This window comes from Borrelia nietonii YOR (genome assembly GCF_023035795.1).
Classification (GTDB): domain Bacteria; phylum Spirochaetota; class Spirochaetia; order Borreliales; family Borreliaceae; genus Borrelia; species Borrelia hermsii.
In genome coordinates this window covers 1-57671 of the sequence record NZ_CP073148.1, presented here as the reverse complement: position 1 = coordinate 57671, position 57671 = coordinate 1, and the positions used below count along the sequence as shown (strand labels likewise).

The 57671-nt window shown below is 28.7% G+C and carries 57 protein-coding genes, 1 tRNA gene, 1 other RNA gene and 2 pseudogenes (1 of these 61 running past the window's edge); 40 read left to right on the top strand and 21 right to left on the bottom strand.

Annotated features, from left to right (window positions below; all coding sequences use genetic code 11):
* Nucleotides 1–676 carry the 5' portion of a 16S rRNA (uracil(1498)-N(3))-methyltransferase gene (locus bhYOR_RS00305; RefSeq protein WP_247088152.1) on the bottom strand. Its footprint begins 47 nt before the window's first position, so only the first 676 of its 723 coding nucleotides appear in the window; the start codon lies at nt 674–676; its stop codon lies beyond the left edge, outside the window.
* A gap of 73 nt (nt 677–749) precedes the next feature.
* Between bhYOR_RS00305 and trxA the strand changes: the two genes are divergently transcribed.
* The 8 genes from trxA to secG all read left to right on the top strand — a co-directional run bounded on the left by trxA (nt 750) and on the right by secG (nt 7818).
* Nucleotides 750–1103 carry a thioredoxin gene (trxA, locus tag bhYOR_RS00300; protein WP_025399417.1) on the top strand — a complete coding sequence of 118 codons (354 nt, stop codon included), beginning with the start codon at nt 750–752 and terminating at the stop codon, nt 1101–1103.
* A 91-nt stretch (nt 1104–1194) separates the two neighbouring features.
* Nucleotides 1195–1641 carry an rRNA maturation RNase YbeY gene (gene ybeY / locus bhYOR_RS00295; protein ID WP_025433954.1) on the top strand — a complete coding sequence of 149 codons (447 nt, stop codon included), beginning with the start codon at nt 1195–1197 and terminating at the stop codon, nt 1639–1641.
* A complete protein-coding gene (locus bhYOR_RS00290; protein WP_025399415.1) occupies nt 1641–2417 on the top strand; it encodes a hemolysin family protein in 777 nt (258 codons plus the stop codon). Before ybeY ends, bhYOR_RS00290 begins: the two co-directional genes overlap by 1 nt.
* The gene (locus bhYOR_RS00285; RefSeq protein WP_025399414.1) at nt 2414–4399 is read left to right on the top strand and encodes a tetratricopeptide repeat protein; all 1986 of its coding nucleotides are present in this window, start codon (nt 2414–2416) and stop codon (nt 4397–4399) included. The genes bhYOR_RS00290 and bhYOR_RS00285 overlap by 4 nt, the downstream gene beginning before the upstream one ends.
* 72 nt (nt 4400–4471) lie before the next feature.
* Complete coding sequence (gene gap / locus bhYOR_RS00280) at nt 4472–5479, top strand: type I glyceraldehyde-3-phosphate dehydrogenase (protein WP_025399413.1); 1008 nt, start codon at nt 4472–4474, stop codon at nt 5477–5479.
* A gap of 29 nt (nt 5480–5508) precedes the next feature.
* Nucleotides 5509–6687, top strand: a complete 1179-nt coding sequence (locus bhYOR_RS00275) for a phosphoglycerate kinase (RefSeq protein ID WP_025399412.1) — start codon at nt 5509–5511, stop codon at nt 6685–6687.
* 1 nt (nt 6688) lies between these two features.
* Nucleotides 6689–7453, top strand: a complete 765-nt coding sequence (gene tpiA / locus bhYOR_RS00270) for a triose-phosphate isomerase (RefSeq protein WP_025433953.1) — start codon at nt 6689–6691, stop codon at nt 7451–7453.
* Nucleotides 7454–7464: 11 nt separating this feature from the next.
* On the top strand, nt 7465–7818 hold the full coding sequence (secG, locus tag bhYOR_RS00265) for a preprotein translocase subunit SecG (protein ID WP_247088150.1): 354 nt from the start codon (nt 7465–7467) through the stop codon (nt 7816–7818).
* Between the two features lie 37 nt (nt 7819–7855).
* On the opposite strand, the gene ung is transcribed toward secG, so the two are convergent.
* A complete protein-coding gene (gene ung, locus bhYOR_RS00260; protein WP_025433952.1) occupies nt 7856–8527 on the bottom strand; it encodes a uracil-DNA glycosylase in 672 nt (223 codons plus the stop codon).
* Between the two features lie 80 nt (nt 8528–8607).
* Between ung and bhYOR_RS00255 the strand changes: the two genes are divergently transcribed.
* Complete coding sequence (locus tag bhYOR_RS00255; RefSeq protein WP_025399408.1) at nt 8608–9264, top strand: TrmH family RNA methyltransferase; 657 nt, start codon at nt 8608–8610, stop codon at nt 9262–9264.
* On the opposite strand, the gene bhYOR_RS00250 is transcribed toward bhYOR_RS00255, so the two are convergent.
* Complete coding sequence (locus tag bhYOR_RS00250) at nt 9251–9934, bottom strand: queuosine precursor transporter (RefSeq protein WP_025399407.1); 684 nt, start codon at nt 9932–9934, stop codon at nt 9251–9253. The genes bhYOR_RS00255 and bhYOR_RS00250 overlap by 14 nt on opposite strands.
* A gap of 50 nt (nt 9935–9984) precedes the next feature.
* Nucleotides 9985–10671, bottom strand: coding sequence for a queuosine precursor transporter (locus bhYOR_RS00245; RefSeq protein ID WP_025399406.1), 687 nt, complete (start codon nt 10669–10671; stop codon nt 9985–9987).
* Nucleotides 10672–10822: 151 nt separating this feature from the next.
* Between bhYOR_RS00245 and ssrA the strand changes: the two genes are divergently transcribed.
* Nucleotides 10823–11186, top strand: a transfer-messenger RNA (tmRNA) gene (gene ssrA, locus bhYOR_RS00240).
* 45 nt (nt 11187–11231) lie between these two features.
* On the opposite strand, the gene bhYOR_RS00235 is transcribed toward ssrA, so the two are convergent.
* A tRNA-Gly gene (locus bhYOR_RS00235) sits at nt 11232–11304 on the bottom strand.
* Between the two features lie 154 nt (nt 11305–11458).
* Here bhYOR_RS00235 and bhYOR_RS00230 point away from each other — a divergent pair.
* On the top strand, nt 11459–11821 hold the full coding sequence (locus bhYOR_RS00230) for a DUF3276 family protein (RefSeq protein ID WP_025399405.1): 363 nt from the start codon (nt 11459–11461) through the stop codon (nt 11819–11821).
* Nucleotides 11822–11829: 8 nt separating this feature from the next.
* On the opposite strand, the gene bhYOR_RS00225 is transcribed toward bhYOR_RS00230, so the two are convergent.
* On the bottom strand, nt 11830–12375 hold the full coding sequence (locus tag bhYOR_RS00225; protein ID WP_025399404.1) for a ribonuclease HII: 546 nt from the start codon (nt 12373–12375) through the stop codon (nt 11830–11832).
* A 69-nt stretch (nt 12376–12444) separates the two neighbouring features.
* Here bhYOR_RS00225 and bhYOR_RS00220 point away from each other — a divergent pair, with 69 nt between their 5' ends.
* Genes bhYOR_RS00220 through phoU form a run of 4 tightly spaced genes read left to right on the top strand, consistent with a single transcriptional unit; the run spans nt 12445 to nt 17038 of the window.
* Nucleotides 12445–14898, top strand: coding sequence for an AAA family ATPase (locus tag bhYOR_RS00220; protein ID WP_025399403.1), 2454 nt, complete (start codon nt 12445–12447; stop codon nt 14896–14898).
* A 27-nt stretch (nt 14899–14925) separates the two neighbouring features.
* Nucleotides 14926–15312 (top strand): hypothetical protein, encoded by a 387-nt coding sequence (locus tag bhYOR_RS00215; protein WP_025399402.1) that lies wholly within the window; start codon nt 14926–14928, stop codon nt 15310–15312.
* Nucleotides 15309–16355 (top strand): hypothetical protein, encoded by a 1047-nt coding sequence (locus tag bhYOR_RS00210; protein ID WP_247088147.1) that lies wholly within the window; start codon nt 15309–15311, stop codon nt 16353–16355. Before bhYOR_RS00215 ends, bhYOR_RS00210 begins: the two co-directional genes overlap by 4 nt.
* Nucleotides 16356–16366: 11 nt before the next feature.
* A complete protein-coding gene (gene phoU, locus bhYOR_RS00205; protein ID WP_025399400.1) occupies nt 16367–17038 on the top strand; it encodes a phosphate signaling complex protein PhoU in 672 nt (223 codons plus the stop codon).
* A 47-nt stretch (nt 17039–17085) separates the two neighbouring features.
* Here phoU and bhYOR_RS00200 read toward each other — a convergent pair whose 3' ends face one another.
* Nucleotides 17086–17922: a CheR family methyltransferase gene (locus bhYOR_RS00200; RefSeq protein ID WP_038446115.1), complete on the bottom strand. Its 837-nt coding sequence runs from the start codon at nt 17920–17922 to the stop codon at nt 17086–17088.
* 187 nt (nt 17923–18109) lie between these two features.
* Here bhYOR_RS00200 and bhYOR_RS00195 point away from each other — a divergent pair, with 187 nt between their 5' ends.
* The 6 genes from bhYOR_RS00195 to bhYOR_RS00170 all read left to right on the top strand — a co-directional run bounded on the left by bhYOR_RS00195 (nt 18110) and on the right by bhYOR_RS00170 (nt 26194).
* The gene (locus bhYOR_RS00195) at nt 18110–19618 is read left to right on the top strand and encodes a peptidylprolyl isomerase (RefSeq protein ID WP_025433951.1); all 1509 of its coding nucleotides are present in this window, start codon (nt 18110–18112) and stop codon (nt 19616–19618) included.
* Nucleotides 19619–19673: 55 nt separating this feature from the next.
* A complete protein-coding gene (locus bhYOR_RS00190) occupies nt 19674–21125 on the top strand; it encodes a pallilysin-related adhesin (RefSeq protein WP_025433950.1) in 1452 nt (483 codons plus the stop codon).
* A 5-nt stretch (nt 21126–21130) separates the two neighbouring features.
* Nucleotides 21131–21904, top strand: a complete 774-nt coding sequence (locus tag bhYOR_RS00185) for a lysophospholipid acyltransferase family protein (RefSeq protein ID WP_025399396.1) — start codon at nt 21131–21133, stop codon at nt 21902–21904.
* The gene (locus tag bhYOR_RS00180; RefSeq protein ID WP_025433949.1) at nt 21891–23687 is read left to right on the top strand and encodes a DNA topoisomerase IV subunit B; all 1797 of its coding nucleotides are present in this window, start codon (nt 21891–21893) and stop codon (nt 23685–23687) included. Before bhYOR_RS00185 ends, bhYOR_RS00180 begins: the two co-directional genes overlap by 14 nt.
* Complete coding sequence (locus tag bhYOR_RS00175; protein WP_025399394.1) at nt 23687–25570, top strand: DNA topoisomerase IV subunit A; 1884 nt, start codon at nt 23687–23689, stop codon at nt 25568–25570. The genes bhYOR_RS00180 and bhYOR_RS00175 overlap by 1 nt, the downstream gene beginning before the upstream one ends.
* Nucleotides 25571–25654: 84 nt before the next feature.
* Nucleotides 25655–26194 carry a P13 family porin gene (locus bhYOR_RS00170; RefSeq protein WP_025399393.1) on the top strand — a complete coding sequence of 180 codons (540 nt, stop codon included), beginning with the start codon at nt 25655–25657 and terminating at the stop codon, nt 26192–26194.
* Between the two features lie 137 nt (nt 26195–26331).
* Here the strand turns inward: bhYOR_RS00170 and smpB are convergent, their stop codons facing one another.
* Both smpB and bhYOR_RS00160 read right to left on the bottom strand, forming a co-directional pair.
* Nucleotides 26332–26787, bottom strand: a complete 456-nt coding sequence (smpB, locus tag bhYOR_RS00165; RefSeq protein WP_025399392.1) for an SsrA-binding protein SmpB — start codon at nt 26785–26787, stop codon at nt 26332–26334.
* Nucleotides 26784–28250 (bottom strand): PEGA domain-containing protein, encoded by a 1467-nt coding sequence (locus bhYOR_RS00160; protein WP_025399391.1) that lies wholly within the window; start codon nt 28248–28250, stop codon nt 26784–26786. The genes smpB and bhYOR_RS00160 overlap by 4 nt, the downstream gene beginning before the upstream one ends.
* 184 nt (nt 28251–28434) lie before the next feature.
* Between bhYOR_RS00160 and lepB (bhYOR_RS00155) the strand changes: the two genes are divergently transcribed.
* Genes lepB (bhYOR_RS00155) through bhYOR_RS00145 form a run of 3 tightly spaced genes read left to right on the top strand, consistent with a single transcriptional unit; the run spans nt 28435 to nt 30474 of the window.
* Nucleotides 28435–29415, top strand: a complete 981-nt coding sequence (lepB, locus tag bhYOR_RS00155; protein ID WP_025399390.1) for a signal peptidase I — start codon at nt 28435–28437, stop codon at nt 29413–29415.
* Nucleotides 29416–29417: 2 nt separating this feature from the next.
* Nucleotides 29418–30053: a signal peptidase I gene (gene lepB / locus bhYOR_RS00150; RefSeq protein ID WP_025399389.1), complete on the top strand. Its 636-nt coding sequence runs from the start codon at nt 29418–29420 to the stop codon at nt 30051–30053.
* Nucleotides 30043–30474, top strand: coding sequence for a DUF188 domain-containing protein (locus tag bhYOR_RS00145; RefSeq protein ID WP_025399388.1), 432 nt, complete (start codon nt 30043–30045; stop codon nt 30472–30474). Before lepB (bhYOR_RS00150) ends, bhYOR_RS00145 begins: the two co-directional genes overlap by 11 nt.
* On the opposite strand, the gene bamB is transcribed toward bhYOR_RS00145, so the two are convergent.
* Together bamB and bhYOR_RS00135 are read right to left on the bottom strand one after the other, a co-directional pair.
* Nucleotides 30460–31491: an outer membrane protein assembly factor BamB gene (gene bamB / locus bhYOR_RS00140; protein WP_025399387.1), complete on the bottom strand. Its 1032-nt coding sequence runs from the start codon at nt 31489–31491 to the stop codon at nt 30460–30462. The two genes, bhYOR_RS00145 and bamB, sit on opposite strands and share 15 nt — an antisense overlap.
* A gap of 6 nt (nt 31492–31497) precedes the next feature.
* Complete coding sequence (locus bhYOR_RS00135) at nt 31498–32133, bottom strand: BB0027 family outer member beta-barrel protein (RefSeq protein WP_025399386.1); 636 nt, start codon at nt 32131–32133, stop codon at nt 31498–31500.
* Between the two features lie 163 nt (nt 32134–32296).
* On the opposite strand from bhYOR_RS00135, the gene bhYOR_RS00130 reads away from it, so the two are divergent.
* The 9 genes from bhYOR_RS00130 (at nt 32297) to bhYOR_RS00090 (ending at nt 40495) form a co-directional block, all read left to right on the top strand.
* Nucleotides 32297–33202, top strand: coding sequence for a bifunctional 5,10-methylenetetrahydrofolate dehydrogenase/5,10-methenyltetrahydrofolate cyclohydrolase (locus tag bhYOR_RS00130; RefSeq protein ID WP_025399385.1), 906 nt, complete (start codon nt 32297–32299; stop codon nt 33200–33202).
* On the top strand, nt 33203–33925 hold the full coding sequence (locus bhYOR_RS00125) for a YebC/PmpR family DNA-binding transcriptional regulator (protein ID WP_038446110.1): 723 nt from the start codon (nt 33203–33205) through the stop codon (nt 33923–33925).
* A gap of 99 nt (nt 33926–34024) precedes the next feature.
* Nucleotides 34025–34267 carry a RuvC family protein gene (locus bhYOR_RS00120; protein ID WP_155265582.1) on the top strand — a complete coding sequence of 81 codons (243 nt, stop codon included), beginning with the start codon at nt 34025–34027 and terminating at the stop codon, nt 34265–34267.
* A 277-nt stretch (nt 34268–34544) separates the two neighbouring features.
* Nucleotides 34545–35135, top strand: a complete 591-nt coding sequence (gene ruvA, locus bhYOR_RS00115) for a Holliday junction branch migration protein RuvA (protein ID WP_025399383.1) — start codon at nt 34545–34547, stop codon at nt 35133–35135.
* Between the two features lie 55 nt (nt 35136–35190).
* The gene (gene ruvB, locus bhYOR_RS00110) at nt 35191–36249 is read left to right on the top strand and encodes a Holliday junction branch migration DNA helicase RuvB (protein WP_025399382.1); all 1059 of its coding nucleotides are present in this window, start codon (nt 35191–35193) and stop codon (nt 36247–36249) included.
* Nucleotides 36224–37261 (top strand): tRNA preQ1(34) S-adenosylmethionine ribosyltransferase-isomerase QueA, encoded by a 1038-nt coding sequence (queA, locus tag bhYOR_RS00105; RefSeq protein ID WP_025399381.1) that lies wholly within the window; start codon nt 36224–36226, stop codon nt 37259–37261. The genes ruvB and queA overlap by 26 nt, the downstream gene beginning before the upstream one ends.
* 74 nt (nt 37262–37335) lie before the next feature.
* Nucleotides 37336–39000 carry a diphosphate--fructose-6-phosphate 1-phosphotransferase gene (locus tag bhYOR_RS00100; protein ID WP_025399380.1) on the top strand — a complete coding sequence of 555 codons (1665 nt, stop codon included), beginning with the start codon at nt 37336–37338 and terminating at the stop codon, nt 38998–39000.
* A gap of 7 nt (nt 39001–39007) precedes the next feature.
* On the top strand, nt 39008–39514 hold the full coding sequence (locus tag bhYOR_RS00095; protein ID WP_025433947.1) for a hypothetical protein: 507 nt from the start codon (nt 39008–39010) through the stop codon (nt 39512–39514).
* Nucleotides 39515–40495 (top strand): RluA family pseudouridine synthase, encoded by a 981-nt coding sequence (locus bhYOR_RS00090; protein ID WP_025433946.1) that lies wholly within the window; start codon nt 39515–39517, stop codon nt 40493–40495.
* Here the strand turns inward: bhYOR_RS00090 and bhYOR_RS00085 are convergent.
* Entirely contained in the window at nt 40492–41457 is a 966-nt protein-coding gene (locus bhYOR_RS00085) for a YitT family protein (protein WP_025399377.1), read from the bottom strand. The genes bhYOR_RS00090 and bhYOR_RS00085 overlap by 4 nt on opposite strands.
* A gap of 128 nt (nt 41458–41585) precedes the next feature.
* On the opposite strand from bhYOR_RS00085, the pseudogene bhYOR_RS00080 reads away from it, so the two are divergent.
* Together bhYOR_RS00080 and udk are read left to right on the top strand one after the other, a co-directional pair.
* Nucleotides 41586–41975 (top strand): annotated as a pseudogene (locus bhYOR_RS00080) (rhodanese-like domain-containing protein).
* Complete coding sequence (udk, locus tag bhYOR_RS00075; RefSeq protein ID WP_012421798.1) at nt 41968–42588, top strand: uridine kinase; 621 nt, start codon at nt 41968–41970, stop codon at nt 42586–42588. The pseudogene bhYOR_RS00080 and the gene udk overlap by 8 nt, the downstream one beginning before the upstream one ends.
* Here udk and priA read toward each other — a convergent pair.
* The 7 genes from priA to cdaA are packed head-to-tail and all read right to left on the bottom strand — an operon-like array spanning nt 42585 to nt 48863.
* Nucleotides 42585–44561: a replication restart helicase PriA gene (gene priA, locus bhYOR_RS00070; RefSeq protein WP_025433944.1), complete on the bottom strand. Its 1977-nt coding sequence runs from the start codon at nt 44559–44561 to the stop codon at nt 42585–42587. The genes udk and priA overlap by 4 nt on opposite strands.
* Nucleotides 44554–45132 (bottom strand): uracil-DNA glycosylase family protein, encoded by a 579-nt coding sequence (locus bhYOR_RS00065; RefSeq protein ID WP_025399373.1) that lies wholly within the window; start codon nt 45130–45132, stop codon nt 44554–44556. The genes priA and bhYOR_RS00065 overlap by 8 nt, the downstream gene beginning before the upstream one ends.
* Nucleotides 45125–45862, bottom strand: coding sequence for a tRNA pseudouridine(38-40) synthase TruA (gene truA / locus bhYOR_RS00060; RefSeq protein ID WP_025399372.1), 738 nt, complete (start codon nt 45860–45862; stop codon nt 45125–45127). Before truA ends, bhYOR_RS00065 begins: the two co-directional genes overlap by 8 nt.
* Complete coding sequence (locus bhYOR_RS00055) at nt 45863–46711, bottom strand: DUF2225 domain-containing protein (RefSeq protein ID WP_025399371.1); 849 nt, start codon at nt 46709–46711, stop codon at nt 45863–45865.
* Between the two features lie 3 nt (nt 46712–46714).
* Entirely contained in the window at nt 46715–47092 is a 378-nt protein-coding gene (locus bhYOR_RS00050) for a holo-ACP synthase (protein ID WP_025399370.1), read from the bottom strand.
* A 1-nt stretch (nt 47093) separates the two neighbouring features.
* Nucleotides 47094–48089 (bottom strand): YbbR-like domain-containing protein, encoded by a 996-nt coding sequence (locus tag bhYOR_RS00045; protein WP_025399369.1) that lies wholly within the window; start codon nt 48087–48089, stop codon nt 47094–47096.
* 3 nt (nt 48090–48092) lie between these two features.
* On the bottom strand, nt 48093–48863 hold the full coding sequence (gene cdaA, locus bhYOR_RS00040) for a diadenylate cyclase CdaA (protein ID WP_025399368.1): 771 nt from the start codon (nt 48861–48863) through the stop codon (nt 48093–48095).
* Nucleotides 48864–48981: 118 nt separating this feature from the next.
* Here cdaA and bhYOR_RS00035 point away from each other — a divergent pair, with 118 nt between their 5' ends.
* The 3 genes from bhYOR_RS00035 to trpS all read left to right on the top strand — a co-directional run bounded on the left by bhYOR_RS00035 (nt 48982) and on the right by trpS (nt 52083).
* Entirely contained in the window at nt 48982–49839 is an 858-nt protein-coding gene (locus tag bhYOR_RS00035) for an HAD family hydrolase (protein WP_025399367.1), read from the top strand.
* Nucleotides 49840–49942: 103 nt separating this feature from the next.
* Nucleotides 49943–51022, top strand: coding sequence for an AI-2E family transporter (locus tag bhYOR_RS00030; protein ID WP_025399366.1), 1080 nt, complete (start codon nt 49943–49945; stop codon nt 51020–51022).
* A gap of 2 nt (nt 51023–51024) precedes the next feature.
* Nucleotides 51025–52083 (top strand): tryptophan--tRNA ligase, encoded by a 1059-nt coding sequence (trpS, locus tag bhYOR_RS00025; protein ID WP_025433943.1) that lies wholly within the window; start codon nt 51025–51027, stop codon nt 52081–52083.
* 57 nt (nt 52084–52140) lie between these two features.
* Here trpS and bhYOR_RS00020 read toward each other — a convergent pair whose 3' ends face one another.
* A complete protein-coding gene (locus tag bhYOR_RS00020; RefSeq protein ID WP_025399364.1) occupies nt 52141–53928 on the bottom strand; it encodes a phosphoglucomutase in 1788 nt (595 codons plus the stop codon).
* A 146-nt stretch (nt 53929–54074) separates the two neighbouring features.
* On the opposite strand from bhYOR_RS00020, the pseudogene bhYOR_RS00015 reads away from it, so the two are divergent.
* Nucleotides 54075–55528, top strand: a pseudogene (locus bhYOR_RS00015) (UTP--glucose-1-phosphate uridylyltransferase).
* Complete coding sequence (locus bhYOR_RS00010) at nt 55521–56558, top strand: glycoside hydrolase family 3 N-terminal domain-containing protein (protein WP_038446100.1); 1038 nt, start codon at nt 55521–55523, stop codon at nt 56556–56558. The pseudogene bhYOR_RS00015 and the gene bhYOR_RS00010 overlap by 8 nt, the downstream one beginning before the upstream one ends.
* 464 nt (nt 56559–57022) lie before the next feature.
* Here the strand turns inward: bhYOR_RS00010 and bhYOR_RS00005 are convergent, their stop codons facing one another.
* Nucleotides 57023–57565 (bottom strand): hypothetical protein, encoded by a 543-nt coding sequence (locus bhYOR_RS00005; RefSeq protein WP_086936044.1) that lies wholly within the window; start codon nt 57563–57565, stop codon nt 57023–57025.
* Nucleotides 57566–57671: the final 106 nt, after the last annotated feature.

Sequence of the window (57671 nt, the reverse complement as noted above, 5' to 3'; positions counted from 1 at the left end):
TAGCTGTTTCTGTTCTTAAAATATTTGTTGAAATGTTATAGGTATTAAAACCATATTCTTTGATTAAATTTATTTCTTTCGTTATAAATCCTCTCTCTGGTCCGATAATAACAACAGTATTATTTGTTTTTATATTTAGATCAACTAATTTGTTTTTGCTTTCTCTCTCAAGTAATATTTTTGTGGTATCAGATTTATCATATTCTGTATTATTTAGAACTTCTATTAGATTGTTAAGAATGTTGACTTTTGGTATGTAGGTAATTCCACCTTGCATAGCACCTTCTATTAGATATTTTTCATATTCTTTTTTTTTAAAGAGCTTGGAACATGAATAGGATTTTTCGCTAAGTGAAGCATTAAAAAAAATAATTTCAGATATCCCGATGCTTCCAAGGTGTGTGATTATTCTTTTTGCTGCAATTGGTCGTACTAAACCAATTATTACTTTTAACTTTTTTAAATTATTTGATTTTGCTATTTTATGATGTTTCTTAAAAAAAAGCTTTATATCTTTTTGGTATACGCATGAGTAAATGTGTTCTTCTCCAAGAATACCAAATTTAAATGTTTCATTATTTTTAAGTTTTAATATTTCATTAATGTGTTTTACTCTTAAATCATTGAGCATAAGTCCATTTTCAAATTCATCTGGGTTTATTAATATCAAGTTCATTTCTATATCTAATTCCTTATTAATTATATTGTATTTATGTTATAATTAAAAATCGATTGAATTAGGAGAAAATATGGCAATTAGTTTGACTAAGCAGGAATTTATCGATAAGGTTTTTGATTATAAAAATAATAAAGAATGGGATTTTAAGGGTAAAAAACCTGCAATAATTGATTTTTATGCTGATTGGTGTGGTCCATGCAAAATGCTTGCTCCGATTTATGATGAACTCTCAAAAGAATATGGAGATAAGATTGATTTTTATAAAGTCGATACTGATAAGGAACAGGAAGTTTCTATGGTGCTTGGTGTTCAAAGTCTTCCTACCATTATTTTTGTGCCTGTTGGAGGCAAACCAAAGGTTTCTGTTGGTTTTATTCAAAAAGATTCTTTTGAAGATGCAATTAAAGATTTATTTAAAGTTTAGCATGTATGTATAAAAGGTTTATAAAAAAAATGAAATCTTGTCTGTTTATATAATATTTTTTTAAGTTATAATTGTTCTAGGATATAGTGAATTGATAAAAGAAGAGTTAAATTTATGGGCAGAGGGTGTTGAGTTTAAACATTGGAATGCTTATTATAATTTTATTTTATCTGTTCTAAGTTTTCTTTGCATTGAAGAATATGAACTTTCTGTTATCCTGTGCAACAATGAGTACATTCAGAAGTTAAATAGTGCATTTAGACAGAAATCCGAGCCTACTGATGTTCTCTCTTTTAATTATCTTGAAGAGAATGGACAAATAAATCATAAAATACAAGGTGATCTTATAATATCGCTTGAATACTTAGAGTTTAGTTCTTTGGAATTTAATGTTGAAATGTACGATGAGCTCCAAAGAAATACTATACATGGTATTTTGCATTTAATAGGATATACTCATGAGACAAATGATTTTCAAAATGAGGAGATGTTAATTATTCAGGAAAAAGTTTTAAGAGAAACTAGAAGGGTATTTTGATGTTCAAGTTTTTGAGTTTTAAAAATAAAAAAGTAAAAAGAGCTGATGATAAGAATATTGAGGAAAAGTCGAGATTTGAAACATCTTTGCTTAAGAATTTTAGTTCTCTTAAAGAAACAATTGTGAAAGAAATTATGATTCCAAGAATAAGTGTAGTTTTTGTTGATTATTCTGTAAGCAAAGATGAAATTTTAAAAGTTGTAACATCTAGCAATCATTCAAGATTTCCCGTTTATAGGGAAACAATAGATGATATTATTGGGATAATTCATACGAAAGATATACTTTTGCATATGTGGAAAAAAGATTTCTATGAAATAGATCTAAGAGATATTATGCGAAAAGTTATGTTTGTTCCTGAGAGCAAGAAAATTGATTCACTCTTAAAAGAGTTCCAAGAGAATCATGTTCATATTGCTATTGTAGTTGATGAATATGGAGGGGTTTCAGGTCTTGTTACACTTGAAGATATTCTTGAGGAGATTGTGGGGGATATTCAAGATGAGTTTGATAATGAACTTGATGAGATAGTACCCCTTGATGATGGAAGTTATCTTTGTACCGCTAGAGTTTTAATTGAAGATTTAAATGAAAAGCTTGGACTGAGTCTTCCAGATGGGGATTTTGATACTCTTGGGGGATTTGTTTACGATCTATTTGGAAGAATTCCTTTGAAAAATGAGAATATAAAATATAATAATTTGACATTTACCATTAAAAATATGCACCAAAGAAACATTAAAGTAATAAAAATTTCCCAGAAGGAAGGTTTATGAATTTGAGGAGATTTTTGACAATTCTTTTGATTTTTAATTTAAATTTTGGGAGTTTAATAGGTGCTACTACGACTGCAATCGAGTATTATCAAAAAGCACAAACATATTATCTTATGCAAAAATATTATGATGCTATTGACGAGCTTCTTGAAGCTGTGAAGATTAATCCTAATTATTATGAGGCATATAAGTTTATAGCAGAAATTTATTATCAATTAAAGATATATAATCAGGCTCAATTTTTTATAGAGAAGGCCTACAAAATGTCCAATGGTGATACTGAATATAAGATTCTTTATGCAAACATATTGCTTAAAAATAATGGAACAACACAGGCTAAGAAATTTTATTCAGAGGTTTTAGCTAAGCAAAAAAACAATATTGATGCTTTAGTTGGGCTTGCTTCAATCTTTGAGGAAGAAGGTTTATTTGTTGCAGCTGCTAATTATTATCTATCTATTCTTGAGTATAATCAGACAAATTATAATGCGTTTGAGCATCTAATGAGCATTTATGAGAAATTAAACATGAATGATAAGGCACAGCATTTAATAAACAAAGTGAGGGGTAATTTTACTTCTTTGCCAGATTTTCACAAAAGGGTGGCAGAATTTTCTATTAAGACTAATAGTTTGGGAGCTGCTGAGAGATATGCTCAAAATTATTTAATGTTAGTAAAAACTACTTATAAAGATTTTGGACTTGTTGATGCTTACCGTTTACTTGCTCTTGTTTACTTATATCAGTCTAAATATGAAGATGCAGCTGATGTTCTTCAAAAGGCAATACTTGTTGATCAAAATTTAGATGAACTTTATTATTTGCTTGGCTATTCTTATTTGAAGCTTGAGAAGATTGATAAAGCTGTTTTAAATTTGGAGAGAGCTAAGAGTATGAAAAAGGACTTGGAATTTTATAATATAGCTCTTGAGGAAAGTTTTTTCGTATCTAATTTTAGGAGTTCGTTTCAAAAAAATAATGGCACTAATATGGAAATTTCTAAAAGATATGAAAATGAGGGATTTAAGGCTTTTAAAAATTTAGACTTAGATAGAGCAGTATTTAATGTAAAGAATGCTATTGATATTTATCCTGATAATGATAGTGCTAGGTTTTTACTTGCTAAAATTTATAAGTTTATGAAATTGGATGTAATGGCTTATGAGGAGCTTTATTATTTGATAGAGCAGAGGAAGGTTACAGATACTAAAATTTTAGATTTTTATGATGTGGTTGCATTTGATATTAGGAGTTCTTTATTTTTTAGGTATGGTTATAAGACCATTGGTGATTTAAATAAACTTTATGATAATCAAACGGTTTATAGGGTAGGTATTTTTACTCAAAATGAGAATAAAGTTTTTGGTGCAAATGATTTAATTTTAAAGTATGCTGAGAGGATACTTGATCGCAATTTAAATATAGAAGTGGTTAATTATAGGTTTGATTATAATAAAAATAAGGATTACTTGGTAAGTAGTTTTGCTGAAGAATTTTCTTATGCAAGAAGTAATAATCTTGATTTATTTTTAATGTTTGATCTTGATGTAGATGTTTTTAAAAATTCGGCTAGTTTAAGAGTAGATATTTTTTCAGGGAAGACGGGCATTAAAATTAAGACTTTTGACTATAATTCGGGAGGAGTGCTGTATTTAAGTGATATTTTAAGTTCTTTTTCTAGAGATTTTAATGATTATTTACCTAAAAAGGGAGAAATACTTCAGATTAAGAAAGATGATGTTCTTATTAATCTTGGTCATGTGAATGATGTAAAGGAAGGTGATATCTTTTTAGTTCTTAAAGAGGGGGCTTTAAAGTATAATAGTGATAGTTCTAGTTTTATTAGTTATAATAAGTCAGATATTCTTGGTGAGATTTTTATTGAAGAGATTGGCGATTACATTTCCAGAGGGATTTTAAAATCACCCACTCTTTTAAGAGATTACATTCAAAAAGGATATACGGTTTTTATAAAAAAATAGTTTGACACTTATGATTAATTAATTTATTATTTAATAATTCTAGTAGATAATAAAAATAGATGGAGGAGCTGTATGAAGCTAGCTATTAATGGCTTTGGACGTATAGGTAGAAATGTTTTTAAAATTGCTTTTGAGAGAGGAATTGAAGTTGTTGCAATAAATGACTTAACAGATCCTAAGACACTTGCTCATCTTTTAAAGTATGATTCAACTTTTGGAATATATAATAAAAAAGTTGAGGCAAGAGATGGAGCAATTGTAGTAGATGGAAAAGAAATAAGGATTATTGCTGAACGCGATCCAAAGAAACTTCCTTGGGGAAAACTTGGAGTTGATGTTGTAATTGAATCAACAGGTGTCTTTTCATCAGCAACAAGTGATAGAGGCGGATACCTTGATCATGTTGAGCATGCTGGTGCTAAAAAGGTAATTTTGACAGTACCTGCTAAGGATGAGATTAAGACAATCGTACTTGGTGTAAATGATTATGAAATTACTTCTGATTTGAAAGCTGTTTCTAATGCTTCATGCACAACAAACTGTCTTGCACCTCTTGCAAAAGTTCTGCATGAAACTTTTGGGATTGAGCAAGGACTTATGACTACTGTTCATGCTTATACAAATGATCAAAAAATCCTTGACTTTCCACATGCTGATCTAAGACGAGCAAGAGCTGGAGCTCTTTCAATTATTCCTACTTCAACAGGTGCTGCTAAAGCTGTTGGACTTGTTTTACCTGAGCTTAAGGGTAAACTTAATGGTACTTCTATGAGAGTTCCTGTACCAACAGGTTCTATTGTTGATCTTACAGTGCAACTTAAGAAAAAAGATGTTACAAAAGAAGAGATCAATTTTGCACTTAAGAAAGCATCAGAGTCTAGAGAGCTTAGTGGTATTTTGGGATATACAGAAGATCCAATAGTATCTTCAGATATTAAGGGAAATTCGCATTCTTCAATAGTTGATGGTCTTGAGACAATGGTGTTATTAAATGGTTTTGTGAAAGTACTCTCATGGTATGACAATGAATTTGGATATTCTACAAGAGTAGTTGACCTTGCACAAAAGTTAATTAAATAAGAGAAAAATGATCCTGAGGTAAGTTGTAAATGTCAATAAAAACGATAAAAGATTTTGACTTTTCAGGCAAGCGTGCTTTGGTAAGATGTGATTTTAATGTTCCCTTAAGAGAAGGGAACATTACTGATGATACTAGAATTAGGGCTGCATTACCTACGATAGAGTATCTTAAGTCCCAAGGAGCCAGAGTTGTTCTTATGAGTCATTTGGGTAGGCCAAAGGGAGAGAAGAATCTTAAATATTCTCTTATACCTGTTGCTAAAAGATTATCAGAATTATTAGGGCAGGATGTTAAGATGCTGCCTGATTGCATAGGTGATGAAGTAGCAACTGCTGTTTCTCACATGAAGAATGGAGATATTGTTTTACTTGAAAATGTAAGGTTTTATAGGCAAGAAGAAGAAAATTGTAATGATTTTGCAAAAAAATTATCTCAAAATGGTGATGTTTTTGTAAATGATGCTTTTGGAACTGCTCATAGGGCACATGCTTCTACAGCAGGGCTTGCAGCTTATTTACCAGCCGTTGGTGGATTTTTAATGGAAAAGGAAGATGAGTTTTTGGGTAAAATTTTAAAAAATCCTGAAAGTCCATTTGTTTCAATAATTGGCGGTTCAAAAGTTTCTTCAAAAATTGCAGTACTAGAATCCCTTTTGCCAAAATCAAATGTAATGGTAATTGGTGGTGGAATGGCATATACCTTTTTAAAGGTAGAAGGGCATTCCATTGGAAAATCTCTTTTAGAGAATGAATATATTCACGTAGCTTCGTCTTTTTTAAAGAAGGCAAAGGAATTAGATGTAAAAGTTATTTTGCCTCTTGATCATATTGTTGCAAGTGAATTTAAAGAAGATTCAATTCCTGAGTATGTTGATTCTATTGATATCCCTGATGGTAAGATTGGAATGGATATTGGCAAGAAAACTTTGAGAAAAATTGAGGAAGTTCTGATTAGTGCAAAGACTGTGATTTGGAATGGACCCCTTGGAGTTTTTGAGTTTGATTCTTTTTCAAAAGGCACAGCAAAGGTTGCAGAATATGTGGCTAGTTGCTCTGGAATTACGGTTGTTGGTGGAGGAGATTCAGTAGCTGCTGTTAATAAGTTTAATTTATCTGAAAAAATAACCCATGTTTCAACAGGGGGTGGTGCTTCTCTTGAGTATCTTGAGGGAAAAATTTTGCCAGGCATAAAAGTGTTGGAGAAGTAAAATGAGAAAGATGTTTTTAGCTGGAAACTGGAAAATGCACTATACAAGTGTAGAGGCTGCAGGTGTTGCTAAACAAATTGTAGATGGAGTACGAAATATTAATGATGATGTTGTTGTTATGATAACACCCACATTTACGTCTCTTTGTAAAGTTTGTGAAGTTACTAAGGGAAGTAATGTTCTTCTTGGTGCTCAAAATATGTCTTATGAGAATAGTGGAGCAAGAACAAGTGAAATTTCACCTTCTATGCTTTTAGAATTTGGAGTTGATTACGTAATACTTGGTCATTCTGAATGTAGGACTTATCTTGGAGATACTGATGAGGTAATAAATAAAAAAATTCTTGCAGGACTTAAACATCCATTTAAATATTTAATTCTTTGTATTGGGGAAACTCTTTCGGAGAGAGAAAATAATAAAACTTTAGATGTTGTTTTAAATCAAATTAGAAGAGGATTAATCTCTGTTTCTGAATCTGATCTTAAGCGAATAATTTTAGCTTATGAGCCTGTGTGGGCAATTGGAACTGGAAAAACGGCAACAAAAGAAGAGGCACAAGAAGTCCACAAGGCAATTAGACTTGAGATTGAATCATTGTATTCAACCTCAGCAGCAGATAACATTATTATTCAGTATGGTGGCTCTGTTAATGTTGATAATGTGGAAGGCCTTATGGGGGAGAATGACATTGATGGGGCATTGATTGGTGGTGCATCTTTAAAGGCCAATTCATTTTTGAATATAGTTAATAAGGTGGCCAAATAGAGAGGTTTATTTTGGAGTTATTTAGATTTTTAATATTTGTCTTTTTTATTATTACTTCATTTATGATTATCTTGTTAGTGTTATTTCAAGATGAACAGGGTGATGGTATTGGAGGGGTGTTTGGAGGTGGTAGTTCTTCTATTTTTGGGGCAAAATCTTCAAATATTGCGATAAGAATTACAGCATTTTTTATTACGCTTTTTTTTATTTTTGTGATTGCGTTGTCTTTTATTAATACCAAAAGAGTTGATAATAGTCTGTTAAGAGATGTTAAGATAGATGAAAAAAGTTCAACATTTTGGAATGATGACATAAAGCAGAATCAAGAGACTCTTGATGAAGATACTTCAAGTAAAGAAAAATAATTAAATGACTTGTCTGATGCGTTATTAGACAAGTCGGTTAGTGAAAGTCTATTGGACTTTTATTGTGTTCTTTTAGATATCTTAAAGTTTGACTAAAGTGATTTGACCCTAAGAAGCCGTTGTGTACGGAATAAGGGGATGGATGGCTTGTTTCAAGAATTAAATGTCTTGATGCATCTATCAATTCTTTTTTTCCTCTTGCAAAATTACCCCATAACATAAAAACAACATTATTTAGGTTTTTTGAAATAATTTTTATTACTTCGTTTGTAAAAATTTCCCAACCAATGTCTTTGTGAGATGATGGATGGCTTTCTTCTACTGTTAATATTGAATTTAGTAAAAATACGCCTTGCGTTGCCCATCGTGTTAAGTCCCCGTTTGGAATAGTTTGGATTTTTAAACTTCTCTCTATTTCTTTAAAAATATTTTGTAGTGATGGAGGTATTTTGATGTCTGAGTTAACAGAAAAGGCTAAACCATTAGCTTGTCTTTTACCATGATACGGATCTTGCCCAAGTATTACTACTTTTATGTTTTTAAATGGCAAAGAATCAAATGCATTAAATATTAACTTTGGAGGTGGAAATATTTTGTCCTTTTTAGTTTTATATTCATTTTTTACGAAATTTGCAAGTCTTTTGAAATATCCTTTGCAAAATTCAGCTTTTAACATTTCTTTCCAAGATTCTTCGATTTTTACTTCCACTTTTAATATTATATAAAAAATAAATTATTTTTTAACATTTTAATTGGCTTTTATTGTTTTTTTATCTAAAATTATACTTTGTGAGCGATGATATATTTAAGAGAATAGCAATTCTGTCTGAATTTATCACCCAGAAAAGGCGAGAGAGAATAAATGAAGTGTTAAATAATCGAACAAATTATTTAACACTTGTCCTTGAAGATATTTTCCAACCTCAAAATGCAAGTGCTACAATGCGTACAATTGAAATTTTGGGACTTAGTGATATTCATATTATTGAGACTAATAATAAATATACTTTAAATCCAGATGTTGTTCTTGGCGCTTCAAAATGGATAGATATAATTAAATATAAATGTGTTAAGGCCGCATTTGATAATCTGAAGGGTAATGGATATAAAATAGTAGCTACATCTTTAGATAATAAGGCTATATCTCTTGAAGATTTTCCAATTGATGCTAAGCTAGCAATATTTTTTGGAACTGAATTAACAGGACTTAGTCATGCAGTTTTAGAAAATGCTGATTTGCATTTAAAAATACCAATGTATGGGTTCACGCAAAGCTATAATCTTTCTGTAGCTGTTGCGATAGTCTTTTATTCATTGATTAGTCGTTTAAGAAAGAGTTCTATTGGGTATTTATTAGATGAAGATGAGAAATTGAATTTAAAACTTGATTATTATAGAAAAATTGTAAAAAATCATCAGGCTATTGAAAAACTCAAGCTTTTTTAACCTTCATAGTATTTAGAAAATAATAGATGAGAGTATCAATGATCATGATTATGATGGTAAAAATCCATGAACTTTCCACCATATTAATATTCTTGCCAGGGTATAGTTGTGCTATTACATGCATTGAGATATTAGCTAACATGTAAGCTATACATGAGGAACATAGTCTTGACAAATTATGATTTATCCATTTATTGCTTACATTATTTTTTTGTAGTATAGAATATATTTTTATATTAATATAATTACATAAAAATATAATATATGTTCCAGTGAAAATTATTGAAGTATAAGAAGCATTGTAAAACAATACTTTTAAATGTATATTAGAAGTGTCAAATTCATTTTGTTGAAAATGTAATGTAAAATGCATCATTATTACAAAAGTTATGTGTATAAGCATGTTTAATGTTATGGACTTTATTGCTGATTGCTCATTATATTTTTCTGTAATCAGGTTTAATGAGCAAAGAATTGCGAGAAATGGTATTCCCGATAAACTCATTTGCTGTTCGAATATAATTACTTTTTTTAATATAATAAGATTTGAAAGTATTGTCATAATGATGTTAAAACAAAAAAGACCCGATTTTCCGAATAGATAGTACAACAATGTTAATTGTAGATACACAAATGCGAGTAAAGTTATCCATAAAATTATATCTATCATATTGTCAATTATAACAAATTAATGAGGAATAATTGAATGGATATTGGTACTCATATTGAAATTTTTTTGTTTTGATATACACATTTTGCAATGTAGATGAATGGAGTTCCTAGGATACCAGCAATTCCTTTAATGAGGTATGTGGAAATTATTATATCTAAGTAAGCTTCTTTTGGAAATATATTGAAATATGTTGCAATGCTTACGAAAATTATTGTATCTATAAGCTCGCTTACTAATGTTGAGCCGTTGCTTCGTATAAATATGAATTTTGGAAATTTATCTTTGATAAATTGATATAGGTATATGTCATTTAGTTGAGATATTATGTACGCTATAATCGATGCAGCTAATAGAATTGGAATTGAAGAGAAAATGTTTTCTAAGCTTGTTAAATATATATCAAAACTATTTGTTGAAAAATAAAGTTGAATATTTGTGATGAACGCAAATGCTATAAATCCTATAAATCCAATATAAACTGCTTTTTTTGAAGTTTCGCGACCATAAAATTCTGATAGAATATCTGTTGCAACATATGATGATGCGTAAATAATATTACCAAGGGTAGCATTAAATCCAAATATTGTGACTTGCTTTAAAACTTGCATGTTTGCAATAATTACAGATGATGTTACCCATGCGAATAATCCTTTTTCCCCAAAGAACTTGTACATAATAAGTAGAATTGAATAGGTACAAATTAACATAATGCACCATAGAATTTCGTTATTCAAAAAGGCCCCTTGCAATTTATCACTTTATCATTTGATCATTTATTGATAATATCAAAATTATTATAAGCTTTTATATGTTGTTTTGCAAATTAGATTGTTTTGCCTTTTTCGATACATTTATGTTATACTTTTTTCTAAAACATAATCTAGAGGGGATGTTTTGGATTTGACTAAAAACTTTAGTAGCATAAATTGCAAGCAGAGGGAATCTCTTAAAACTTCTTTAATAAATGCAAGAAATAATAACTTTACAAGTGCAAATCTTGTAATGGCTGCTTAAATTAGCAGAGAGTTTTGTTGGATTTTGCTTTGAGGTTCAGCTTATACTCTTTCAAGACATCAAAGCTTGCTTAAAAATATTTCAAATTGATTTTTAGGGACTTTTAAATTTGAGAGTAATTTGGCGGTTTGCTAGTTTTTCCAAACCTTATTACTTAAAAAAAATACTAGCTAAGCTTGTAGATATTTATGATATTATTTTTAGGACGCGGGTTCAATTCCCGCCATCTCCAATATTATTTTGAATCAAAATATATATTGACTTGTAATCTTATTTGAAAAGCGTCCTATCGGAATCGAACCGACATCATTAGCTTGGAAGGCTAAGGTAATTGACCATTATACGAAGGACGCATAAATAACAGAGTTGATTCTATAAAAAAATGCACTTTATGTCAATTGATTTTATTATTAATTTTGTCTAGTATTTTTTTTATTTAGTAAGTACAATTATGTTAACTTTTGTGTAAGCTGACATGATATAAAGACTTTTTGTGTGGAGGAATTAATGGGCGAGAGAGGGGAAGTATATTCTGATAAGTTATTTACAAATTCTGATAGAACTTATTTTTTTAATGTCAAAGAAAATAGAAAGGGTGATTATTTTTTAAATATTGTAGAGAGTAAGAGAAATGTTAATGGGGATTTTGAGAGACATTCGGTTTTTGTTTATGAAGAGAATATTGAAGAATTTGAGTCAAATTTGTTAAGAGCAATTTCTGTGATTAAGAAAAAGATTTCTGAGAATTCGATTACAAAAAGGGAATATCATAATGATTTTAACCGCCATAGTGAAAGAATTAAAAATAACAGTCTTGGTTTTGATAGGAATTATCGTTTATCAGGAAGACCTAGAGATGGAGATAATTAAAATTTTGTTTAAATGAACTTAAAACTTCTTCTGTGAAGATTTGAAATCCCATGTTTTTTTATTGCTTCTTTATGTTCCTTTGTTGGATATCCTTTGTTTTTGTTAAGTGCATATAGGGGATAAGTTTTATTGTATTCATCCATCAATTTGTCTCTTTGTACTTTTGCAATGATTGATGCTGCTTTTATTTCATTAATAATAGAATCTCCTTTAATTATTGCTTGAATTTTTTTAGCTTTTATTTTTGGAATAAATTTTCCGTCCACAAGTACCAAATCACAGTTTATATCTAACTTTTCATATGCAATTTGCATTGCAAGAAGCGAAGCATGATGAATATTGATCTTATCAATGGTTTCATTAGATACTTCTGCAAATGCGTAATATGAGTTTTCAAGTATTAATGATGATAGATATTCTCTTTTAGCTTTGGTAAGTTTTTTTGAATCATCTAGTTCATTTAAAAAATTGGGATTTCCTTTAAAAATAACAGCCGCACTAAGAACAGGTCCAAAGATGCAACCTCGTCCAACTTCATCAATTCCACAAATCATAACTATTGATTATAATATAAAATTATCCTTAGTAAGTTAATCTTATTTGTGATTAAATTGGGAGTAGCTTTGTTTTTAGAAAAAATAGGCCTTTTAGGCTTTAAATCTTTTGTTAAAATGCAGGAATTAAAATTAAATAGTAGTTTAAATTTTATTGTAGGGCCTAATGGTTGTGGAAAAAGTAATTTATTAGATGCAATTCGTTTTTGTATAGGGGAGGATAATTTAAGTATTTTAAGAGTTAAACATATGACAGATTTGATTTCTACTTCTAAGTCAGGAGAATCAAATTTTGCGGAGGTAACTCTTTTCTTTAATAATGAAGATTTATCTGTCAGTGATTTTAGAGATAGATTTTACATTAGAAGAAGGCTTTATAAAGATGGCACAAGTGAATATTTTTTGAATGATGATACTTTAAATCTTAAAAGTTATACAAGCCTTATCAATAAGTTAAGGCTAAAGAATTCGCCTTATATGTTTATTAATCAAGGTAAAATTGAAAGAATTTCTTCAAGTGGGAATATTAATTTAAAATCTTTAATAGAAGAGGCAAGTGGAATAGATATGCTTAGGGTTGAAGAGGAACAGGCATATAAGAGATTGGAAAAGTCCAAAGAGAATTTAAATTCTCTTTGGACTTTAAGGGATGAGCTAAATAATAAATATGAAAAGATTAAAAATGATTTTTTGCTTAAGGGTAAGTATCAAAAATTAAAAAAAGATTTAGAGGTATTGGAAAAGAACTTAAGATTAAAAAAACTCTTTAATATTAATTTTGAGTTAAATGAACTTAAGAGCAAATTAGATATTAAGGATATAGATAAGATTTTATCTTTAAATAGCTTTTCTATTGAAAGTGTTAAAGAAAAGTTAGAATTTTATTCTTTTAGAGAAAAGAATGTTATTAAAAACATTGAGGTAATTAAAAAGGAAATTGAAACTTTAAAATCTAAACTACTTGAAATAGAAATCAAAATTCAAAAATTAGAACATGACAGAAAAGGAAAATTAAATTTAGCAAATATTTTTATGAGCAATAAGGTGCAAATTGAATCAGTAAAGGTTAGCATAAATGAAGAACTAATGAATTTGAATAATGCTCTTCAAGCTAAGAAGAAAGATTTTTTTGATCTTACTGATGAGATAAATAGGTATACTAGAAGTTTTTTTGAAATTATTGATTTGGTCTTATCAATTTCTAAGGAGAGTAACATTGAAGAATTTGAGCTACTCAAGAAAAATATTTTGAATTCTTTAAAGTTTTTTGAAGATACCTTAAGCATAAAATATATTAAAGAGATTAGGGAAAATTTACTTAAATATATAGTCAAGGAAGATAAACTTTTAAATTTATTAAAGGAAAAAATTGAACCTATATTTGAGCAAAATGTCGATTTAAGAAAATTTTTGCTTTCAAAAAATAATTCTAAGGCTAGTCTTGCAAAGGAAATTACTACTATTGAGACCTTGGTATCAGATAAAACTATAAAATTAAACGAGATCTTAGGAGAGATTGAATATACAGAACTTTCTAGGCTTAAGAATGAAGATGAGATTAAATTAATAGATAGTAATTTAAAATTTTTATTTGAAACTAGGGATGAGCTTGGAGAAAGGCTTAATAATTTGAACTTAAAGTTAGACGAATTAAGTTTGGAGAGAAGTGATATTAGTGTTAATTTGGATAAATTTTTAAGTGAAGCTAAGGGTAATGAATTGGTTGCTAGTAATGAGATTAATTCTTTAAATTTGTTAGATGCTTTTAAAAATTCATCTTATTATGAATATATGAAAAAACAGGCGGAATATGATGTTTTGTTTAATTCTAGTTTAGATATTGAGGATGAGATAAAAGATTTTAATCGTGTTAATAAGAATTTGGAAAAGTTTAAACTTACAGAAGATATGGCAAAAATAGATGCTTTACAAAAAGAAATCAATATTATTGAACATAATAATTATATTTTCTTTAATGTTGAGAGAGAATATAATGAGATAAAAGAAAAGGTTGAAAAAATAGGTCTGCAAATAGATGATTTAAACTTGACTAAGGAATCCCTAAGTAAGCTAAGGAGAAAAATAAAGAGGGAAATTGATAAAAGATTTAATGATGCTTTTGGTGAGATTAATAGCCATTTTATTTATTTTTTTAGTAGAATGTTTAAGGGCAATGGGAGTCTTTTTTATGATAAGGACTTAGGTGAGATAGAAATCAAAATAGACTTTAAATATAAGTTAGCTAAGAGAAATAAAATGCTTTCTGGGGGAGAACATTCTTTAATTAGCATAATATTTTTATTTGCTTTGTATTATTATTCTCCAGCTTCATTTTGTGTGCTCGATGAAATAGATGCTTTTCTTGATTTTGAAAATAGTAACAAACTTTCAGGGCTTTTAAAGGAGCTTGGTCAGAGAGTTCAATTGTTGATAATAACTCATAATATGTATGTTGCACAAGGGAGTAAAAATTTAATCGGTGTTACTAGTGATAATGGAGAAAGTGTAATATTTAATATATAATTTATTTAGTATATTAGGGAAATTATTATGAGAGAGAAAAAATTTCATTTTCAGAAATATTTTTTAATTTTGATATTTTTATCGATTATTGTTTCTTTTCTTACTTATTTTTATTCATATAGAATGATTGAAAATACCCGCAGTAGTGTAGAAGAAGATTTAAGTCGAAAATTAAAGTTACTTAATATAGAAGATTTTTATTTTGATTTAAATTCTAGTCTAAATATGGATGATTTTTTCTTTCCCAAACCTGATCTTCCTGATGGTAAATTGGAGGATGGTGTAGTGCATCATCAGTCAATTAGTGAGGAGCTTCTTAAGAGTCTTTGGGTAAAGTCAGATAATTTGTTTAATATTGATTTGGAAGAAAAAAATGAATCATTAGTTGATAAGATTTTGGAAAATTATAAGTGAGTAAAGAATGTTTTATTTATTGTAATTTTTTATTTTTTATTGTTAGCATAATATCTTCTTTAGCTTTTGAAAATCGATATAGTACGTATGAGCTTGATTTTAGTAGTGAGCAGCAAGAATTTTTGGTAAATACTAATTCAAAATTTAATTTTTTTTTTAAAGATGCATCTTGGATTTATATTAAGAATGCTAAGAATAATGCCTTTATTAAACTTTTAGCAGAATCTTATCAGGATGGGGCTATGTTTACTTTTCAAACTTCAAGGAATGTCGGCATTATTATGTTAGCTTTTAGATATCAAAATGTAAAGGATTCTAGGGAGTTTACTAAAAATGTAATTTTAAGGATTGCAAGGGAAAGAGAATCTTCTAAATTAGATGAAATCAAACCTGAGGATAATTTGGATTTAGATAAAGGAATTAAAACTGATAAAAGCTTTGGGTTAAGTGATAAGAGTAATAATAATTCAAGCTTGAAAGATATTATGAGGAGAGCTTTAAACTTATCTTACATTAATGACTATAAGGGAGCAATTGAGTTACTTAATAGGTACGATTTTAATGATGATGAATATATTTTATTAAAGGCCGAGCTTTATTATAAGAGTGGGGATTATTTAAATTCTTACTTGGGTTATTTGAGTTTGAGAGATAAATATTTTAATAAGATTTTTTTAAATCTTATTAATCTTGGAATTAAATTGAATAAGGTGGAAAATGTATTAAAAGATGTTAAATTTTTAGTAGAGAATAATGTTGCTTTTGGTGAGGATATTTATCTTGATATTCTTGAATTTTTGTTAATGAATCGCGAGTATGAGTTTTTTTTGAATTTAAGTTTGCTATACTATCCAAAGTATATAAATTCAAGGTTTCCAGATAGATATAGCTATTTGTTGGGCAAGCTATATGAGACTGAGAGCAAGTATAAGGATTTTGCAAAGTCTCTTAGTTATTATAAAAGAGTTATTGATAGCTATCCTTTTAGCAGTTATTATGAGCTCTCTAAATTGAGATATTTATTTTTAAAACGGTTTTTTTAGGAGAATTTGGTATGGTTAGGCGTAAACTTACTAAACAACTTGAAGTTATTAAAGATTATCTTTGGGATATGAAGGAGTGTGTTCTTAAAATAATAGAAAACTCGTTAATAGCTTTGGAATCTAGAGACAAAAATTTGGCTAAAAAGATTATCAATGAAGATGAAAAAATGATAGACGATTATCAATATGATATTGAGGATTTATGTGGGCGAATAATTGCTACTGAACATCCTGTTGCTACTGAACTTAGAGAAATTTTGGCAATTATTAAAATAATTAGTTCTCTTGAGCGTATTGCGGATCATTCTACTAAAATTGTAAAGGTCGTACTCCTTTTAGAATCTAATGAAGGGGATTTTTCTTCAGTTGACATTTATCAGAAGCCTTTAAGGGAAATGGCAGACACAGCAAAAGATATGCTTGCAAATATTTTTGATGCTTACTTTGATGGAGATTTTATTAAAATACTTAAAATAGTAAAGTACGATAACATTATAGATAAACTATTTTCAAAGCAAAGAACGGTTGTGATTGATGCGATGAAAAATAATCCAGAGAATTTAGATTATCTTTTAAATATATTATTTTTAAATAGTTTTTTAGAAAGAGTTGGAGACCATGTTGCAACGATAGGTGAGTTGCTTTATTTTGTTAAAGTAGGAGAGAAAGTAAATCTGACCTAAAGAAATATGCATTTAAGTGGTAAATAGGCAATTGTAAGTTGCTTTATTTAATTGATTTTTTTGTATGTTGCTGGCATGATGTACTCTAAATTTTTATTGCCCCTAATTGTTTCTGAATGACCAATGAACAAATAAGAATCATCTTTTAAATGCTGATTGAATTTTTCAGCAAGTTTATTTCTAGTTTTTTCATCAAAATAAATCATTACATTTCTGCAAAAGATTAAATCAAATTTTTTCTTGAATGGAAAAAATTCATTCATTAGATTTAATTTTTTAAATTGAATCCTTTTTTTGAGTATGTCTTTGACTTCAAATTTATTACTTGTAAGTTTATTTAAATATTTGCTTTTTAAATGTTTTGGGAGTGTCTTTACCCGATCTTCTGGATAAATTCCCCGTTTAGCTTCATTAAGAACAGTAATTGAAATATCTGTTGCTAAGATTTTTACTTTGCAGTGGATTTTGTTGTTGTCTATGTATTCGTTTAATATCATTGCAATTGTATATGCTTCTTCTCCACTTGAACATCCAGCTGACCATATTCTAATTTCTTCTTCTGATTGCGCCATTTGTTTAAGCATTTTGGGCAAAAGTTTGTTCTCAAGAAATTCAAAATGATTAGGTTCTCTAAAAAAATAAGTGTGATTTGTTGATATTTTATCCACTAATTCTATTAAAGATATTTGATTTTTTTGATTTTCTAAGTAATTAATATATTCTGTAAAACTGTTCAAATTTTTTGCTTTGATTATTGATGATAATCGACTTTCAATTAATAATTTTTTTTTCTCTGTAAGATTAATACCGAAGTTATTATAAATTATTTTGGTGAGCTTGCTAAGCTCTTCTTGATTGATTTTGATGTTAAATTCATTGTGCATACGCGTTATCTTTTATCACATTTTTCATTATTAAGCTATAGGGATCTCTTAAGTTCCCAAAACATTTACATACATTTATGATACCAAAAATGTTTTTTGATATAAATGTTTTAATTGAAATAATATGTTAATTATGCTATTTTAGTATTTAAAATGTTATTTTACTTAAATATTAAAGGTTGTTTTTATGCGTAAGAGAGTAAGAGAGACAAAAGAAATTATATCCAAATTTGATTTTAATGATAAAAGGGTTGGGATATGGGGGCTTTTAGCACTTATCTTAATTGTATTTGGGTTTATTATTGCACCCTTAATGCCAGGCTTATTTGATACTACTGATTCATCTAATTTAAAATTTGGATCTTATAAAGGACAACCAATTTATTATGAAAAAGGTAATAAATTGGCTCAATATGTTAATTCTTACTCAAATTTTTATTCTAAATTAAAAAAAGATAACAATCTTGATATAGAATATTTTATTTGGAACTTGGCTTTTATGAAATATGTTGAAGATATTGCCTTTTTGGATTTGGCAAAGACTAATAGCTTCTATGTTTCAAAAAATATTTTGAATAAAAATTTAATGAGCTCTCCTGTGTATTTAGACTCTAGTGGTAATTTTAGTCCTAAGAGATATAATAAAGTTTCTGATTATCAAAAGTTTAAAATTCATAGTGAAGCAGTAGAGAACTTACTCTCTTCAAACATCCAAGTTTTTTTAAGCAGCAGCTTTATATTGCCAGATTCTATCCCGAATGCTATTAAAAGTATGAGTGAAGTTAGAAAGAATATTGCTTATGTTGAACTCTCATATCAAGATTTTCCGAAAGATGAGGTCAGCTCTTATGCTGAGCAGAACCAAAAGTTATTTAAGAGTTTAGATATTGTGTCTATTCGTTTTAAAAATTTAGGGGATGCTGGTGATGCTTATGAAAAATTGTCTAAGGGTATGCCTTTTGAAGAGGTTGCTAAATTTTATTCCGAAGACGTTACTAATTTTAAAGGTGTTGCTTCTTCTAGGAAATATTATTTTGATTTGGATCTTAATCTTGAGAAAAAGGAAGATCTTGCTGCAATTTTTTCTTTGAAGATGAATGAATTTACGAGTCCTATTAAATCCAAGAATGGAAATGAATATGAGATATACAAAGCATTAAGCAATGTTTATGATTTTGATAAAAATTCAGAGCATGATATTAATGCTGTTAGGAATTACATAGAAACTTATGAACCAAATGTTATTGAAACTTTTCTTGAGAATAAGCTTAATGGTGTTTTGAGTGAAATTAGTTCTGATGGATCGCAACAAGTTTTAAAAAAACATAATTTGGCAATAAAAGAAGATACTGTTAATCTTGCTTATAATATGAATGTTTATCCTAGTACTATAAAGGAACTCTCAAATTTTAGTAATAGTAAGGATTTTTATGATGTTATTTTTGATTTGAAAGAAGGTCAATGGTCTAAGCCTTTTCTAGCAGATCACAAAGTTTATTTATTTTCTTTGCGTTCAAGTGTTAATTATTCTGTTAGTTCTGATAATGTAATTAAAGAAGATCGTATTTTTGATAGTCTTTATCAGGCGAATAATAAGTTAGTGAGAGATTATGTTTTGAATAAAAATAATTTTAAGGAAAATTTTAATGAGGCATTTTTTTCTTTGCAGGATTTTGGTTTAAAGACCAGCAATTAAGTATGTTGCAAAAATTTAAGTTGTTGGTGAAAATAATAGGTAAAAATCATGTGATATGTGTTTTAAAAAATGGATTATATTTCTTCTTTTGATTTTATTTTCTTGTGTTAAGGGAAATAAGGATTTTATTGTTTTTAATAAAGAGATAAAGAAAGTTAGTAAAATAAATTATTCTGATGTGGATGTAAGTGGAGATACTGGAGATGATGTTTTTGGTTCTCTTATTGATCTTAAGGGTTACAAGATTCTGTCAGTTCATCAGGAAAATTTAAATTTAGATGTTTATTTTGAACAAGTAGTTTTAGCGCAAAATTTTGCGGATCTTAAAACTTATTTATTTATTATTGGTTTTGATCCAAAAAGTCATGGGGCAGTCGTTCTTTTTAAAACACAAGTAGATATTGATTCTAAAAATTCTTACAATATGTATCTTGAAGATATTACTGGTGATTATGATTTTGATATAGTAGTTCAAGGTTTTTTAAATGAAGATTCTGTTTTGTATGTCTTTCAAAGAGCTGTTGCTAATAATGTTGCATCGTATAGACCTATATTTTTTGATAAGGTGAATGGAAGTATTATTATAAATAAATATGAGAGATCTTCAGCTTATGATGATAAGAGATCAAGGGAGAGTTATTCTATTTCTTTAGAAAGGTATGAAAAGCAGGGTGAGGATATGGTAATAAGTAAAATAGAAAAGTATGAGTATTCTCAATTGCAAGGTAAGTATTATCCTTTGTCCGCTAGTGAGAAGATCAGGCGAATAGATAACGATGTATATAAGACTTTAAAGCATTTGCCCAAAGATGAAGTTTATAAATTTTTGTATGGTGTTTGGTATGATAGTGATGCACATCAACGTTTAGGGAAATCAAATCCTGAAAATGTTTTATTTTTATCGTTTAATAGGCATCTTAATGAAATTAGTATTTTTAAGAACAATTCTCAAGAAATAGCACACATTGAGTATATCTCAAGACCTGCTTATAATACTCTTAATATTAGTACCAGGTCTATTTTTTCAGATTTAATAGTGTATAATTTTTGGATTAAAATCATTGATATTGATAATATTGAAATAAAAATTGATACTGGAACTGATGCTTATGATAAGTATGGATTCTCAGGTGTTTTTAAACGGTTTAATGATTCTGTTTTAGTTGATGATTCAGAGAATCCTTTGTTTATTCCAAATGGTAATTATGTGTGTAAGGATATAATTTATGATTTTTCTTATCCTAATCTTACTTATATTGTTGGGGATAACATTTATTATGGAATTTTTAATGTTTTTAGTTTAAATAATAATTTAGTGCTTGAGTATGAAATTAGCATGGATGAAAATAAGATAAGAGCAGCCTTTATTATTGAGTATAGCGAGCGAATAGTGCAGAAGCAAAAGTTTTCTACAATTGTTCTTAATCCTATTAAAATTTTAAAAGATGAAGTAAATTTGATGAAAGGGCAGAAATTGAAACTTGAAAGGATAGAGAAATTAGGATAAATTTTATGAAAATATTAAGAAGTATTGTAACTTATATTAATTTTTTTTTCTTCATTTTGATTTTTACTGTTTTATTTCCAGTATTTTTAATTTTTAAACTTTTTAAGTTTGAAAATCATTTTATAAACTTTAGTTTTATATTAGTTAGATTTGCTATTAAGAGTTGTTTGTGGTTTGCTGGAATTAAGGTTGTTATTACAAAAGATAATGATTGTTCTTTTCAGAAGGGTGGTGTAGTCATTATGGCAAATCATATTGCTTCAATGGATCCACTTTTTTTAATTTATGTCTTTGCAAAACCCTTTGTGATAGTTGCTAAGAGATCGCTTTTAAACATTCCGTTAGTTAATTTTTTATTAATTTCTATGGGAGCTATTTTTGTAAATAGAAATAGCATAAAATCATCTGCTATTACTCAAAGGAAAGCGACTAAGGTTATTCAAGAGGGGGGGGTTATTGGAATTTTTCCTGAAGGTACTAGGAATAGAGGTAAGGATACAAAAGATTTTAAAAGAGGTTCTGTTAATCTGGCTTTAAGGACAAATTCTCCAATTATTCCTGTTACTTTGTTTAATACGCATAAGGTTTTTGTTAAAAATTTGATATTGAATTCGGGATTATCCATATATGTACATATTCATTCTTTAATAGATGTTTCTAATTTGACAAATGATGAAAAAGAGAGGCTTCATATTATTGTTAGAGATAAGATAGTTAAAAAACTAGAAATAATGAAAATTCAATATAATATTGATAGGAATTTAAATGAAGACAAATAATTATGATGAGAGTAAGATTGTTACATTATCTTCCCTTGAGCATATTAGGTTGCGATCTGGAATGTATATTGGGAGATTGGGAGATGGCTCTAATATTGATGATGGTATTTACATTTTAGTTAAAGAGATCATCGATAATTCAATTGATGAATTTATTATGGGTCATGGCAAAGAAATTGTGATAAAAAAGGAAGATAATGTCATGAGTGTAAGGGATTATGGTCGTGGAATTCCTCTTGGAAAAGTTGTAGAGAGTGTTTCTGTTATTAATACTGGTGCTAAATATAATGATGATGTTTTCCAATTTTCTGTAGGACTTAATGGCGTTGGAACTAAGGCCGTTAATGCTTTAAGCTCAAAATTTTTAGTAAGGTCAATAAGGGAAGGAAACTTCTTTGAGGCTATTTTTTCAAAAGGAAATTTAATTAAGTCTACAGAGGGTAAATCTGATGAGCAGGATGGCACTTATATTGAATTTTTAGCTGATACTGAGATTTTTGGTAAATATAAATATAGTGAAGATTTTTTACGAAGAAGATTTTTTCACTATGCTTGCTTAAATAAAGGTTTAAAAATTAATTATAATGATCAGATTTTTCAATCTGATAATGGACTTCTTGATTTTATAAATGCTGAGATTAAAGATGAAGATTTACTTTATAATTTTGTTTATTATTCTAGTAAGACTTTAGAATTTGCCTTCTCTCATACAAACAATTATGGCGAAACATATTTTTCATTTGTAAATGGACAGTATACTAGTGATGGGGGTACCCATCAGACAGGCTTTAGAGAAGGTTTTGCTAGAGCCATTAATGATTTTTTAAAAAAAACATATTCATCTACTGATATTAGAGAAGGACTTGTAGCTACTCTTTCAGTTAAGATAAAAGATCCAATATTTGAAAGTCAGACTAAGAATAAGCTTGGTAATATTGAAACTAGAAGCAATGTTGCTAAGGAAGTACAAAGGGTAATCTTAGAGATTCTTTATAAAGATAAGACACTTGCAAAGGCAATTGAAAGCAAAGTTGTTGACAATGAACGTCTTAGAAAAGAATTGAGTAGCGTACGTAGAGAGGCAAAAGAGAGAGCTAAGAGAATATCTTTTAAAATTCCTAAGCTTAAGGATTGTAAATTCCACTTTAATGAAAAGAGTATGCATGCTGATTCGACTATGATCTTCTTAACAGAAGGGGATTCTGCAACAGGTTCAATGGTCTCTTGTAGAGATGTATATACACAGGCTATATTTTCTCTTCGTGGTAAGCCTCAAAACATGTTTGAAAAAAATAAGTCTGAGATATATAAAAATGAAGAACTTTACAATATGATGGTGGCTCTTGGTATTGAAGAATCAATTGAAAATTTGAGATATAATAAGATAGTAATTGCTACAGATGCAGATTTTGATGGTTTTCATATTAGGAATTTGCTTTTAACATTTTTCTTGACTTATTTTGAAGATTTGGTTTTAAATAAACATATCTATATTTTAGAAACACCACTCTTTAGAGTAAGAAATAAAAGTTCCACTATTTATTGTTATTCTGAAGAAGAGAAGCAAAAAGCTATTTTTGAACTTAAAAATCCAGAAGTTACAAGATTTAAAGGACTTGGAGAGATTTCTCCAAGTGAGTTTAGGAGTTTTATTGATGTTGCTACTATTAAACTTACAAAAGTAGATCTTGTCAACATTAAGGAAATAAAAGAGCAACTAGGGTTTTATATGGGGCCAAATACTCCTGAGAGGCGAAACTTTATTATGGAGAATTTAATCTAATGGATATTAAAACATTACTTAAGGATAATTTTTTACAGTATTCATCTTATGTCATTAAGGATCGTGCAATTGCTAGTGTTATTGATGGATTTAAGCCTGTGCAGAGACGGATCATACATTCTCTTTTTGAGATGAATGATGGTAATTTTCATAAGGTTGCAAATGTTGTTGGAAATGCAATGAAATACCATCCCCATGGAGATACTTCAATTTATGAAGCACTTGTTAATATGGCAAATAAGGATTTATTTATTGAAAAACAAGGAAATTTTGGTAATCTTTTAACGGGTGACCCTGCTTCTGCATCGCGTTATATTGAATGTCGATTGACCCCTCTGGCATTTGAGGTGCTTTATAGCAAGGAAATAACATCTTATGAGCCTTCTTATGATGGTCGTAATAATGAACCTTTGATTTTTCCCGCTAAAATTCCTGTAATACTTATTCAGGGAAGTGAAGGAATTGCTGTTGGAATGGCTGCTAAAATCCTTCCCCATAACTTTAATGAGATTTTAAGTGCTGTTAAGAGTGAGTTGCTTGGAGAGTCTTATGAGATTTATCCTGATTTTCCAACAGGTGGGATAGTCGATGTTAATGAGTATGCTGATGGAAATGGCAAAGTTTTGGTTCGTGCAAGAATTGAGACTACAGATGATAATAAGGCCATTTTAATAAAAGAATTGCCATTTGGAGAAACCACTGAAAGTTTGATAGCTTCAATTGAGAGAGCTATTCGAAAAAATTATATTAAGGTCTCAAGTATTAACGATTTTACTACTGAGAATGTAGAGATTGAATTAACTCTTCCAAGAGGAGTTTATGCAAGTGAAGTTATTGAAAAACTGTATCATTATACGAATTGTCAAGTTTCTATTTCTGTTAATTTGCTTTTACTGAGTGAGAGATATCCTGTTATCTATACTATCACAGATATTATCAAGTTCCATGCTGAGCATTTGCAAAAGGTTTTAAAGATGGAACTTGAACTAGAAAAAAGTAAAATACTTGAAAAAATATTCTCTAAGACCTTGGAGCAAATATTTATTGAAAAGAAGATTTATAAAATTCTTGAGACTATTTCAAAAGAATCTGATGTTGTTGGTATTGTGCTTAGTGAAATTTTAAAGTATAAAGATAGCTTGTCTAGAGATATTGTTTTAGATGATATTGAAAATTTACTTAAAATTCCTATTAGAAAAATAAGTATGTTTGATATTGATAAGAACAATAAAGATATCAGGGCTTTAAGTAAAGACTTACGAAGTGTAGAGAGTAATATTAAGTCAATTAGAGGTTATTCAATAAATTTTATTGATAAACTTCTTGCAAAATATTCTAAAATTTATCATAGGAAGACGGAAATATCTCTTATTAAGTCAAAAAATGTTAGAGAAATAGCTACTAAAAATATGAAAGTTTATTTAAACTTAAAGGCAGGTTTTGTTGGAACCAGTCTTATTGATGGCGAGTTTATTGGTAATGCTAGCTATTATGATAAAATACTGATATTTAAAAAGAATTCTTATATTTTGAAAAATATTGAGGATAAAACCTTTATTGATAAGAATAATGTGAATGCTTTAGTTTATGATATAAATAATTCTAAAGATCAAGTGTTTTCTATAATTTATCTAAATAAAACTGATAATTTTTATTATGTTAAGAGATTTAAGATAGATAAGTTCATTACGGATAAGGTGTATAAATTTTTAAATGATGAGGATGAATTTGTAGATTTTGCTTTAAATCCAGGATTTGTAGAATTTTCTACTAGTAGAGATGTGATTAAAATGATTAATATTGATGATTTTATGATCAAATCACGAATTTCTGTTGGGAAAAGGATTGCAAGCAGTGCTATTAAAAAAGTTAAGTTTAAATAAATTTGTAGCAAAATTTAAAGATTGAATAATTTTCTTAATATGTATATAATTCAGAAGACGGATAATTTATTTGGGGGTGTATTTATGAAAAAAATATTGATTTTAATGCTAATTGTCCTTTATACTGTTGTTGGTTTTGCCCAAAGTTATGATGCGATGGCGTCTAATAGTGTGGGAACTGGTGGTAATGTGGAAAAGATGTTACTTTATGAGACTTATAAAAAAGATCCTTTAATTCCTTTCCTATTGAATTGTTTTGTGGGGTTTGGAATAGGATCTTTAGTACAGGGGGACATTACTGGCGGACTACTGATTTTAGGGTTTGATGCTTTGGGTTTAGGTTTATTAAGTTATGGTGCATATTCTATGGTTAACTCTGTTCCTGCAAGTGATGGTAGTAAGACATCAGTGGTTGCTTTATCTTTAGTTGCATTAGGGGGGGTTACTATGGCTTTAACACGACTTGTTGAAGTTATACTTCCCTTTACGCATGCGTCTAGTTACAATAGAAAACTTCAAGAAAATTTGGGAATTACATTGGGAGGATTTCAACCTGAAATTGATATGAGTTTTGATGAAGATACTAGGTTTATGTTTGAACTTTCTTTTATTAAGAGATATTGATTATAAAAGTCAAATAAGAATTGAGTAGTTATAATCTTGCTTATTTATAACTACTCTTAAATAATCTGGTAGTATTTGTTTTCAGTGCCTTTTAGGGTGTATTTATATTTCTAAAGCTTTATGATTGGATATTTAGTTTATTTATATTGTTTAATTTCACGACTTAGATCTTTTTTTATGCTTTTCTGTTTTAACATTTCTCGTTTATCAAATAATTTTTTGCCTTTGCATACTCCAAGTTCTACTTTTATTAATGAATTTTTTAGATAAATCGAGATAGGAATTAATGTGTATCCTTCTTTTTCTTTAAACTTTTTTAACTTTTGTATTTCTTTTTTTGTTATAAGAAGTTTTCTGCGTCTTATTTCTTCGTGATTGAAAATATTACCTTCTTTATATTTTGCTATATGTAAATTTTCAAGCCATATTTCATCTTTTTTAATGCTGGCAAAACTATCATTAAATGAAAATTTTTTTAATTTAATGGATTTAACTTCAGTTCCTTTTAAAACAATTCCACAACTTATTTTATCTTCAATGAAGTAATTGAATCTTGCTTTTTTGTTTTCAAGTAGTAATGAGTTCACATCTATTCCTTTTCAATAACTAGTCTAAATCCAATATTTGGAGAGCTCCAATATTTTAAAAATGAAGCTTTAGTTGAAGGTTTAAGTTTTGAGCTGTTATTATAGTTATATGTTCTAATCTCAGTGATTAGTGAGTTGAAATGTGAGTTTGCAGAATATATATCGTTTTCGTTTTGAAATAATATGGATTCATTGAAGCTTGAGCTTTGCATTAGATTCCAAAACCCAACTTTTTTAGATATTTCATTGATATTTAGATTTTCTATGGCCTTTGGTACTTCTCTTTGATATAATTCCCATTCTTGAGATATAGGAAGTCTTGCTTTAAATCCTTTAGGTAAATTTGAAGAATACCATTTAGCATATTCTATTGCTGCATGATAAGATATGTGTGTAATATCTTCATTTGAAGATATTTGTTTAAAAGTTTTAAGGTAACCTTCATCTACAAGTTCTTCTTTGATCAAATTATCTTTATTGTTTAGTGCCCACTTTGGATTTTCATTTAAAAAGTCTTGATATTCAGCTTTAGTCACATTTTTATTTTGGATTAAAAATTCTTTTAACTTATATGTAGTCTTAAGTGTAAGATCTTGTGAATATAATTTATAATTATGGATACTTTCAATATTTTGAGATGTTATCTTTTTAAAATTCTTTAGATACAAGTCTATGGTTTGAGTTTCAAATTTTAATATTTTTTTTTCACTTTTTAATTTTTCTATTAGTGTTTTAAACCATGTTTCATTGGATATTTGTTTTTGTTGTTCTTTGTCTAGATTTTCAAAAAACCAAATTATTGCTCTATTGTCTAGATTAAAGTTTTGTTGTAAAGATTCCCATATTTCTTTGTTGCTATTGTTTATTGAATAGGTATTTTTGTATGCTATGAGAAAGTCTTTAAACATTGTATTTGAATGTATATATGGAATGGAAGTTTTAAAGAATTTTTTTATATATTCTGGGCTATTTTGTAGGTCGTTTACAATTAATGAAAATACGGGAATTAGTCTTATATTATCGTTAGTATTTTTAATTTTTGTCATAACCGAGAGTTCTTTTTGTCTTTGTGCAATGATCTTGCCAGGATCTCTTAGTTTTAAATCAATATTTAATTTATAACTTGTGAAAAGTCTATTTTGTATGTCAATTTTTTTTTCATAAGTCTCAAAACCAAACCTTTGAATTTTTAAAGTTCCTTTGGTGGCATTTACATATTTTTGTAGTGGAGTTCTTCCAATGTATTTTTCATTTAGATAAACATGTGCATTATTGATATTAGTTTTTACCTTTAAGTATGCTCCAGGATTGTTTAATTTGGTGTTTACGATTAAACTAAATACTAGTATTAAGGGCAAGATAATTATTGTAAATAAAACGTAAATCTTTGGAGTTATTCCTAATATTGGTTTTAATTTTACTGTAAGTGATTCCTCATTAATATCAAGACCATCATTCTCTTTGAGCATATATAGTGATTATAAAAAAGTATTAAAAGAAATTCAATATTGCATATTTCTTTGTTTGTATTAATTAAAAAATACAAATAGGTTTATGCTTGATTGAAAATTATATTTTTTAATAAGGTTTTGTGGTTATGAAGATATTGATAATTATTGATTTTATGTATAATTTAGTTTTGAGGATGAGTATATGTATTTAAAAAGATTAGATAGGTTTGCTAATTTTTTAGTGGAGATTATTGAGAGATATTTAACTTATAGGAAGAAAAGGAAGTATTTTTATAAACTTAAAGCTAAAAGGCGAGGCTTTATGTTTAACTTTGTACTTGAACTTTTGGGTGCTTCAATTTTTGTTTTGGGAGTAAATCAGTATTTTTTACAAGCATATAGAATTCCATCGGGATCAATGGAAAATACCCTTCAGATTGGAGACTTGTTATTTGTGGATAAATTTTCTTATGGACCTGAACTTTTGCCGGGAGTATTTAAAATAGATGGAATCAAAGAACCAGCTGAAGCAGAGATTGTGATTTTTGAAAATGTTGAATATAAATCAAAAGGGCTTTTTTTTGATATTTTGCATAGATTACTTTATATGTTGACTTTCAGTTTTATTGATCTTGATAGAGATGAAAATGGAAATCCTAGTGTTAGATTCCTTGTCAAAAGGGCGTTGTTTGCAGATGGTAAGCTTGTAAGATTTCGAAATGGAACAGTGTTTGTTAAAAAGGAAGGAGAAGAAAGTTTTACAGAAGAAAATTCTTATAAAGCTGCATTAGGATATAATTTTGGTATTAAGAAGCTCATAGAAGATTCAGATTATAAAGTTTATGATAATCTTGCTATGTTTATTGCATTAAATCAATTAAGTGTTAATCTAGAGAATATATCCGATTTTTCATTTTTTAATGTTAGGGAAGTTGATAGATTTGAAGTTGAAAGATTGGAATATCGTTATTTGGTGGCTTTTATGCCATATGTTGATTATTACATGGAGAAGGCAATAATGAGAGATTATGGGATATATGTGCCTTATGGGTATGTATTGCCTGTTGGGGATAATAGAGATAATTCTTATGATGGTAGATTTTTTGGTGTCATAGATAAAAATAAGATTCTTGGTAAAGCTTTTTTTATGTATTTCCCTTTTTCTAGAATAGGTTTGATTTAAATATGGCAATGTATTTAACTTTCGAACAAAGACTTTTAAGAGAAAAGAGGAGGCAAAAGCTTTTTAAGATTATTTTATTGTTTTTGATATTAAATTATATTTTTACAAAATTTGTTTTACAAATTTTTACTTTTCAAGGTGATGAAATGTTGCCTTTAATAACAAAGAATAATAGTTTGATTTTTGTTTCAAAATATATACGATCTTTTTTTATTCCTTTAAAAGTGAATGATATTGTGCTTTATGAAGATTTAAGTTTAAGGGAAAATTTTATTTTAAATTTTTTCAGGGATTCATTTTTTTTAAAAAAAATTTTTAATACCAAAAATTATAAAATTGCAAAAATAGTTGCTATTCAAGGAGATGTGGTTTATGTGAAGAGTTTTGATGTCTTGGTTCATAGAAAAGCTAATAATTCTTATTATTTGAATGGCAACCTGATGAGTGGTTATAGATTAAATGATTTTTTTAACTCTAATGAAGTAATTAAGTGTTTTGCTTTAAAGAAAAATGAATTTTTTCTATTAAATGAGAATTTAAAGATTTTAAATGATTCTAGAGTATTTGGGCCTGTTAAGCAATCCCGTATTTTGTCTTTCTTAGTATTGAGGATAATGGATTATAAAATTGTTAAATAAGATTTTTGTTGATGCTGATTCTTGTAATTTAGAGATAATAAAATTTTTACAAAATTTTGTGTTAAATAGAAATGCGGAGCTTATTTTAGTTGCAAATAAGCATTTAAATTTAAAGATGTCAAAAAATGCTTATGTTAAAGTTGTAAGTGATGTTGATTCTTCTATTTTAGAATTAGTTGATAAGAATAGTATGGTGGTTACCAGGGACATAGTATTTGTTAAAAACTTATTGGATTTGCAAATTAAAGTTATGAATGATGAGGGTCAAGTTTTTGATATAAATAATATAAATTATTTATATTTCAGATCTAAATTAAATATTAATTTAGGCATTAAAGTTAAAAAATCCTTTCATAAAGAAGTTAATAGAGTGCGGTATTCAAATTTTGCAATGAATTTTCATCGTTTATTCTTTAGTTAGTTTTTTATTTTCAATTTTCCATAATCCTTTCCCTTGGGTTAGTATATAAATTGTTTCATTTGATATGGGTATAATATCATTAAGTCTTGTTTTACTTAATTGTGAACCATTGTAAGAACCTGGCAATACAGATTGTGAAGGTGGTTGCAGAGCAAACGTATTTTTATCTTTTATAAGTTCTACAAATCCATTATTGCTTCCGATAAGTATTGTTCCATTAACTTCTCTTGCAAAGTATGCAATAAATTCTCCTATTCCATCGCGATTAAATATTGGCTCTTTGTAGTTATTTGTGCTTGAGTATATTTTGAATTTGTTATCCGGTGTATCATGCTCTCTTCCAGTGAGTACCAGTGTTTCTGTGGTCCCACGGATGCTTGTTTCTATTATTGCCATTATTTCATTTGTTGAGTTAACATTTATAAATCCGCCACCATTTAGTTGCCAAATTTTTGCAAATCTTCCAGTAATTAAATTATTGTTATTTGATATTTGATAAAATTTATCATTATTGGTTGTGCCGTTGGGAGTTTGATCGATTCCATTTATATTTAGAATAATTTGATTACCATTTTCTCCTAATGCTAGAATATAAGCTGCAGTAATATTATTTTTACCTATTGATTTTAAGAATTTAATTGGAATTAAATTCTTTTGAAATTGAAATTTCCAATTGTTACCCTCAAGAGAGTAGAGTTCTAGTTGCCCATTTTTATTTTGAACTAATAAATATGTTGTTCCTGATATATTGACAAGATCAATTACAAATTCATAAGAGTTGCTAAAATTTACTCTTTCAATATTTCCATTTTCTTTTTTAAATAAATGCATAGCTGCGATATAAAGGGTATCATTGACTAATGAGATGCCACTTGGACTTGAGCTGTCTAAGATGTTATTATTGCTATTTATTTTTTGCAACTTGCTAAGCTGAGAAAAGATAGATTCACTTGAACATGATAGAACTAGTAGTGTTAATATTATTATTATAAATTTTGTAAAATATTTTTTATCCATATTTACCTACAATTTATTGATATTCACTATTACTGAGAGTGATATTAGTAAAAAATGTCCGGTTTTAGCCGAATTGCCAAATTCAAACATTGTCCACCATGCAGTTGTAATTCCTAAAGCCCATTGATAATTGAAATTCCATAAGATTCCAGAACCAATAGATATTACAGGCATTGCATCAAAAGTTCTTAAATTTGAGATACTATCACTTTTATCACCATAAGAGCTTAAAGAAAATCCTATATTTGAAAATATGGGTATTTGAAGGATCTCGCCTATGTCAAAGATATAGGTTGTTAAGAATGTGATAGGCACTGTACTGAATGTTTTACCTATACCAGAATCAGGATTTAATAAGTTAAATGAATGATTGATGTCAAAATTAAATAGGTATCTAAGTTCGAAACCTATAGCTAAATTGCTTAGGATATGATATCTATATTTAAGTGCTCCAATTCCTCCTGGGTATAGATTTGAAGAGGAGACGCTTGATAAATCATTGTAAAAAAGGGGAATTCCTAAGCTTAAGTCTACTTCCATAATAGAATTTCCTTTTCTATCAATTGAATATGCTTCAATTCTTTTCACATTTGTATGCAACAAGAATAGTAAGGTGAGTACGATTAAAAGATTCTTTTTCATTATTCTCCATATTTTAAGAAACTCTTTATTTAAAAGTTATTATATTGAAAAACGGGTTTTATTACAATTAAATTTTTGTGTGAGTCCATCTTTATTTATGCTTATAATACAAGTATAGTATAATGTATGATGTTTTTGATCTAAATAGGTGGAGGGTTTATATTTGAATCATGTTTTTGATGGTAAACTTTTTGCAAATCAATATTATTTGTTATTGAAAGAGTTTTTAGTACATCATGATTTAGTAAATAAAATTTCTTTAAAAGTGATTTTGGCAAATGATAACCCTGCAAGTAAACTTTATGTTGCTGTTAAAGAAAGAGTATCTGGAGAGATTGGTATTAATTTTCATGTTATTAAATTAGATGGGAGTTCAGGACAAGATAATATTTTGCAATTGATTGAGGCTGAAAATGTAAATGAAGATACTGATGGAATTATTGTTCAGTTGCCCCTTGCTAATGCAATAGATGTAAATATGGTTTTAAACAGTATAGTCAGTATAAAGGATGTAGATGGACTTTCTGCTATTAACTTGGGTAAGTTGATTTTAGGCGATAGGACAGGATTTATTCCTTGTACAGCCCTTGCTGTTTTGAAGGTTTTATTTGATAAGGGAATAAAAATCTCTGGTAAGACTGTTGTTGTTGTTGGAAGAAGTTCTCTTGTTGGGAGGCCTCTTTCTATCTTGCTTTCCTGCAAACCCTATGATGCAACTGTGATTACTTGTCATAGTAAAAGTATTAATTTAGATGCTTATGTAAGACAAGCAGATATTATTATTTCTGCTGTTGGGAAACCTAAATTAATAAATGCTAGCATGATTGCTGGACATCCTTATGTTATTGATATTGGTATTTCTAGGGTAGATGTTGATGGTAATGATGTTCTTGTAGGAGATGTTGATTTTGAATCAATTAAAGAAAATGTTAAATTCATTACTCCTGTAGTAGGTGGAATTGGTCCTGTTACAGTTCTTATGTTGATGTTTAATACAATTAAGGCACATCTAATTAGACATAATAAGTTTGATGTCTTAGAAAAGTTAGTAAAGTTGGTGGAGGTTTGAATGTCTGGTCATAGTAAATGGTCAACTATCAAGAGAAAAAAAGGTGTTCTTGATGCTAAGAGAAATAAGATTTTTACTAAATTAATTCGTGAGATAAGTATTGCTGCCAAGATGGGTGGAGGTGAGATTGATTCTAATCCTAGGTTACGACTTGCTATTAATAAAGCTAGAGTTTCTAATATGCCTAAAGATAATATTGAAAAAGCAATAAAGAAGGGCATTGGGGATAATACAGGCGCTGAATATTTTGAGCTTACTTATGAGGCTTATGCACCTTATGGTGTAGCTTTGATAATTAAGTGTTTAACTGATAATAAAAATAGAACGGCAAGTGAGGTACGCAGTGTTCTCTCAAAGAATGGTGCTTCTCTTGGAGCTCCAGGTTCTGTATCTTATATGTTTCACAAAAAAGGATTAATTTCGTATAGTTTAGATAAATATTCTGAAGATGAAATAATGGAGCTTGCATTAGAAGCAGGTGCAGAAGATATTTATAGTGAAGGTTCTCAGATAGAGGTTATAACAAGTGCTGAAACTTTTGAAGCTATTTCGTCTGTTTTAAGAACTAAGTTTGAGGAAGATATTGCAGAGATTGCTCTTCTTCCTGAAAATAAGATTTCTTTAAATAAGGAACAAATGGATAAAGTCCTTGCTCTTATTGAAAAATTAGAAGATTTTGATGATGTTCAAGAAGTTGTGCATAATTTAGAAATTATTGATTAGATTGATTAGTTTGCCATGGAGGTTTTTCTAAAATTGAGTATGAGAAGAATATTAGGTATTGATCCTGGTCTTGCAAATGTTGGATGGGGAATTTAGATATTGAAGAGTAGGTATATGTATGTTCAAGATGGAGCTGTCATAATTGATTCTTTTATGTCTTTGAAAGATATGCCAGAATCAATTTTTGATGAGATTATTCTTATTATTGATAAGTTTAAATCTGATGTTGCAAGCATTGAAGATATTTCTTTTGCTAAGAATAAGAATATTTTTATGAGTACACCTTACTATAAGTCAAAAATTCAATTTTTGGATTTGGTAGGATTGCAAAAGTACAAGTAAAATACGCTATTCGTGTTTTACTTGGAATGAGATCTGATTTTATTTTTACTAGTGATTATAGTAGTAATTCACTGGTCCTTGTAATTTGTCATGGTAATCATCAACCATAGAATGCTTTTAGGGTTTTTCCAAGTTATCTTGAGAAGAAAATTAAATTATTGCAGTAACTAGTTTAGAGCTTTGATCCTAAATTTATTTGTTATTAGTTACTTTATACCTTATTTTTATTGGTAGAAATAAGGTAAGCCTTAATTTTTATGTATTATAATTTAATTCTATGATCAATAAAATTTATGGTAAAATTATAGAGAAAAGAGAATCTAGTATTGTCATTGTAGCACTTCCCTTTGAATTTGAGGTTTTGGTTAGTTCTTTTTGTAATGCAGAATTGAGGTTGCTGGAGGATGTTGAAATATTAACTTATCTTCATCTTCGAGAAGATGAAATTAAACTTTTTGGGTTTTTAAATGCATCAGAGAGAGAAGTTTTTGAAGAACTTATTAGTGTTGATGGAATAGGACCAAGAGCGGCTCTACGGATGTTATCTGGAATGAAATATGATGAGTTTAGAGATGCAATTGAAAGGGAAGATGTTAAGCGTATTTCTACAGTCAAAGGCATTGGAAATAAAGTAGCGGGCAAAATATTTTTAAAACTTAGAGGAAAACTTGTTAAAGTTGATGAGTTAACCTCAAGTGTATTTAAATTTAAAGATCTTGAACAGTCAATTGTTAATATGGGTTTTGATAGAAAATTGGTTGTAGCTACTATCAAGGAAATTATGCTTATTGATGAATTTTTAATGTTAAGAGAAGTTGAGCAAGAACAGTTTTTATTTAGAGAAACTTTAAAAAGGCTTTCAGGTTAGATTTTGGGTTTTTAGAGGCTTATAGCAGTGTTTAGTAAAGAGAGAGAGGGATTAGATGAATTTAGAAGAGGGAGCTAAGCTTCTAAATTCTGACAAAAATTTTCTGTATGATAGGAATGAAAGTGAGCTTAGACCAAAGTTCCTTAGAGATTTTGCAGGACAATCTCACATTAAGGAAAATTTAAATATTTTTATAAAGGCATCTAGAGATAGAAATGAAGCACTTGATCATGTTTTTTTAAGTGGTCCTCCAGGGCTTGGGAAGACTACTCTGGCTAGTATTATTGCTGTTGAAATGAATACTACAATTAAGGTGACTTCAGCTCCAGCTCTTGATAAGCCAAAGGATATTGTTGGTATTTTAACGACTCTTGATGATAAGAGTATTTTATTTATTGATGAGATGCACAGGCTTAAGCCTGTAATAGAAGAGATGCTTTATATTGCAATGGAAGATTATAAGATAGACTGGATAATTGGACAAGGTCCTGCTGCAAGGACTGTAAGAATGCCAATTCCTAAATTCACTTTAATTGGTGCTACTACAAAGCCTGGAAAAGTGGCATCACCACTTTATGCGAGATTTGGGATTGTATCTAGATTTGAGCTTTATAGTGAAGATGAACTTGTGAAGATAATACAGAGAAATTCTATTATTTTAAATGTTAAATTTGAGGATAAAGCTGCCTGGCTTCTTGCAAAAAGCTCAAGGGGGACTCCTCGTGTAGCAAATAGGCTTTTAAGACGGATGAGAGATTTTGCGCAAGTTGGTGGTTATGATTTGATTACAGAGAATATTGTGAGTGATGGACTTGAAATGTTAAAAATTGATCATGAAGGACTTGATGAACAAGATAGAAATATTTTAAGGAGTTTAATACTGAAATTTAAAGGTGGACCTGTTGGTGTTGAAACTTTAGCAATTTCTGTTGGTGAGACAGCAGATTCTCTTGAGGATTTTTATGAACCTTATCTTATTCTCAAGGGTCTAATTGAGAGGACTAGCAGGGGGCGCAAGGCTACTGATTTTGCATATTGTCATTTAAATTTGAATAAAAATAATCATAATGATTTAGGTAGTGGACAGGATGGATACCAAGGAATTTTATTTTGATCTACCATATAATTTGATAGCACAATATCCAAGTGAGAAAAGAGGTTTATCAAGGTTAATGGTGTTAGATTCTGGCAAGCAAAAAATTTATCATAATGATTCAATAAACGATATATTTAAGTATATTGATAGCAATACTTTTTTGGTATTTAATGATTCAAGGGTTAGAAAATCGAGAATATATGCCAAAACGGATCATGGAGGTAGTGTTGAGTTTTTAATTTTAGATAGACTAACAGGAGATACATTTACATCTCTGATTTCTAAGTCTAAAAAACAAAGCATTGGCAGGGTTTATACGTTGCCTCAAGGTTTGTTGGCCCAAATAATATCAAAAGCAGGTAATGAATTTACTCTTAAATTTAATAAGTGTGTGGATGAATCTTATTTTGAACAGCATGGGCTTATTCCTTTGCCACCTTATATTAAGAGAAATTATGATAGAGAAGATGAGGATCGTTACCGAACAATTTATTCAAAATATATTGGTTCATCAGCATCAGCTACGGCAGGTCTGCATTTTAGTGAGGAACTGTTTTCTAAATTGGATGAAAAAAATATCGAATACGATTTTATTACACTTCATGTTGGGCTTGGGACCTTTCTTCCTGTTAGAACTAAGACAATAGAAGAGCATAAAATGCATTTTGAAAGTTTTTCAATAAAAGATTCTGTAGCTCTTAGACTTGAGGAGGCAAAGGCTTTAGGCAAAAAAATTTTGGCTGTTGGAACTACTACTCTTAGAGCATTAGAATCTGCTTATGATAAGCAAAGAGGGCTTATACGAGGTGATCAAAAAACCAATCTTTTTATTTATCCAGGGAAGGGGTATGAATTTAAGTTTATTGATATGCTTTTTACGAATTTTCACACGCCAGAATCAACCCTTTTAATGTTAGTGTCTTCATTTGGTGGTAAAGATTTTGTATTTACTGCTTATAGAGAAGCTGTAAAAATGAATTATAAATTTTTCTCTTATGGTGATGCTACTTTATTTTTAAATCATATATAGAATATATGGATATTAATGATTAATTATTTTACTATTTAATAATAATTTAGATACATCTTGAAAGGAGAAGGTATATGATGTCAGTTTTTCAAAAAGAAAGATATAAATATACTCCAAAATTGCCTAAAATTTTAGAAAATGATTTTCAAAATATTGGTGTGGTTTTTGGGGAAAAAACAGAAGCCCTTGGAGATAGAGATGCTTTAAGAGAAATTTTTAAAAATACTTATGGTCTTCCAGTTGTAAATTTTACTCAAGGTTTTTCAAATGTGGATTTTACAAAAGTTTTAAATGTGGGGGTAATTCTCTCAGGTGGACCTGCTCCTGGAGGACATAATGTTGTTGCTGGAATTTTTGATGCGATAAAAAAGTCTAATCCAAATTCAAAGATTTTTGGGTTTAAAGGTGGACCTTCAGGTTTACTAGATGATAAAAAGATTGAAATTACGCAAGATTTAATAGATTCTTACAGAAATACTGGAGGTTTTGATATTGTATCTTCTGGTCGAACTAAAATAGAAACCGATGCTCAGTATGATCAGGTTTTGTCAGTTGTACTTAAGAATAATCTTAATGCTCTTATTGTTATTGGTGGGGATGATTCAAATACTAATGCAGCCTTATTGGCAGAGTTTTTTAAGAAAAAACATCATGATATTCAAGTTATTGGTGTTCCAAAAACAATTGATGCTGATTTGAGAAATGAGCATATTCAGATTTCATTTGGATTTGATTCTGCTACTAAGACTTATTCTGAAATGATAGGCAATTTATGTCGTGATGCTATGTCAACTAGGAAATATTGGCATTTTGTGAAACTTATGGGAAGGAGTGCATCTCATGTTGCTCTTGAATGTGCATTAAGGACCCATCCTAATATCTGCATTATATCTGAGGAAATTTTAGCAAAGAATAAAACTTTATCAGAACTTATTGGAGACATAACTTCTGTTGTATTAAATCGTTCTTTAAAAGGATATGATTTTGGTGTTATTATAGTTCCTGAAGGTGTTATTGAGTTCATTCCTGAAGTTAAATCTTTGATGAGTGAGTTGTGTAATATATTTGATAGTAATGAAGGTGAGTTTAAAGGATTAGATGTTGAGTCTATAAGAAAAATTTTTATCTCTAAACTTAGTGGGTATATGAGGGAAGTTTATGTATCTTTGCCTTTATTTATTCAAATTGAACTTGTAAATTCTGTATTGGAAAGAGATCCCCATGGTAACTTTAATGTGTCAAGAGTTCCTACTGAGAAGCTATTTATGGAAATGGTTAGTGTTAGGTTAGAAGGACTAAGAAAGCTTGGTGAATATAGTGGTAAATTTGTTCCCATTGATCATTTTTTTGGTTATGAGGGTAGAAGTGTTGCTCCTTCAAATTTTGATAGTGATTATTGTTATAGCTTGGGATATAATGCTGCTGTACTTGTTTTGAATGGCTTAACAGGTTATATGTCTAGTATTAAGAACTTAAATAAAAATGCTACTGAATGGCTTGCAGGTGGAGTACCTTTAACAATGATGATGAATATGGAAGAGAGATATGGTATTTCAAAACCTGTTATTAAAAAGGCCCTTGTTGATTTGAATGGGGCACCTTTTAATGAGTTTGTAAAGAATCGTGAAGAATGGGCAGTAAATAATCTATATGTTTTCCCAGGCCCTATTCAATATTTTGGCGTTTCTGAGCTTGTTGATGAGATAACCTTGACATTGAAATTAGAATTGGAAAATTAAAGTATTGATAATGATTAGGTTTTTGCTCTTGTTTTTTAACGTTTTTATTCTTTATTCAAATTCTTTAGATCATTCTAAATTTGATTTTAAGTATTTGAATTTAAATTACAAATTTTCGCTGCGAGATAATATTTCCTCCAGCGAAAATAATATTAATTTTGGTAATGAAGTTTTTGTGAGGCTTGAATCTAATGATGATTTTCTTTATAAAGATATTCAGGAAAATGAGAATTTAAACGTAGAAAAGACTATTAATTCTAATTGGGGTAGAAAAGTATTTAGGTTCTCAGCAATAAGCATTGGAGCTTTTCCCATAGCTTTATTTGTAGGCTTGTTTTGTTTTGATTTGTCTTATTATTTTAATAATAATATGTATGGGAAAGATTTTCCATATCCTTTTTCAAGCGGTCTTGAGCTTTCAAAAGAGGAAACTTTTAAGAAGTTTGTGATCTCGACATCAGCTGGGTTGGCAATATCTTTAATAATTGCTTTGATTGATTGTTTTATTTATTAGATGAAAAAGCTTCAAAAAGAGTTTATTGTAAGGAAATATTCTCAAAGATTAGATATTTATTTATCTGAAAATTTGTGTTTTTTTACTAGAAGTCAAATTAAAAAAAGAGAAGTAAAAGCTTTTAAATATAATGATGGTGTTTTTGTTTCAATAAAGTTGTCAAAACCTGTTTTTGTGGATGACAGAATATTAATAAAGTTTAATGAAGAAGTTGATTTAAAGGAATATGTAATGCCCTTGGATTTGCCCATTAGTATTCTTTATGAGGATATAAATGTCATTGTTGTGGATAAACCCCAAGGCATTTTAAGTCATCCTGGTATATCTAACTTAGATAATACTGTTGTAAATTTTCTTTTAAATCATATCTCGAGCTTAAGGGATAGTTTTCAAGAGGATAAAATTAGACCCGGAATTGTGCACCGGTTAGATAAGGAAACATCTGGTGTAATGATTTGTGCTAAAAATTTGACAACTTTAAATTTTTTGTCTAAACAGTTTAAAGAAAGATTTGTTAAGAAAGTTTATATTGCAGTTGTTAAAGGCAATTTTAAAATTGATTTTGGTATCATTGAGACTTTTATAGATAGAGATAGATATGATAGGAAAAGATTTAGCGTGTATGAAAATAGAGGTAAGAGGGCATTAACTGAGTATAAAGTATTAGCTAATATGGGAAATTATTCCTTAGTGGCTTTAAAGCCTAAAACAGGGCGTACGCATCAATTGAGAGTTCATATGAAGCATTTAAATCATCCAATATTAGGGGATAGTATTTACACTAGACCAGATAAAGTGTTTAAAGAAATGTCTTTGATGCTCCATGCTTTCAAACTTGAAATCAATATTAAAGAAGGTTCTTTGAAAAAATTTATTTCAACATTTCCACAAAGATTCATTGATTTTTTGTCGATCTTTTATGATAAAGAGACATTAAGTCTGTTTGTTAATGATTTTATTGTTTTTTTAGATAAGTTTTAAGTTGCAATATCGTTTTTATTTGTAATTGGTTCAATAATTTTTTTTCCACCAGTTATTTCATTTGTGTTAAGTACTGTAATAAAGCAGTTAGGGTCAACTTTTTGAGAAATATATTTAATTCTGGACATACGCATTGTGGGAACTACTATAAAAACTATAGTCTTATCGTTTCCAGCCCAAGCGCCTTTTCCCTCAAGTAGTGTAGCTGCTACTTTTAATTTATTGGTAATTAAATAAGATATTTCTTTTCCTTTATCTGAGATAATAAGGATTGCTTTTTGATTACCAAATCCTGTACTTGTTTTATCTGTCATTATAGCTGTTACAAATGAAGCAATTAGGGTATAAAGAGCAATTTCAATATTGAAAAAGGCCGCTGCAATTAATAATACTGCAAGGTTAAAGAGAAAATTTGTAGTTCCAATGCTAATTGAATATTTTTCTTTAATTATCATAGAGATGATATCTGTACCGCCTGAGGATCCTTTTGCTTTAAATATTAGACCAAGTCCAAGACCTGATATGAGACCTGCAAGAATTGATACAAGTATCATATCATTCATTTGCATTTTGTATTGCAAGAATTGTGAATAATTGACCATTAGAGAATATAAAGCCATTGCGATCCAGCTTTGAATTACAAATGTTATATTTAGAAATTTGATTCCAATAATGAATAATGGAATATTTAATATGAATATTGTAAGTCCTAGGTTAAAGCTTAAGAGGTAATGCAGCATAAGTGCAATTCCCGCAATACCACCACTTAAGAGTCCATGCGGTATGTATAAAATGTTTGTAGATATTGCCATTAAAAGCGAACCAGTTGTTATTTGTAATGTGCTAATTAGTATTAGTTTTGGATCTTTGAGGGTATTTTTAAGTTGTTTTCTAAGTATTTTTAATATAAAAAATTTAATCTTTTGCTTTATTCTAGTCCATTTATTCCTTTTTTTCTTCATTCTTTTGTTACTTACTCTTTAGCATAAAATCATTGATTCACTTGAATTTTACATTAATTTTACTAAAAAACAATTCAATTTTGTTGCAATTATTTCTTTTTTTTTGATATTATTGTCTTATAAAAGATATGATAGTTAGTTATATAAAACTTATATGCTTAATAGTTTTTCTTTTTTTCTATATTTGGTTTTTTATTATTTTAAAGATGAAAAGAACTAATGTGGCTTTGCTAGAGAAAATTAAAAATGGTGCAAAAATATTAGATATTAGATCTCCTAAGGAATATAATAAGTCTCATTATGCAAAGGCAATTAATATTCCTTTCAAGAATTTATTTGCTAAAAAAGATAAGTTAGGTAGTGTTGAAACCCAAATAATAATTTATGGTAAAAGTTTTAACAAATCTTTTTAAGCTGAGAAGATTTTAAAAGGATTAGGGTTTAAAAATATATTTGTTGCAGGAACGTTAAAGAATATGCCTAAATTGCCTGGATCTAAAGAAGAGGTTAATGGTTAAGATTATTGGAATAGCTGGTGGATCTGGAAGTGGGAAAACCACAATTGTTAATAAAATTAGTGAAGTTATTCCTGAGTTTGTTCTTATATCACAAGATAATTATTATAAGAGTGTCGGTGATTATGAATATGAATTTTTAGATGTTAATTTTGATCATCCAGATGCTTTTGATAACAATTTGTTTTATAAACAGTTAAAGAAAATAAAAGAAAATAAATTAATTCATATGCCTCTTTACGATTTTATTAATCATAGAAGAAAGGATGAAACCGTTGAGATAGTGCCAACCCCTGTTGTTATTGTTGAAGGTATTATGATTTTTGTTGAAGAACGAGTGCGCAATCTGATAGATTTAAAGATATATATTGATACGCCTAATGATATTAGATTTATTAGGAGACTTGAACGAGATATGTCTAAGAGGGGGCGTACATTGGAATCCGTTATTGAACAATATTTAAGTACTACTAGGGCAGGATATTATAGGTTCATTGAACCTACTAAGGAATATGCTGACCTTATTATTCCTGAAGGAGGGCATAATGATAAAGCTCTTTATGTCCTCTCGTCTTTCTTAAGGACTCTTGGGAAGGAGGGCGCAGATTTTTTTTAAAGCAGTGAAATTGGATAATAATCTATTTCAATATAGGTGTCCTTTGTTGATTTTACTTTTTCTTTTGTGCTGCGTATTAGCTTTTCAAGTAGGTTGAAGGATTTTGATAAATATATTATGTTATACCTATAGTATTTGGATATTTTTGACATAGGGGCTTTTGATGGGCCAAGATATTCGATTTCGTCATTTAATAATTCTTTAGATATTTCAAAAAATTCTAGACATTTATGTTTAGCAGCATCCTGTTTGTGGCTTCTAACTATTATCCTAATGATTTTTTTAAAGGGAGGATAATTTAATTCTTTGCGAATTTTTATTTCTTCTTTATAAAATTCTTCATATTTGCCCTCATATGCGTATTTTATAGCATAATAATCTGGGTTTTTTGTTTGGATAATAATTGTGTTATCGCTTTGGAATCTTGCAGCTCTTCCTAGTACTTGTGAAATTATTGCAAAAATTCTTTCACTGCTTCTAAAATCAGGAAGACCCATTCCAATATCTGCATTAATGATACCTAGTGTTTTGATCTCTTTAAAATTAAAACCTTTTGCAATAATTTGTGTTCCAATTAAGATATCTAATTGCCCATTTTCAAATGCATTGATTGATTGAATAATTTCTTTTTTATTAAGGTCAGAGTCTGTTCTTGCTATTCTTGCATTCGGTAGAAATTTTTTTAATTCTCTCTCAATGAATTGAATTCCATATGTTTTGTATATGATGTCTTGTGAGTTGCAATCAGGGCAATTGCTTATTATATTTGTTTTATAATTACAGTAATGACAAATGAGCTTGTTTTCGCTTTTATGGTAAGTTAAACTGAAAGAACAATTTGGACAGCAAATTATATATCCGCAGATATTGCATTCAAGTGTTTTTGAATATCCTCTTTTATTAATAAATATTAGTGCTTGTCTTTTATCAAGCAAACTTTTTTGTATGCTATAAAGCAATTCTGAAGATATTATTTGACGTTCTTTTTTCATGTCGATTATTTTAAGTTCTTTAAATGTTCTTTCAAAAAATTTATTTTTTAAAATCATTTTTTTTATCTGATTATTTTCCATAGCAAGATATGCTTCAAGTGATGGGGTTGCGCTTCCCATTATAAATTTGGCATTAAAGGTGCTTTGTAAAAAAAATCCTATATGTCTTGAGTGAAATCTTGGAGTGTTTTCAGATTTATATGTGTATTCGTGTTCTTCGTCCATTACTATTAATCCTAAATTTGTAAATGGCAACATTAATGCAGTCTTAACACCAATTATAATTAAGCTTTCCCCATTCTTGACTTTATTCCATATTAAGGCTTTATTTGAATTTGATACTTTTGAGTTATATTCATAAACTTTATTTGTGCTTAAATTTGATTTGATCCTTTTAATTATTTGGTAGCCCAAAGAAATTTCAGGAATTAAGAAAATTATTTGTTTTTCTTGTTCCAGATAGTTTGCGCATAGTTTGATAAATATTTCTGTTTTCCCAGAACCAGGAACCCCGAATAGGTAATATGTGTTTTGTGTATTTGATGCAATAATTTCTTTATAAATATTATTTTGTTCTTCATTTAGTTGAATGGGTAGTTTAGAGTTTAAATTTCCATTGTCATCATTTTTTATGCCTTTATTTGAAGTTGCAATTTTAGGTAATCCACAAAATAGAGTTTCTCCGAATCCAGAAAATGTTTTTTGACTAATCCAGCGTGCAAGATTAATGTTATGTTCTATTATTATTGCACGCTCGTCAATGACCCTTAATATATATTTTATTTTAAACGTAAAATCTTCCTTAAGGTCTTCCTTAGCATATCTTTTGATTATGATTCCAATTGTGTCTTTTCCATTAAAATTTGTTATTACTCTTATTCCTGTTTCTAATTTTAATTTGTACTTATAAAAAAAAAGTCTATTTATGGGAATATTAAACGCAATTTCATAGTAAAAATTGTTTTCCAAACTATCAACCATATTTTATTATGCCTTTTATGATTTTTAAATCTTGCCAGATTTCTTTCTTGAGTTCTGGATTTGTTACTTGACTTGTAGGAAGATATGTAAATACTATTGGAATTCCTTTAAAGTTTAATTCAAATCCCCTCACAATTTGAATTCTTAAGTTTTGATTTAAGAATAATTCTACTTCTTCACAAGCAAGAATTGCTTTAGGTTTTTGCTTGTTGATCTCTAAGGTTAGAGTATTAGAGTTATCTATTATTTTATAATTAAATATGTTAATACTCTCACACCATTTTTTTACTATTATCTCTGTATTTTGATTTAAATATTTTTTGTCTATATATACTATTAATAAATCTTTTTTGTCATTTTTGTTTATTTTATATTCTATTGATTTTATTAGGCTATTATTTGCTTTTATATTTTTTTGTTTTGTGTGTTTTAGAATTTTTATGTTTCTAGATTTTATTATTTTATTTTTGAGTTTTTTAAGCTCTTCTTGTTTGCTATAAATATTTCCCGATATATTATTTTCAAGTATTTTGAGAAGTATTAATTTTTTAAGCAGTTTGTTTTTATTCATAAAACACCTTATCTAGAAATAAAGCTTTTGCAGGTGCTGTTGTTCTTGTAAATTTTCTGTTTTTTGAGTTTAAAATTTTTTTAAAAGTGTCAATAGGTTCATTTTTTATCTCTATATCGATTATTGTCCCTACTATTGATCTTACCATTTTCCATAAAAATGAGGAGCCTATGATTTCAAAGATTATAAGCTTATTTTTTTTCTTAAATCTGGCAAAGTAAATTTCTTTTAATTTTGAATTTGTTTGGTCTCTTATGCATGAAAAGGTAGTAAAATCGTGTATTCCGATTAACATTTCAGCCATTTTATTTAGTCTGTTAATATTTAGTTTTTTCTTTACATAGTAAGCCTGATATTCTTCCCAAGGATAATGGTTTTCATTGTTGAGTATGTAATAGCTATATTTTCTTCTCTTGGCATTAAATCTAGGTTGAAATTCATTTGCTATATATTTTAATTTTATTATTCTAATATCTTTTCTTAAGAGAGAATTTATTGCTGTCTTTAGATTTTTAAGTTTAATATTTTTTTTTATATAAAAAGATATTATTTGTCCTCTTGCATGAACTCCTTTATCTGTTCTGCCTGCTGAATGGATTTTAATCTTTGTTTTACTTATTTTCTCTAATACCTTTTCAATTTCCCCTTGAATTGTTGGTTTTGTTGGTTGGATTTGAAATCCATAATATAGTGAACCATCATATGCTATTTCTGCAAGTATTTTTTTCATTTATTTGAAAGTTTTTATTTCGTTTGAGATTTTAAAATAAACTTCTTTTATTTTATCCAAAAGTATTGAGGGTTTTTCTTTTGATGATTTTCCCATTCCGGCTATTTTAGAAAGTAAAGTTTTTATGCCGACTAATTGATTGTATCTGTATTGTTTATCTTCTTTATTTCCATAAAAATATTCTAGCAGACTTGATAGGTATAAAACACTGTCGTATCCGTAATTTTTATCTGTATCAGGACCGAACACTGTTTCAGCATTAATTGGCTCTGAATTGTCTTGCTCTTTTTCAATTGTTAGTTTATAGAGATATGCTGCTTTATGATAAAATATTTTTTGCAAATAGTTATAATTTTGGTTTGGATGATCCTTGTCTAGATCTTCAAATATCCAGGCCGTTCTTATTGCACATTTTGCTTGATTGAGAGTTGGATTATGGGTTTTATCGAGATGTTCATAGCACATTATGGCAAGGATATAACTAGCAGCTCCTTCCTGAAGTCTTCTTGGTTCATCAAAGTTTAGGTTATCTTCGAAAATTGATTTTATGTCTTTGCGTTTACCAGTGCTGTTTATTAAAAGTTGTTTTATTTTATTATTAATAAGTTCTATTGCATTAAACTCGTTTGGGAAAGCAGCCAGATAACAATTAGGACATACTGTTATTGAATATATCCTGGGGTAGATATTGCCATATTTTTCATTTTTTATATACTCTCTCTTTAAATCAACTTTTAACTCTCCAGATATTAGTCGGCCGCTTCCTGTTAATAGTTCTTCTTTCCTAAATTTGTATTTGCATAAAGGACATTCAATTTCGTATTTTGTAAAATATGATATCTTACTCATAAATTAATCTTCTACTATTACAAATGCAATAGCATACTCCCTTTCATGTGAAATTGTCAAATATAATTTTAGATTCATTTGTTCAATCAAGACTTTGATATCATTGTGTAATTGGAATATTATGTTGCCCTTTGGCAAGTTTATTATTTCAATATCTTTAAGTGAATATTTTATTTTGGTATTTATTAATGGGCTTAGCGCCTTGATTAATGATTCCTTTGCTGAAAACTTACCAGCTAGACTTTCTAAAATCCCTTTTCCTTTCATTTCTAAGTTTTCAATTTCTCTTTGTGTAAAAAATCTATTTAATTTTTTTCTATTCTGTAAAAAACTATTAAACCTTGTGACCTTTATTATATCACATCCTATTGATTTCGTCATTTTATTGCTCGGTTGAGATTATTTCGACCCTTATTGTTTTGGGTTCATATTCATACACTTCTATACCATTAGTATTATTTTTAAGTATTATGTCTGTGTTGACATTGTAAATACCAGGAATTTCAATTTGACTTAAATCTAGAGTGAGATTAATATCTTTGTTAGCTATATGCATTTTAATTATCTTCTCTGAGAGCCCGCTTTTTATCTTAATAAACGTCTCATTTTCTGGATCTAAGATTTTTTCTTGATTTTTTATTGCAAGTCCGTCTTTTAAGTTATTGAAAATTAAATTAGGATTTTTTATTGTTGTCTGTATATATTTTTTGCCTAGCGTAATGTTGACTATTACGTGGTTTTTGTCAAGTGTTATGAGTGGGTCTGGAGAAACTACTTCAAGATGTTCTGAAATAAATACAGTGCTTATATCAAATTCTTTTATTTTGGTTTTGATTGAGTTTATTGTTTTTATAACTTTTTCAGGACCATGTATTGTTAATTTTTCAGGTACTATATTATATTTAGCAATGAAATATTCTCCTTTGCCCTCTTTTTCAAGTAGTTTAAATTTGGGTTCAACTTTGACTAATTTTGAAATTTTTTTGTCTAAGGTTAGTGCAATTTTGTTTTTTGAAAGCTTATATTCAACAATAGGTATGGGATTAAAATTTTTGATCTTTATTGGTAGTTCGTATTTCCCTGCTTCTTTTATGTTGTTAGCCTCAACTAATAGAGCTATTCGATCAAGGTCTAAATATTTTAAGTCTTTTTTATTAATTTTGACTGTAAGTAATATTTTGTTAATATCAGGCATTTTGCCTAGTGTAACTTCATCTTCTAATAAAATATTGAATTTTTTTTCTATTGTAATTGATTCTATGCTATTAAAGTAAAATGTCGTGAACATAATAATGGCTATTAGGATAGATATAGCTTTATTGTGCCAATCTTCAAATAATAATTTCATTATACGTATAAGTTTTTTAGTTATAATCATTCTTCATTCTATTAATGCAAGATTTAGTTTTTTTTTGATTTCATTTAAGCTTAAATTATATTCTAATTTTCCATTTTGTGTGAGTGAAATAGAACCAGTTTCTTCGGATGTTATTATTGTTATTGCATCTGAACTTTCAGAAATTCCAAGACCTGCTCTGTGTCTTGTTCCAAAAGTTTTGCTGATAGATTCGACATTAGATAGTGGTAGAAAAGAACCAGCATAGACTATTTTGTTATTGCTAATTATGACTGCTCCATCATGTAAAGGTGTTTCATAGTCAAAAATTGATATTAAGATTTCATTAGATACGATGGAATCTAATTTTATGCCTTTATTTATTATTTGTTCTAATTGTATTTTTTTTTCTATGCAGATTAAGCTGCCAGATTTATTTTCTGATAAATGCTTGATTGCTTTTATTATCTCAGCAATAGTTTTAGTGGTTTCTTCTTTGTTGTTTGCAAGTTTAAAAGATAAATTAAAATTTCCGATTTGCATAATTATTTTTTTTATTTCTTGATTAAATAGTATAAGCATTGCAATAGGCAGTATGTTTGCGATGTAATTTAATAGCCAATTTATTGTGTATAAGTTAAAATAGTAAGATACGATACCGATGGATGTAATGATGATCATTCCTTTGAGTAAGTTTACAGAATAAGAATTAATCACGTTTTTATAGATATAATAAACTAAGATGCTGATTAGACTTACATCTAATACTCTAGAGAAAATATCTTTTATTTGATTTATACTACCCATATCTATCATAAGCATTTTTATTTAATTTTTATAATATTGTTTTACTATACACAGTATATTGAATATATTCATAGTTATATATATATTTTAATACAAGTTAATGTTAATTTAAATTTATTTTTTGTTTATGGGTAAAAAAGAAAAGATTATAGCTTTAATATTTGATTTTGATGACACTTTAATTTATGGTAATATGCAACAGGTGCTTTTTGATGAGTATAATGTTGATGCTAGATTATTTTGGGATGAAGTTGAGAATTTATTTATTACGTATAACAAGAATTATTGTAATCTCATTGCTAATGAGATGATATATTTGTCACATTTTTTAACATATGTGAGAGAAGGTATTTTCAAAGGATTAAATAATAAGGTATTGTTTGAATTGGGGTCGAAATTAAAATTTTTTGAAGGTGTGATTGATTTGTTTAAAGAAATAAATGAAATGAATAGGAGTTTAAAGGAATCAGATACAGTAATAAATATTTATATTGTGTCGAGTGGTTTTAGGCAGATGATTTTGGGGAGTAGCATAGCCCCTTATGTTACTAAAGTGTGGGCATGTGAATTTATAGATACATACCTTATGCCTTATTATCAGAATTTAGATAATAAATTTTCAGAAAATAGTATTTTAAGTAGCGTATGTTATTTCGTGGATCATACAATAAAAACCCGGGTAATTTTTGAGCTAAATAAGGGATCTTATGATAAAATTAATGAGAGGATTCCAAAAAGTAGAAGAGAGATTCCTTTCAAGAATATGTTTTATATTGCAGATGGTTTTAATGATATTCCAGCCTTTGAAATTTTGAATAACAATTTAAATCATTATAAAAATACATTAACGGTTTATTATGGGAATGATGAGAATGCTAAGAGGTTGGTTAAAGAGAGAAGGGTAGGGGATTTGGCTGAAGCCAATTATCATAAGGGAACTAAGTTATATAATTGGATAATGGAAAAAATTCATTTAAGTATATGAATTGCTTTCAAATTTTGATAAATATTTTTGAGTTTACGTGTTGGCGCTGCTTTTAAGTAAATTTAGTAATAATTAAAATTCAAATATATTAAGGGGGATTGAGATGTCTTTAGAGCTAAAACCAACTGATAGGTTAAAGTTTGTTAAACTTCAATCTGTTTTTTATATTATAGCTTTGATTATAATGTTAATTGCTATTTTAAAAATAGCACAAACAGTATTTAAACCTTTAGCTATTGCGGTGGTTCTTGGATTTTTGGTATATCCCATTTATACGTTTTTTAAGAAACTCAAGATACCAAGGGTTTTAATAGTTTTTGTGATTTTTTTTGTTCTTTTTTCATTTTCTTATTTAGTGTTTAGTTTTGTTTATTATAGTGTTACAATTTTAATTGAGCAATTGCCTTATTATCAAAGACAATTAATTTTTATTATGGTAGATATTCTTGAAAAATATAAGTTAGATAGTGCTATTATTAGCAATATAGATTTTTCTAAATATATATATCCTTTTTTAACACGGATATCTAATGAGATTATTGGATTTGCAAGTAGTTTGGTAGTGTTATTTTTATTGTTGTATTTTCTATTATCAGAAATACATATTTTTGACATAAAGGTTAAGAATGCTTTTAAAGAGTCTGTTTCAAGTATGTTTATTGAGGCTTTAAGTACGATAAATAATCAAATTAGTAAATATTTGGGGATAAAGGTCTTTGTTAGTTTTCTGACAGGGTTTTTAGTGTTTATAGGTTTGAAGTTATTTGGGCAAGATTTTCCTCGTGTATGGGCCGTGCTTACATTTGTGTTCAATTTTATTCCAAGTATAGGTTCAATATTAGCAGTTTTTTTTATTGTGATAGCCGCTTTAGTGCAGTTTTATCCTAATTTAGATTTGGTGCTTTATATATTTATATATAATACTTTTGTTCAAATGTTGATTGGGAATATTCTTGAACCTAAGATGCAAGGGCATAGGCTTGATCTCTCTCCTTTTTTACTGCTTTGTTTTCTTTTCTTTTGGGGATGGCTTTGGGGTATAGTGGGACTTTTAATAGCCTATCCTTTTACAGTTATTATAAAAGTAATAGTAGATAATATAGAATGTTTAAAACCTTTTTCTGTGTTTTTAAGTGGTTCAAAGATCTTAAGTGTTGATAATGTAGAGAGCAAGGAGAGTTAAATTTGCAGAAGAGAGTTATGCTTACAGGAGACAGGCCTACAGGTTTTCTTCATTTAGGACATTATGTTGGTTCTATTGTTAATAGATTAAAGTATCAGGAAGAATATGAGACTTATATTATTATAGCAGATTTGCATACTCTTACTACAAAGCCAGATTTAAAGAGCATTAGTGAAATACCTGTTAATGTTAGAGAAATGGTTTTGGATTATCTAGCTTGTGGAATTAACCCTGAAAAAGTTAATATCTATTTGCAATCAGCTATACCTGAGCTTTTAGAGTTAAATTTAATACTCTCAATGATTGTTATGGTTAATCGTTTGCAAAGGATTCCTAGTATAAAGGACATGAGTGTTGCAGCTGGACTATCTGAGGTTCCTTATGGACTTTTAGGTTATCCTGTTCTTATGAGTGCAGATATTTTAATGGCAAAGGCTAATTTAGTTCCAGTTGGACGTGATAATGAGTCCCATGTTGAACTTGCAAGAGAACTTGCAAGGAGATTCAATTATCTTTATGGAGATAATTTTTTTCCAATTCCTGAAGCTATCTTTACAGATTCTCAGGCTCTTGTGGGAATTGATGGTAAGACTAAGATGAGCAAGAGTCTTGGTAATGCAATATTTTTAAGTGATGATGAGAAATCATTGCACAAGAAGGTTATGTCTATGTTTACAGATCCAAAAAGGGTAAGAGCAGATATACCAGGAGAAGTTGATGGCAATCCTGTTTTTATTTATCATGATTTTTTTAATAGTAATCTTGATGAGCTTTGTGAGCTTAAGACTAGATATAAAAAAGGTACAATTGGAGATGTTGAAGTTAAAGAGAAACTTTTCAAGGTTTTAAATCAATTTTTAATGCCAATTAGAGAGAGAAGAGAATTTTTGAAAGCCAAAAAGGGTTATATTGATGAAGTGATATTTGAAGGTACAAATAAAACCAGAAAAGTTGCAGTAGAAGTTATAAGAAATGCTAAAAATTTAATGGGCATATCAAAGACGTGGAATGGAGTTAGGAGGAATGTAGAGAAGATTTTAAAAAGTAATTTAAATACGTAATTTATTGTAAACTTAATTATGATAAATCAGGTTGTTTGAGTTTTGTCATAATTAAGTTTATGTTAGTGAGTTGGCAGTGTGTATTAAATGTTTATGAAAATCTAAAAGGTCATATAGTAAGGCATTATATTCAGATTTGACCTCGCTTAGTACTCGAAATATTGGTTCTGTTTTTGAGCCCCGCATCCATAAACTTGCAATTATTTCATATTTGTTATTTTTAAATAAAACTTTAAGACCCCCTGAAGAATCACCTGTTCTATAGATGTTTTGTTTGATACCTTCATAATTGATAATTTCATAATTATGGATTGGTAATTTGTGCAAGACTGTATTATTGTTGAACTCTTTTTTTAATAATTTTTCGTAGTTGGATTTAAGTATTTCTTGATTTTCTACATTTATTTTAAGCATGGCTTTTTCTGATGATACTTCTACATTGCTATAAAAATTTATTGTCTTTAATATATCATCGATAGTATAGTGTTCGTTGTATGAATTATTAGATAGTTCACACCATATTTTGTAAATATTTTTGATTTTAAGCAGTTTTATGATACTAAAGAGTGTTGCTAGTGGGTCCCTTACTTTTGAGGGGTATGTGATATTTCCTCCATTTGATCCTTCTCCCAAAATTTTTACTATTAATCCTTTATTCCGTAAAAGGTCAGCCATTTCTGTTAAGTTGGCCTCACCGACTTCAACTCTGTAAACTTTTGTATTAAATAGCATGGCTATTTTTTCGATGTTTAGTGATGTTGCATCATTAACAACGACAGCCAAATTGTCTTTAATGCCTGCATGGTAAAGATAGCTAAGCTCTGAGAGTACTGAGAGTGCAAATATTTTTTGTGGTTCAATCATGGTTGCTTGTCCTTTTTTAAAAATTGCAACCAAATTGCCCCTGTCTCCATCACAGTCAGGGACATATCCTAATTGAAAAGAATTGTCTTGCTTGAATTTTTGTTCTAATATTTGTTTGCACATATTTAGAGATGATCCTTCGGGAGTCATTCCGTGCTTAAAGATTCCAATTTCAGTGTTATGAAGTTCCAATTTTATTCTTAAAGATTCAATCATTTCTCTATCAATTGAGTTGATGCGAGAACTACCATTCATCTCACCTATTATTCCTATGGGTTCTTTTATGATATTTTCTTTTAGTATGTTAATATTTTCTTGCCTATGTTTGTCTGGATAAATTATTTGCTGCATTAGTGACTTATATGAGTTATAAGATTGTGTTTTATGTTTATCTTGTGAAGTGATAATTACTTCATATGTTTTTAAGTGCAGAGCATTGTTATTGAAATTTTGTAAGTTTGTTATTAAATTATTTATTAAATTTTCATTTTCAATATTGGATCTGATTTGATATATTATTTTTTTTATTTCATTTGAATTGAGAACACCCCCATCATTTAATCCAGTTTTGATGCCATTATATCCTTTAGGATTATGGCTGGCAGAAATGTATATAAAGCCTTTTGAATTTTGACTTTCTTTTGTATAAGCTAGGATTTCTGGTATTGGAAGTATTCCAAAAAAATTTACACTGTCATTGTTTAATATTAGTGTCTTAATTACAATCTCTGAGATTATATTTCCAGTTGATCTTGAGTCTAAGCCAACATTTATGTATTCTTTTGGTTTATCTTTAAAATAATTTGATATTATAAGGGTTATAAGAGCAACCAATATTTTATCGTCATCATTTATTTCATGGTCTGTTGAATTTTCATCTTTTGATTTTGCAAATATTTTTCTAAATCCTGAAGGAGAAAGTATCATTGTATTAATGGCATTTTTTAAGTTTGTTATGTTTAATATATAATTATTTAGCATATTTTTCTCCTCATTAGGTTTTAATATTTACCTTTATTGTAGTAGCATAATTATAGTAACATAATCTATTATAAGAAGCATTACTTATTATATTTCTTGTAATATGTTACTATTGTTTACCTTATACTTAAAATGAGGTTTTTAGTATGTGCGAAGTAATAGATAAAATTTTTTCTAAAAAAATGCTTGATATGCTTAATATGCATAAACTTAAAGCTTTAAGCAAGTCTTTTAAAAATTTTCCTAATGAGAATCATAGCAGTATTTTAAGTCTTGTTGATAATTCTGTTAAATTAAAATTTAAAAAAAAACTTGTTGAACATAATTTGAAGAAATATATTGATGATTTTACAAAATTTTTATTTTCATCAGAAGGCGATTTTTATGTTTTCACTGGTGATGAGCTTGAAAGACTAGGTTTATCGCTTTATCCTTATCTTTCATTTGGTATTTTAAATGGAGGCTCTGCAACTAGTTATTTTGATGTACTTAAAAATAATGATTTTAATGAGGATTTATATCTTTTATATGCAAATAAAATATTTCAAGCTAAGGAGTCTTTTGGGCATTTGCCAAAGGGAATAATACCCGCATATCTTAACAAAGATGGTAGTTATGGATTTTCATTTTTAGCATTAAAAATCCGACACCTTCTAATGCTTTCTAAGAGATATTGTGAGCTTTATGGTAAGAGTATTAAGCCTTCAATTTTTCAAATGACAAGTTTTAAAACTTATGAATTAATTTCTAATTTTTTAGATAATATTTTTGATGATAATTTGATTAAGGATTTAAATTGTTGTGGTTTGCAAAAGACAGATATTTTTACAGCTATTCAGCCGTTGGTTTATTGCTATAAGAAATTAAATGATGGTCAATATGAGTATTTTACCTATGACGATAGTGGCGAGGAAACTCTTTTGGCTTTACCTGCTGGCCATGGTCAAAGTTTTAAAGTTTTAAAAGATATTTATTTTAAACTTTATAATTCCGGGAAAAGATTTGCATATATTGGTAATGTTGATAATATTGGTTTTACTGTCAACTTAAAGACTCTTGCCATAATGGCTATAATGAACAGTTCCGCTGGCTTTGAATTTAGTGTTAAAACCTCACTAGATACAAAGGGGGAGTTTTAGTTTTAGATGATGATAATTCATTAACATGTGTTGATATTGGTAGTGCTATTTCTAAAGAAACTGTACTAAAAGCTGAATGTAGTGGGAATAAGATTTTGTTTAATTGTGCTACAGGCCTTTTTAATTTAGAATATTTGATAGAAAATATAGGTAGAATAATATCAGATATGCCTATAAGGATTGTTGAACAGGATAAAGAGTTTGGTAAATATACTGCAATTGAGCAAATAACCTGGGAAGTTGTAAGGATGGTAGATAATCCGTTGATTTTTGAGGTTAATAGAGAGGATAGGTTTCTGCCTGCAAAATTGTTTGTTGATACGCTTATTATGAGTAATTACATGAATGATAAATTTTCAGATGACCTTTTTGATATTGCTAAATATTTAAATAATGCTCTTAATAATGCGTTGAAGAATAAATATGATTTGGTATTTAGGAGAGGTAAATGGGATGTTTAGATTTATATTATTTGGATTTTTATTTTCGAGTTTGGTTTTACTAGGAGCTATCCCTGGAATAGATTATGATTATTTTGAAAATGATAAATTTGATCTTGTAAATATTGATGAATTTTTAGGAAGAGTTGACTTTAAAAGTATTTTGAGAAAACGTTGTTTGTTTATTGGAATTAGGAATGTTGCCAATCCTAGTGCTGTGCAAGCACTTAGTAGAGATGAACTTAATAAAATAAGAGAAAAGATAAATCCATTAGGAATTATTTTATTTAGGGAAAATTTCAAGGATGCTCAACAAACTAGAGAGTTGATTGAAGAGGTAAAGAGATATCTTGGTTCTGACATTTTGATTGCTGTTGATGAAGAAGGAGGACTGGTTAGTAGAGCTAGTGAGAATAAAAAATTGGGTGTTTATAATTTTCCTGCCATGGAATCTGTTGGTAGGACCGAAGATGTTCAGCTTGCATATAAGATTGGTGAAATTCTTGGAAAACAGCTTAGACGTCTTGGCATTAATTTAAATATGGCACCTGTAGCAGATACTAAATTTGCTCCCGATAGTCCTTTAGGTAGCAGAACTTTTGGGTATTCGTCTTATAATATTGGTCTTATGGTAGAGGCATTTATTGATGGGATACAAAGGGAAGGTGTTTTTGCTGTGGTTAAACACTTTCCTGGACTTGGAGGCACGAAAGTAGATACTCATAAAGATCTGGCCTTATTGCCTTATAGTAAAAATTTTTTGATGGTAAATAATTTTGTACCATTTCTTTTTGGGAAGGAAGCAAAATTTATTATGCTTGGGCATGTATTGGTGCCCAAGATTTCTGGAGATGTAAGTAGTATGTCAAAAGATATTGTGGGTATTATAAGGCATAATCTGAATATTTTTAGTATTATAATGACAGATGCATATGATATGGGGGCAATTGTGAATAATTTTAGTTTAGAGAATGCAATTAATAAAGCTTTAAGTTCAGGTGTTGATGTTGTGCTTATTCCAGAGGGCTTTAGGACTAATGCAAGGGAATGAATTTTTATTGAGTTTTTCTTTTAAAGAATGTTCATTGAGAAATAGCTATTGTCTATATTGCCAGGAGAAGGGAGAGCAGAGCCTTTTCTTTTGAAATCATCTATATAATTAACTATTTACTGTAGCATAATCCCCCATCTTAAAACATCTTCTATAATGCTTTTTGCAATTTTTTAGTTTTATTAGCACCGAAAAGATTAAATAGTAGATCATGATTCGGTGATGTAATAATTGCTATTAAGTGGAGTAATTGATAAAGTCTTTGAGACATCTGGATTAAGGCATATATTAACTTTGTAAAGCTTAGAGAAATTGGTACTTTTCCTGGCTACTCTTTCATCTTTTATAATAGGTATATCTTTTTATTTATACATTTCTGTTCATAACTAACTTATCTACTTCAATTCATATGAGCTCCTCTAAAAGTTATAGAGGTAAAAATGGTTATGGAGGAACAATGATAACTAGATAGGGAATGTAATAGCTAGATCAATTAAGAAATACTCACGTAGAGAAGAAGAGAATGTAGAGAAGATAGAGCATAGATTAGTAATTGGAATATTAAGTTTAATAGCAACAAAAGGTAAAGCAGGGAAAAGGAAAGCAGAGATATTGTGACCAGTAATAATGGCTGCTCTAAGAGATATGGGCAATTGAGTTCCTATTAGGATATTAATAATGAAAGAATGTATATGTAATTGATATTTCAATATGTAAAGAGAGATAGATAAAGTAAAATAGACATTCGAGAATAAAGTTGGATTGTGAGGATAAAAGTGAATGGGAATGATATTAAAATCAATCCATTCATTGTAAGTCATGGTTATTCCAATGAAAGCGTAATATTTATAATGTTGATTATAAGGAGTTAAATTTATATAATTATGTTGAATGATGCCGATTTGTAGTGGTTTTGTATTTGCAAGGTTTTCATTATTGAATTTTTCACTCCAGGCGTGGGTATGTATTATTAATAAGTGTAGTGGTATAAGTATTAATTTTTTCATTGTGTGTATAAAAAATTGTAACATGTTATTGTCAAATAAGAAATAAAAGGGTATTTTTATGTTTTATATTGCATTCATCAATTTTATACTATTAGCAACTAAACTA

What these genes read in the sequence shown, in the direction of transcription:
- trxA (WP_025399417.1), top strand. Translation starts at nt 750, where the DNA reads ATGGCAATTAGTTTGACTAAGCAGGAATTTATCGATAAGGTTTTTGAT.
- bhYOR_RS00290 (WP_025399415.1), top strand. Translation starts at nt 1,641, where the DNA reads ATGTTCAAGTTTTTGAGTTTTAAAAATAAAAAAGTAAAAAGAGCTGAT.
- bhYOR_RS00285 (WP_025399414.1), top strand. Translation starts at nt 2,414, where the DNA reads ATGAATTTGAGGAGATTTTTGACAATTCTTTTGATTTTTAATTTAAAT.
- gap (WP_025399413.1), top strand. Translation starts at nt 4,472, where the DNA reads ATGAAGCTAGCTATTAATGGCTTTGGACGTATAGGTAGAAATGTTTTT.
- bhYOR_RS00275 (WP_025399412.1), top strand. Translation starts at nt 5,509, where the DNA reads ATGTCAATAAAAACGATAAAAGATTTTGACTTTTCAGGCAAGCGTGCT.
- tpiA (WP_025433953.1), top strand. Translation starts at nt 6,689, where the DNA reads ATGAGAAAGATGTTTTTAGCTGGAAACTGGAAAATGCACTATACAAGT.
- bhYOR_RS00250 (WP_025399407.1), bottom strand. Translation starts at nt 9,934, where the DNA reads ATGATAGATATAATTTTATGGATAACTTTACTCGCATTTGTGTATCTA.
- bhYOR_RS00230 (WP_025399405.1), top strand. Translation starts at nt 11,459, where the DNA reads ATGGGCGAGAGAGGGGAAGTATATTCTGATAAGTTATTTACAAATTCT.
- bhYOR_RS00225 (WP_025399404.1), bottom strand. Translation starts at nt 12,375, where the DNA reads ATGATTTGTGGAATTGATGAAGTTGGACGAGGTTGCATCTTTGGACCT.
- bhYOR_RS00215 (WP_025399402.1), top strand. Translation starts at nt 14,926, where the DNA reads ATGAGAGAGAAAAAATTTCATTTTCAGAAATATTTTTTAATTTTGATA.
- phoU (WP_025399400.1), top strand. Translation starts at nt 16,367, where the DNA reads ATGGTTAGGCGTAAACTTACTAAACAACTTGAAGTTATTAAAGATTAT.
- bhYOR_RS00200 (WP_038446115.1), bottom strand. Translation starts at nt 17,922, where the DNA reads ATGCACAATGAATTTAACATCAAAATCAATCAAGAAGAGCTTAGCAAG.
- bhYOR_RS00195 (WP_025433951.1), top strand. Translation starts at nt 18,110, where the DNA reads ATGCGTAAGAGAGTAAGAGAGACAAAAGAAATTATATCCAAATTTGAT.
- bhYOR_RS00190 (WP_025433950.1), top strand. Translation starts at nt 19,674, where the DNA reads ATGTGTTTTAAAAAATGGATTATATTTCTTCTTTTGATTTTATTTTCT.
- bhYOR_RS00185 (WP_025399396.1), top strand. Translation starts at nt 21,131, where the DNA reads ATGAAAATATTAAGAAGTATTGTAACTTATATTAATTTTTTTTTCTTC.
- bhYOR_RS00180 (WP_025433949.1), top strand. Translation starts at nt 21,891, where the DNA reads ATGAAGACAAATAATTATGATGAGAGTAAGATTGTTACATTATCTTCC.
- bhYOR_RS00175 (WP_025399394.1), top strand. Translation starts at nt 23,687, where the DNA reads ATGGATATTAAAACATTACTTAAGGATAATTTTTTACAGTATTCATCT.
- bhYOR_RS00170 (WP_025399393.1), top strand. Translation starts at nt 25,655, where the DNA reads ATGAAAAAAATATTGATTTTAATGCTAATTGTCCTTTATACTGTTGTT.
- bhYOR_RS00160 (WP_025399391.1), bottom strand. Translation starts at nt 28,250, where the DNA reads ATGCTCAAAGAGAATGATGGTCTTGATATTAATGAGGAATCACTTACA.
- lepB (WP_025399390.1), top strand. Translation starts at nt 28,435, where the DNA reads ATGTATTTAAAAAGATTAGATAGGTTTGCTAATTTTTTAGTGGAGATT.
- lepB (WP_025399389.1), top strand. Translation starts at nt 29,418, where the DNA reads ATGGCAATGTATTTAACTTTCGAACAAAGACTTTTAAGAGAAAAGAGG.
- bamB (WP_025399387.1), bottom strand. Translation starts at nt 31,491, where the DNA reads ATGGATAAAAAATATTTTACAAAATTTATAATAATAATATTAACACTA.
- bhYOR_RS00135 (WP_025399386.1), bottom strand. Translation starts at nt 32,133, where the DNA reads ATGAAAAAGAATCTTTTAATCGTACTCACCTTACTATTCTTGTTGCAT.
- bhYOR_RS00125 (WP_038446110.1), top strand. Translation starts at nt 33,203, where the DNA reads ATGTCTGGTCATAGTAAATGGTCAACTATCAAGAGAAAAAAAGGTGTT.
- ruvA (WP_025399383.1), top strand. Translation starts at nt 34,545, where the DNA reads ATGATCAATAAAATTTATGGTAAAATTATAGAGAAAAGAGAATCTAGT.
- ruvB (WP_025399382.1), top strand. Translation starts at nt 35,191, where the DNA reads ATGAATTTAGAAGAGGGAGCTAAGCTTCTAAATTCTGACAAAAATTTT.
- queA (WP_025399381.1), top strand. Translation starts at nt 36,224, where the DNA reads ATGGATACCAAGGAATTTTATTTTGATCTACCATATAATTTGATAGCA.
- bhYOR_RS00100 (WP_025399380.1), top strand. Translation starts at nt 37,336, where the DNA reads ATGATGTCAGTTTTTCAAAAAGAAAGATATAAATATACTCCAAAATTG.
- bhYOR_RS00090 (WP_025433946.1), top strand. Translation starts at nt 39,515, where the DNA reads ATGAAAAAGCTTCAAAAAGAGTTTATTGTAAGGAAATATTCTCAAAGA.
- bhYOR_RS00085 (WP_025399377.1), bottom strand. Translation starts at nt 41,457, where the DNA reads ATGAAGAAAAAAAGGAATAAATGGACTAGAATAAAGCAAAAGATTAAA.
- udk (WP_012421798.1), top strand. Translation starts at nt 41,968, where the DNA reads ATGGTTAAGATTATTGGAATAGCTGGTGGATCTGGAAGTGGGAAAACC.
- priA (WP_025433944.1), bottom strand. Translation starts at nt 44,561, where the DNA reads ATGGTTGATAGTTTGGAAAACAATTTTTACTATGAAATTGCGTTTAAT.
- bhYOR_RS00065 (WP_025399373.1), bottom strand. Translation starts at nt 45,132, where the DNA reads ATGAATAAAAACAAACTGCTTAAAAAATTAATACTTCTCAAAATACTT.
- truA (WP_025399372.1), bottom strand. Translation starts at nt 45,862, where the DNA reads ATGAAAAAAATACTTGCAGAAATAGCATATGATGGTTCACTATATTAT.
- bhYOR_RS00055 (WP_025399371.1), bottom strand. Translation starts at nt 46,711, where the DNA reads ATGAGTAAGATATCATATTTTACAAAATACGAAATTGAATGTCCTTTA.
- bhYOR_RS00050 (WP_025399370.1), bottom strand. Translation starts at nt 47,092, where the DNA reads ATGACGAAATCAATAGGATGTGATATAATAAAGGTCACAAGGTTTAAT.
- bhYOR_RS00045 (WP_025399369.1), bottom strand. Translation starts at nt 48,089, where the DNA reads ATGATTATAACTAAAAAACTTATACGTATAATGAAATTATTATTTGAA.
- cdaA (WP_025399368.1), bottom strand. Translation starts at nt 48,863, where the DNA reads ATGATAGATATGGGTAGTATAAATCAAATAAAAGATATTTTCTCTAGA.
- bhYOR_RS00035 (WP_025399367.1), top strand. Translation starts at nt 48,982, where the DNA reads ATGGGTAAAAAAGAAAAGATTATAGCTTTAATATTTGATTTTGATGAC.
- bhYOR_RS00030 (WP_025399366.1), top strand. Translation starts at nt 49,943, where the DNA reads ATGTCTTTAGAGCTAAAACCAACTGATAGGTTAAAGTTTGTTAAACTT.
- bhYOR_RS00020 (WP_025399364.1), bottom strand. Translation starts at nt 53,928, where the DNA reads ATGCTAAATAATTATATATTAAACATAACAAACTTAAAAAATGCCATT.
- bhYOR_RS00010 (WP_038446100.1), top strand. Translation starts at nt 55,521, where the DNA reads ATGTTTAGATTTATATTATTTGGATTTTTATTTTCGAGTTTGGTTTTA.
- bhYOR_RS00005 (WP_086936044.1), bottom strand. Translation starts at nt 57,565, where the DNA reads ATGAAAAAATTAATACTTATACCACTACACTTATTAATAATACATACC.